Origin of the sequence: Marinobacter sp., from assembly GCF_048266785.1 — a bacterium.
Lineage (GTDB): Bacteria > Pseudomonadota > Gammaproteobacteria > Pseudomonadales > Oleiphilaceae > Marinobacter.
Genome location: NZ_JBLWYX010000022.1, coordinates 1 through 48,611, shown reverse-complemented (window position 1 = coordinate 48,611; position 48,611 = coordinate 1). Strand labels below are relative to the sequence as shown.

Below are 48,611 nucleotides of genomic sequence, written 5' to 3'. Positions count from 1 at the left end.
GGTGCCGCAACAATACGAAGCGCTGCTTCGGCTGCTGTCAGCTTTCGAGCTATCCTTGACGATTCATCATTCATACGTTTTCGCAAACCCCGCCGACCAGGCTGCCAGGGTGACCTTCGGGTGTTGCATGGCATGCGCAGCTTCGGAACATGGGTCTTTGCGGAGCCTCAGGAAAGACCCATGACCCAGGAAATCGGCGGCTTTGCCGCACTCGGTATTCACTCCGCCGTACTGGCTGCCATCAGCGCAGTCGGCTACGAAGAACCATCCCCCATTCAGGCCCAGGCGATCCCGGTGATCCTCGGCGGCCACGACATGATCGGCCAGGCGCAGACCGGTACCGGCAAGACCGCGGCCTTCGCGCTGCCGATCCTGTCGAAGATCGACCCGGCCCGTCGCGAGCCGCAGGCGCTGATCCTCGCGCCGACCCGCGAGCTGGCCCTGCAGGTCGCCACCGCGTTCGAAACCTATTCCAAGCAGATGCCCGGCGTCGGCGTCGTCGCCATCTATGGTGGCGCACCGATGGGCCCGCAGCTCAAGGCCATCCGCCAGGGCGCGCAGATCATCGTCGCGACCCCCGGCCGTCTGGTCGACCACCTGAGCCGCAACAGCGCACTGCTGTCGACCATCCAGTTCCTGGTACTCGACGAAGCCGACGAGATGCTCAAGCTGGGCTTCATGGACGATCTGGAAGTGATCTTCGAAGCCATGCCGGAAAGCCGTCAGAGCGTGCTGTTCTCCGCCACGCTGCCGCACTCGATCCGCGCTATCGCCGAGAAGCACCTGCGCGAGCCGCAGCACATCAAGATCGCCGCCAAGACCCAGACCGTGGCGCGCATCGAGCAGGCACACCTGATGGTCCATGCCGACCAGAAGATCCCGGCCGTGCTGCGTCTGTTGGAAGTCGAGGATTTCGACGCGCTGATCGCCTTCGTGCGTACCAAGCAGGCCACCCTGGATCTGGCCGCCGCGCTGGAGGCCAAAGGCTACAAGGCCGCCGCACTGAATGGCGACATCGCCCAGAACCAGCGCGAGCGCGTCATCGAATCGCTCAAGGACGGCCGCCTGGACATCGTCGTGGCCACCGACGTCGCTGCCCGCGGCCTGGACGTGGCGCGCATCACCCACGTATTCAACGTGGACATGCCCTATGATCCCGAGTCCTACGTGCACCGCATCGGTCGTACCGGCCGCGCTGGCCGCGATGGCCGCGCGCTGCTGCTGGTCACCCCGCGTGAGCGCCGCATGCTGCAGGTCATCGAGCGTGTGACCAACCAGAAGGTCGCCGAAGTGCGCCTGCCCAACGCCCAGCAGGTGCTGGACGCCCGCATCAAGAAACTCACCAACGGCCTCGCGCCGCTGGTGGCCGATGCCGAAGCCAGCCATGGCGAGCTGCTCGACAAGCTGATTGCCGATATCGGCTGCAGCCCGCATGCCTTGGCCGCTGCGCTGCTGCGCAAGGCTACCAACGGTCAGGCGCTTACTCTGGCCGAAGTGGAAAAGGAACAACCGCTGGTACCAACCAGTGGTCCGCGTGAGCGTTCCGATCGTCCAGAGCGCAGCGGTGATCGCGAGCGCCGTGCGCCGATGCCGCTGGCCGAAGGTCGCGCTCGCTGCCGTACCCCGCTGGGCGCACGCGACGGCATCGCCGCGCGCAACCTGCTCGGTGCCATCCTCAACGAAGGCGGCCTGGCCCGCGAAGCCATCGGTCGCATCCAGGTGCGCGACAGTTTCAGCCTCGTCGAGCTGCCCGAAGAAGGCCTCGAGCGCCTGCTGGGCAAACTCAAGGACACCCGTGTCGGCGGCAAGCAGTTGAAGCTGCGTCGCTATCGCGAGGACTGAGGGTTACATAGCAAAGAAAAAGGCGAGCTGATCAGCTCGCCTTTTTTGTATCTGCCAGAACCCCAGGACCCGACAGATCCCACATCCCGTAGGAGCCAGCTTGCTGGCGATCCCCGAGCCTGACGTAGGGTGGATGGCCGAAGCCATCCACGCGGGGCGGAGTTGAGTTATCCGGGTTGCCTTCCTGCCCCGCGTGGAAAATCGCGTCGCGAGTTTTCCACCCTACAAGCTCAGGCTTGTGCCTGTGGGAAGGGCGGAGCGGATCGGAAGGTGCCCGCACCATCATCCCAAAGGGCTCGGCGTTAGAAGCTTCGCGCCGAGGTCGGCGCTCCCACGGATTGCGGCTTGCCACGCTGCCCTTGTGGGAGCCGCGCCCTCGCGGCGAAAGGGTGACGGTGCCCACGCAGGAGCATGGGCACCATCATCCAAAGGGGCTCGACGTTAGAAGCTTCGCGCCGAGGTCGGCGCTCCCACGGATTGCGGCTTGCCATGCTGCCCTTGTGGGAGCCGCGCCCTCGCGGCGAAAGGGTGACGGTGCCGCGCAGGAGCATGGGCACCATCAGCGTTTATCTTAACGAGAGACTCGTCAGCTCTTGCCCTGCTCGGCTGTCAGGTCGATCAGGCTGGCCCAGTTGCTCATCGAGATGAAGTGGCAGTAGACCAGATGCAGCCAGCCACGCTCGCGCCAGCGCAGGAACTCTTCGCTTGGCAGCTGGTTGAATTTGGCTTCGTCGATCACCTTGAAACCAGCCAGGCTGAGCTTCTGCCCCGTCGCGAGGCTGACGTCGGCACGGTTATCGACCAACAGCTCGGCCTTGGCCAGCGCCTCGACGAATTCGCTGGTGAATGCATGGTGCCCTTGGTAGTCGCGACAGAAGGCCAGGGCATTGTCGAGCAGTTCGGTCGGCTTGCCGTCGTTGAACAGCCGCCGCTCACCGTCGTCGACCAGGCCCGGAGCGGCCTCGTCGATGCACAGGGTGTATTCCGACTTGTCGGCATTCTCCATGAAGATGAACGGATAGCGGCGCACATAGGCCGGAACGTAGCCGGCCTGCCATTTGCCTTCGGCATCGACGAACAGGTTCTCCTCGCTGCGTAGGCCGAGCAGCGCGACGGGCAGCGGCTTGTCGCCATCGGCGAACAGGATGGGGAAATGTTTGCACGCCAGGGTGAACTCGGCCGCTACCAGCGGCACCGAGTTGCTGCTGGCAGCGAACAGATAGTTGGCCGTCTCGGCCAGGGCAAGGTTGGCGTCCTGCTCGGCGTGAATCGGACGCGGCTTCTGGTAGAACGCAGGCAATGTCTTTTCGGTCATGTTCGTTACTCGATCTGGCTCGTCGGTTGAAGTCGTTCGCAGTTGATTAGAGACCACAAAGCAGTGGTGCGTTCTCGTCACCTTTCACACAGGTGCCGGCCTGCGGCGCAAAGTCCTCCGCGACATCGAGCACCTTGGGCGATGCATAGGCACCGAGGGCGTCAGGAGTCATGCCAAGCGGGCTGTGCGTGTGGATGAACAGGGACGTGACCGATGGCGTCGTCGGAATTGCCGTCTTGGGCACGGTTACCGCAATCACCTGACTGATCATTTCGTTGTCGCCCCAAGGGGTTTCGTTGATGAAGTAAGGCGCTCGGGTGAGCTTGGAGTCGATTTCGCGTGCGGCCTTGCGGCCACCGACGATACCGATGCTGCCGAACAGGTTGGCCGATCCGGCGGTGGGGACGCTGAGGCGCGCCACCTGGATCAGGTTGCGGTTGGTCGTGTTACCGGAGGGCAGGCCGATATTCAGTGCGCCGGTGCCGGAAGATAGGGTCAGCCAGGTTTTCGGTGCATACAAGCCGTTCATCACGATATCGCCGGTGGTGGTGAAGTTGGCCTTGTCGGACAGGATTTCCGCCACCGTTTCCAGCTTGATGCCGCCATTGGAAACGGTGATGGTCTCCGGCAGATACACATGGGCGCCGCCGGTCTGGGTGAAGTCCTTCTTCGACAGGATCGGACCGTTGAAAGCGATCGTCCCTGCTGCATCGCTGTTGTGCACCGTCAGGACGCCTTGATCGGCGGTGACGCCTGCTTCGAAGACGAAGCCGTCTCCGCTCAGCACGATACCGTCCGCACCATCGGCCCGCAGTTCGCCACCGAAGCGGGTGAGTCCGCCGGCCGCGGCCTGTTGCACGCTGGATACGTGGACGTTGGAGGCGAAGTCGATGCTGTCGCCTGCGTCGATCACCAGCGCGCCCAGCGGCGAAGTACCGCCAACGGCACCTTGCACGACGATATCTTCACCAGCCGAGAGCGTCAGCGATGAACGGTTGCCGCTGTCCAGCGTGGAGCCGAACACCAGTGAGCCGCCGGTGCTGCTCAGGGTGTGGTCGCCGCTGAGGCTGACTGCGCCCTGGTAGAGCTGCTCGCCAGTGGTGATCAAGGAGCCGCCGGTGAAATCGGTAGTGCCGACGACCGTCAGGCTGGCCAGCGGGGCCGTGTCGCCCTGTTCGCCGCCGATCACCGCATTACCTTCGATGCGCAGCGATTGCCCGCCCGCGGTCACACCGCCGACGCCCTGGGTCAAGGTCACTTTGCTGGCCTTGAGCACGGTATCGGCGTCGATGACCAGGGTTTGGCTGTAGTGTTGCTCGCCGGTGGTGGTCACGCCGCCCTTGATCGCACTGTTGCCGGTCACGCTCAAGGTCGACAAGGCATTCTGGGAGCCGACGGCACCCAGCGTCGCATCACCTTCGATAGTGAGTGACTGGGCACCTTCAGCGCTGGCGTCCACGCCGGCCAGCAATACGACTTCGCTGGCCTTGAGCACGGTGTTGGTGGACAGGGTCAGATGCTCGCCGTAGCGCTGCATGCCGGTGGTGTCGATCGGCCCGGCGGCGATTTCCAGCACGCCGCCCGCATCGGTTTCGAGCGAGGTCGCTTTCAACGGTGCGGCGAAGCGGCTGGTGCCATCGCTGACGACCGATATCGCGCCCAGGCGCTCGCTGCCACCGACCTCTGCGGAGAAGGTCACGTTGCCGGTAGCGCTATCGATGGTCAGGTCGTGGCCACCATCGAGGGTCGAGACAAAAGTCACGTTGCCGCCGACGGTTTCGAGCTGCGCGTCTGCACCGAGCGTCACCGCACCCTGGTAGGTCTGGTTGCCGGTGGTGCTGATCAGGCCGCCCCCGAGCTGAGCCGTGCCGCTGATGGAAAGCGAGGTCAAAGCCTGGTCGGCGCCGATGGCGCCCCGCACATCGGCATCACCGACGACGGACAGGCCATGAGGACCGTCGGCGCCTTGAGCCAGCGTCACCAGGCCGCCAGTGAGCACCACGTCGTTGTTCAGCACCAGGCGCTCGCCGTAGTACTGGTTGCCGGTGGTATCCACGTTGGCGCTGACGCGAACGTGGCCCGGGTCGTCGGTGTAGACCGACGCGGCCCGGACGGCGGCGCCAAAGTACGATTCGCCAGCGGTGTCGATCCGGACCGCGCCGACTCTCTCCAGGCTGCCCAGGGCACCCAGGAAGGCCACATCCCCCGCGTTTCCGCTGATCAGTCGCAGATCATGTCCGCCATCGACCAGACCGTCGACAGTAATGCCGGCGTTCTGGCTGGTGAGCGTGCTGTTACCGTCCAGGCGCACATTGTTGTAGCGCTGGGTGCCGACGGTGGTGATGGCGTCCTCGAGCAGCAGATTGCCGCTGCCGTTGACGACCAGCCTGGCCAGCGCCTCGCTTGCGCCGACAGCATCGCTGAATCGAACAGTGCCGGTACCGTTGGCGATGATCAGCTCCTGCTCGCCATCCACCGTTTGCAGGCTGACATTGCCGTTGCCTGTAACGATGGCCGTAGAGTCGGTCAGTTGCGTGGCGCCTTCGATGGTGAAGCCGCCGCCGTTGGTCATGTAGGTACCACCGAGCCGGGTGGCACCCTTGTAGGACTGAGCACCGCCATTGGTGGTAGCGCCCACCAGGGAGATGTTCGTCGCCTCGATGCTCAGGCTCTTCAGACCGCCGGCGTGCTGTGCGAGCGTCACGTCGCCATTGTTCGCAGCGAGCTCCACGCTCAGGGAGCTATTGCCCGCCATCGCACCGAGAATGGTGATGTCGCCATCTTCGGCAGTCAGGCGCAGGGTCTTGTCTGTGCCGGAGGTGATGAAGTTGTTGGCGACGAAGCCACTATCGTTGGTGAAGTCGATGTTGCCGGTACCGATCACGTCGACCATGCTCAGCTGGCCCTGGTTCTCGATCACCAGATCGTGGGCCCCACTGCTCACATAGAGGTTTCCGGTCTGGCTGTTCAGCTGGGTGTCGCCACCCTGGCTGCCGGTCACGAAGCGCAAGCTGCCGGCGTTGGCAGCGATGCTGCGCGGTGTGGCACCGCTGCTGAGTACATCGGTCTGGCCTTCCAGGCGCAGGTTGCCGGTTGTGGTCAAAGCATCTGTCGGCAGCTGCAGCACACCACTGGCGAGCAGAGCCAGGTCGCCAGTAGCGGGGGCGGACACCCGGTGCGCGTCGAGATTGCCGTTGGCTTGCAGGTAGACCTTGCCGTCGGCAGGTATTTGAAGCGGAGTGCCGATGGTCAGGTTGCCGCTATTGCTGATCGCTACCTGATCGCCCAGGACTCCAGTATCCAGATGGATGGAGGTGACCTGGGTACGCAGCGCATCCACGGCGCCGGTCATCACGTCGGTGACAGCGCCAATGTTGCCATTGGCGGTAATCGACAGGTCAAAACCGCGAACGTTGGTCGCATCATTACCCAGACGGCCCACGTCACCCGCGGAAACCAGTACCACCTTGCCATTAACGTCACCTGCGCGCAGGTTCCCGAGCAACAGGCTGCCGCTGGTGTTCTGCAGGCGGATGTCGTTACCGACCGCATCGCTGCTGGAGGTTACCGAAGCGGCGGAGAGCGGCCCGGCCGAGCGGATGTCGATGGCGCCGTTCTGGGTACGCACATTGTTCAGCAGCAGGCCGGCGACATTGGTGTCGTTCAGATAGAGGTCGCCTGTGCCGGTCACTACCGCATCCAGGCGGTTGGTGCGGGTCTGCAAGGCCCGGCTGGCATCGCCGATGCCGCTGACGGCCGTCAACGCGACCTGAGAGCCGATGATCAGCGAGGTTTCGGCATCGTCCGCCTTGATGGTAGCGCCCGACAGTTTGACGTTGCCGCCACCGGCATTGATGTTGCCGGCGTAAAGATTGCCTTGTGCGCTGGCATCGATGGCGCCACCGCTGGAAAGCAGGTTGCCCAAGAACAGATCGTTACCCGCACGGACCACGATGGCGCCGCCATTGGACGCGACCACGGCCAGGGTGGAGGCTTCGCTGGGTGACAGGTAGATGCTGCCGCCCTGGCTGCTCACCGTGACCTTGCGGCCAATGGTGTTCAGGCCGAGGCTGCTGGTGCCGACGCCCCCGAAGCCGGTGCTAATGATGTCGATGCCCTGGCCGCGAATGGCTTTGCCTGCACTTTGGGCAAGAATGCTGTTGGCGGTCAGCATGACGTTGCCATCGCCGGCATTCAGGTCACCAGCGGTCAGCGTGCCGCTGGCGCTCACGCTGATATCGCCGCCAGCGGAGCTCATGCTGGTCAGCAGCACATTGCCGTTGGACTCGACATAGGTGTCGCCGCCATTGGCCTCGGTGGTCAGGCCGCCGCTGAGATTGCTGGTGCTCAGGTGAATGTCGCCGTTGCCGGTAACTTTGGCGGTGACCGGGTTGCTGCTACCGGCCGCGATGCTCACTGCGGCGTCGGCTGTGCCGATGCCGTTCACCGCTTCCAGAACGATGGCGCCGGCGTTACTGCTGAGGCTACCGCTGCCCGCCAGGATGCTACCGGCGGCCTTCAGCGACAGCGAGGTCCCGCTGCCGTAGGCAAGGGCGCCCAGAAGGATGTCGCCACCGTTGCGGGTGACCACGCTCAGGTTGCCGCCGGCACTCAAGTTGTCCAGCTGGACGCTGCCCTGGTTGTCCAGATTGATCAGGCCCTGTGCGTTGGCGCTGATGCTGCCTACGTTGGTGAGTAGCGCCTGTCCGACGGTGCCGATGGAACCGGCGGTCGGGGTGGTGCCACCGGTATAGCGGGTGGCGGTAACGTCCAGGCTGCCGGCCGTAATAAGCGAGCTGCTGTTGATGGCCGTGATGCTACCGTCCTGCTGGTAGCCACTGCTCTTCAGGATGACGTTGCCGGTGCCGACATCGATGGTGCCGATCTGCAAGGCACGATTGGCGTTGAAGGTGAAGTCCAGGCCATTGGCTTGCAGATTGCTGATCGCGTTGTCGCTGAGACTCGCGATGAGCCCGCTGGCCTGTACGGAGATGGCACCGCCGGCGGTGTAGTTGCTGTTCTTACGGGTAATGGCCAGGCTGTCCAGCGCCTGGTTGTTGCTGACGTAAATGTCCTTCGGCGAGATCAGCGTCAGGTGCGGGGTAGCCACGTTGATGCGTGTGCCCGAGGTACCGATCGAATAGGCCTCCGAGGCATTGGTGTAATCGGCCGACAGGGTGACTTTACCGCCAGTAATCAAATTGCTGCCGTTGAGGCCGGAGATATTGCCCCGATTCGCAGTCAGCGAGACGTCCGAGGCGCCTCCATTGATGTTGCCTACGGTCAGGCCTTTGCCGGCGGTCAGTGATACACCGCCGGGAGCGGACACACTGGTGGCGATCAGATTGTGGGACTCGTTGATTGCAATGCTGCCGGTAGCACCGCGATCGTTGGTGCGGGCAGTGGCGGTCAGCGTCGTGGTGCCTTGGCCCTGCGCCGTGGTGGTGATCGCACTGATGTTGCCGATCGAGCCGTAGGCATCCAGGGTCGCGTTGACTACATTGGTCAGCGAGCCGCTGACGATCGAGCCGCCCTTGTTGATGACTTCGAGGTTGTGGCCGTTGAGATTGATGTTCCCCAGGGCGATATCGCCTTGCGCATTCTCCAGATAGGTATCGCCATTAGCGGTGATGTTGTCCAGCGCCGAAGGGTTGCTCAGCGCCATGCGCACGCCGCCGCTCTGGGCGTTAGCGTTGGCTGTTGCTGCATAGGCACGTACCGTGCCGTCAGCGCCAATGGCACCTTCAGCCCTAAGTGAGAGGGTGCCAGTGGTGATCTTGTGATCTACGTTGCCGTCGCCGACGATGCTGGCGCCATTGCTGGTGCTCAGATTCAGCACACTGGTCTCGCCCAGATCGATATCGCCCAGCACCAGTGAGCGCCCGCTGTAGTAGTTCAGGCGCAGGCCGCGGGTATCGGTGATGTTCAGGGTCGTTCCGTTGACGCTGTCGACAGCACTGTAGGTCAGGTCTGGCGCGGTCAACTGGTAATTCGAAACCGTGCTGCCACCCTGACGCTGGGTGTTTACCGTCAGTTCGTCGAGGTGGACGTCGGAGGCGAGGTAATAGTTGCCCGTGACGTCCAGACTCAGCCGCGGTGCGGAGAACTTCAACGCACTGCCATCGGCACCGACGCCGGCACCGTTGTAGGTGATGAACGACAGGTTGGCTGCGGTCAGGTGGCTGCTGGCATCCTTGGCGAGGATGCCGGTATTGCTGATCAGCGTCAGCGAGCCGCCGTTGGTGACACCTTCCGGTGAGGTGTCGATGGTGCCATACACCAGATTGTGCCCATTGGTGCGGCCGGTGAAGTTGAGGCCGGTAGTGTCGGTCACGGTGTCGAGGTAGGTCGCGCTGCCGTCGTCATTGGCGACGAAGGTGAGCGTTGGCGTAGCCGAGCCGAACGCCGGGCCGGAGGTGATCCGGTAGCTGGCGCCGTTGCTACCGCTCTGGGTGTTGTGGAAGCTCAGCGCCGACAGGTCGAGCGTGTTGTCGACGTATATATCGCGGCCCGCAGTGACGCTCAGGTTCAGGGCGTGGGTGGTAAAGGCGTCATTATTGGTGCCGATGGAATCCCTCGCCGTCAGGCTGATCTGGCTGGCGTTAAGGGTGGCACCATTGCTGATCAGACTGCCACCGGTCGAATTGGCCGAAACTGTACGACCACGCTGCCCATCGATTTCCGCGACGGAGATGTCGCGGTCGCCGCTGAAGGTAAAGTCCAGACCGCTGGCATCGCTGACTTCGCTCAGCACGAAACGGCTGCCGTCATCGACGATATCGAACGCCAGTTGCGGAGCGGTGACCTGCAGCACGTTCTGGCGGCCCGGGTCTGCGTGATTGCTGGTGACTTTCAGGCTGTAGAAGTCCGAGACGCCATCCACATAGAGGTCGCGCCCGGTGCGGGTGCTGAGCTCACGCACGTCCAGGACCATATGCGAGGCCGCGCTGCCGATGCTGCCACTGGCGGCTTCCAGCGTCAGGCTGGTGGCCTTGATCGCCGCCCCGTCGTAGAGGATCGAGGCATCGTTGTGGATCTGGCCGCTGCCCAGGGTGAGGTTGCCCAAGGTCAAGTTGCCGGCACCGCTATTGGAAACGTACAGATTGCCGCTCACGTTGCCCGAGAGCCGCGAGGTGGTCAGCAGCAGCGGCGAGTTGCTGTCGTTACGAACGCCCACAGAGCTGCCGTTGAGCGTGACTTCACCAGCGGTGATCCTTGCGCTGGCGTTAAAACCCTGCACAGCGGAATTACTGGTCAGAGAGACGCTGCCGCCCGTGCGGGTGTTGACGGTGCCGATGGTCAGGGTGTGGCCAGTGTTCACCGTGAGCGCTAGGTTGCTGTTGGATACCAGATTGTTCAGCCGCAGACCGTAGGTTGTGTCGTAGCTAATATCGCGAGAGGTGAGATTGGCGGCAGTAATCGCGTAGGTCGCGCTGTTGCTATCGTTATTGACGTTGGCGGTCAGCGAAAGGCCGGAAAGGGTGCCGGTGTTGGTTACCGAAACGTTGCCGGCGGAGGCGACCGACAGATTACTAGCGGTCGTATTGATTCCGGTGATGCGACCGTTTCTGTTGGAAGCGGACAGGCTCACCGAGCCTGCAGTGATGTGGTTGCCGGCGTTGCCGGTAATGGTTGGCACCATGCCGGTGTTGATATTGGCGCCGCCGGCAGCGGTCAGGCTGACGGTGCCGCTGCTGCCCGTGTTGACAGTACCTACGGCGATCGCGCGGTCGCTGTTCAGACTGAAGTTCAGGCCGCTCCACGAAACGTTGCTTAGCGTGGTGGTCGTAATGCTGTCGGAGACGTTGAAAGTCCGGCCGGAGGAGGCCAGGCTGTAGGTATAGATCGGGCTACCCGATGCAGTGCTGTTGTGGCGCAGCGTCAGGTCGAGACTGCCCAACGTGCCGCTGTGGTCGATGTAGAAACTGCTGGAAGTACCCACCTTGAGGTTGGAGGTGGCGACGTTCAGCGCATCGCCGCTAGCGCCGATGCGACTGTAAACAGCGTCGGCCGAGCCGTTCTGGGTGTACAGGTTCACCGAACCTGCACTGATGCCGCTGCCGGCTGCTTGGCTGATGGCATTGCGGCTGCCGCCGCTGGTGCTCAGGCTGACGCTGCCGTTGGCGGCGACGCTACCCACTGCGATGTTCTTCTTGCTGGTGAAGCTGAAGTGGTTCAGCCCGGTACCGGCGACATTGTTCAGCGTGTGGGTATAGGCGCCGTCATCGCTGATGTCGAAGGTCTGGCCGGGCGCGGCGATGGCGAACTGGTTGGCCGTGGCGCCGCTGTTGTTGACGGTCAGTGCCAGATCGGTCAGCCGGGTATCGCTGGTCACGTAGAAGTTGTTGTTCGCCTCCAGCGACAGGTCGCGCGTACCGGATAGCAGCAAGGTGTTGTGGTCGCCGCTGGCGCCGATGGATCCGCTGGCCTTCAGTGCGACGCTGGCTGCCTCGATATGCGCCGTGGTCTCGTTGCGGTCGGTAGTGATGTTGCCGGCGCTGGTCAGGCTGGCCGAACCGCCCTTGGTATCGATATGGCCGACACGGATGCCATAGCCGTTGCTGGTGAAGCCGAAGTTCAGCGTCCCGTTGGCGGTGATGTCCTGCAGGTAGTAGAGGCCATCGGTATTGCTTGCTTCGAAGCTGCCGATGTTGCCATCCGCCAGATTGATGCTGGCCGGCCAGCCTTTGCCGGTCAGGTACAGATCCGTGAGGCTACCCTGGTTTGCCAGGTTCATCAGCCCGTTGGCGCTTGCGGTCAGCTTGCCGGTGGCCAGGCCCAGGGCGGTATCGGCGCTGCCCAGCGCACCGTTGGCGTCCAGGGTGATCGTCGCCCCACGCACGCGTGTGCTGGTATCGCCGTCGTCCAGCAGACTGCCGCTGCCGGTCAGATACAGGTTGGCGCTGCCCGCATCGATTTCGCCAAGACGGAAAGTGCCATTCTGGTTGTTCAGCGCGATATCGCCACCCTGGGTGCTGGCGGTAACCAGGCCGGAGATGTTGAGACGCAACATATTGCTGGCACTGCCCAACGATCCCTTGGCATTCAGGGTCACGCTCGCACCCTGCAGCGTTCCGCCGCTGTAGTTCATCGAGCCATTGACGGCATTCAGGCGGATGTCGCCCTGGGCATAAACGGTACTCAGCAGCAAATCGCCCTGCAGGGCATTCAGCGTAATGTCGCCACGGTGGGCATAGGCTTGGAAGGTGGTCTGGTTGAATGTCGAGTTGGTGGGCATTGCCAGCACCAGGTCGATGTCGCCATTGTCTGCGGTGGTGTAGATGGATTGAGCCACCAGCGTCAGCGGCGTGTTGTTGCTACCGATGGACCCATTGGCGTTCAGGTTCAGGCTATTGGCCAGGATTCGAGTTGTGGCATCGCCGTCGTCGAAGATCGAACCCGTGGAGCTGGTGAGGTTCAGGTATCCACCGCGGGTGAGATCGATATCGCCCAGGTACAGGTCGCGGTCGCCGTTGAAGGTGAAGGACAGGCTGGTGACATCGGTCAGCGTGTTGAAGCGATAACCGTCGGTCGCGTCCGTAAGGTCAAGAACCAGCGACGGAGCGGTCAGCCGGTAGCTGTACCGCGCCTCGGGGTCGAGATGCCGGCTGGTCAGGTTCAGGCTCGACAAGTCGGCGATGCTGTTCAGGAACAGATTGGCCGCCGTGTTCAGGCTCAGTGAGCCGGTATTCACGTTGAGTGCATGGGTCGCGTCGCCCAGCGAGCCGTTGTTGGCTGTGAGGGTGACGTTGTTGCCGGTGATACGGGTCTGTGCGTTGCCGTCGTCGAGGATGTCACCGAAGGTGGCGCGGAGCGCGACGGAGGAGGAAGTACCACCACGCACTTGTCCAACAACCAGCGTCTGGTCGCCGGTGAAGGAGAAGTTGTTGAGCAGGGCGCTGTCGACATTGGTCAGGGTGTAACGGTTGCCGTCGTTGCTGACATCGAATTTCTGGAAGGGCGAGCTCACCTCCAGAACATTGGCGCGCCCTTCGATGGCGTGGCTGTTGGTGATGTGCAGCGTGTTGAGGTTGGCGCCATTGCCGACATAGATGTCGCCGCCGCTGGTCAGATACAGCTGCTGGGCTTTGGTGGACAGGCGGTCGGCACTGGTACCCAGATGCAGCGAAGCGGACAGGCTGGTGCTGCTGCCACTGATGATGCCCGTTGCGGCGTTGCCGTCGTCGAAGATGGAACCGTCCTGCGCATTGAGGTTGACGCTGCCCTTGGCGTTGACGCTCACCAGCGTCGTATCGCCCTGGACATTGGTCAGGTTGACGTTGGAGTTGCTGGATAGCAGCCGCTCGACCCGCACATCACCGCTCTGATTGATGGTGACCGCGCCACTACCCTGCACATCGAGGAATTCGGCGCCGGTGTTGACGTTGACGTTACTGCTCGAGGCGGTATCCAGCGTTACCCGGCGTCCGCTGACGCGCGTGTTGTAGTTGGAGTTCACGGCACCGCTGCCGAGCAGGCGCAGCAGTACGTCGGCGAGGTTGCCCGAGTCGATGTCACCCAGGTTCAGGTAGCCCTTGGCGACTTCTAGCTTGATGCCGTTGGCAGGGGAAGAGGTCGAGGAAATCAACCGGACGGCATTGGTGTTGCCTGCCGTCGTGAGGTCGATGGCGCCATTGCCGGAGATGACGTCCAGTGTGGCAGAGCTGCCCTTCAGGTCGGCATAGACGCCGCCCAGGCCCGCGTTGGCGGTGAAACCGGTGGCGTTGCTGAGCAGCCGGTTACCGGCGCTGCCGATGGCACCGGTAGCGGTGAGACCCAGGCTACCCGCGTCCAGAATGATGCCACTGTCGGTCGTGATGTCGCCGGCGTTGGCGTTCAGCGAAACCGCTTGATTGGTGGCGGACAGGCTCTTGAGCAACAGCGTGCGGCTGGTGGCTATATCGACGCGGCCGGTGGCCAAAGCGGACAACGCAAGGTCGCCAGCATTGTTCAGGTACAAGCCGCCGTTCAGGGCCGTGGCCTGGATCGAAGGACTTTCCGTGTTCAGCGCCTGCCCGTTGGCGCCGATCGCGCCAGTGGCGGACAACCTGAGTGAAGCGGCGCGCAGCAGGTTGTCGCTGCCCGCCAGCAGGCTGCCATTGGTCGAGGTGAGTTGAAGGTCGCCATTGCCCAGGTCGAGGGTGCCGAGCCGCACGTTGCGATCACCGCTGAGGGTGAAGTCCAGGCCGTCTTGGACTACGCGCTGCAGGTCGTAGGAGTTGCCGTCGTCCATCGAGAATTCGAGGCCGTCGGAGCTTAGTGCATAGGTGTTGTTGGCGTTAGGCAACACGTGGCGGCTGGTAATGGACAGGCTGTCCAGGCTGCCATCGTTGGCCACGTTCAGGTGTCCACCGGTCTGCAGCACCAGTGCAGATGTCGCGGTGTTCAGGGCGGTGGTGGCGTTGCCCAGGTTGCCGGTAGCGGCCAGCAGCGAGACCTTTGCACCGCTCAATACGGCATTGTCGGACAGGCTGCCTATGGACGCCGCGACCGACTGCACGGTGATATTGCCGCTCCCGGCGTTCAGTGCGTTGCCCAAGGTGATCCCGCTGTTGGACACGAGGGAAATGTCGCCGCCGTTGCTGGTCAGCTTGCCAATGTTGCTCAAGGTGCTGCCTACACCCAGGGCTTCCAGGTTGATACTGCCGCCCTGGGTACGGATCTCGGTGTTGGCATCGGCAAAGACGATGCCGTCGCTCTTCAGCGAGCGGAGGGTGAAGTTGTTGCCTGTACCCGTCTTCAGGTTGATGAGATTGCTCGCCATCTTGTCGATGGTGATCAGGCCGTCGGCTTCCAGCGTGATGTTGGCATTGGCTGCACGATTTTCCAGCCAGCCGCGGGTCACCTCGTTGCCGGTGCCGTCGCCGCTGGTGCTGCTGTTATCGATGATGCGTAGCGTCGCCGGGTCGATCAGCAGGTCGCCGGTCTTGCCCTTGGCCGCGCTGAGGTCGACATCGCCTGTCAGCATGATGGTGTCGCGGCTGGAAACTTCGGCGAAGCCGCCGTCGCCGCCTTCGGCACCACCTTTGGCGGAAATCTTGCCGGCGAAGCGGGTGGTTTTATCGGCCAGCACGGTGACCCGGCCGCCATCGCCTTTCTTCAGCGCATCGGCCTTGAGAGTGGCACTCTCGGCCACGGTTACGCTCTCGCGTGCCCAGGTGCCGTTTGCAGTGCCATCATTGCCGACAGCGATCTGGCCGCCGCCTGCGTTGCCGGAGGCGTCGATGAGGGTGTTTTCCCCGACGTTGATGGCGTTGCCGGTAGCGATCACGCGACCGCCGACTTCAGCTTCAGCGCTGCCCGTTGCGCTCAGCGTGCCAGCGATGGCAACGCCGCCGTTGTCCCCGCCAGACAGCACGATCTTGCCGTTCCTGCTGCCGATGGAGTTGGCCGCGACCACGCCGTTGGTATTGATGACGTTGTCGATCACGCCTTTCACCGCCCGTGCGGAAAGCTCGATCGAACCGCCGTCGGCCGAAATACTGCCGGAGTTGATCACCAGCGCCTTGCCTTCGGCACCCTGAGGGGCCTGGCTGACCACCGAGCTGGCATCGAAACTGAGCAGGCCGTCGCCCTGGAAGTCGAGGGTGAAGGTTTCAGCGCCGGCGAGGGCAACCTTGCCGAGCCTGGCCTTGATCACGCCGGAGTTTTCCACGCCGGGTGCTACCAGAGCGGCCAGGCCCGCATCGCGAATGCTGATGTCGCCCTGGTTGACGATCCGCGCGTTCTTGTTCGCCGAGGCTTCGGCAAAACGGTAATTGCCGGCCATGAAATCGGCATCGCTGATATTGGCCGTACTGGCTACCAGGCCACCCACATCGACGCGGGAGGAGGGGCCGAAGACCACCCCGTTGGGGTTGACCAGCATCACCGTGCCGTTGGCATTGAGGCTGCCATAGATGGCTGATGGGTCGTTACCGGTGACGCGGTTGAGGGTGACGCTCTTGGACGACGGTTGCTGGAAATTGACCGTTTCCCCGGCACCGATACTGAAGCTCTGCCAGTTGATGATCGCCTTGTTCGAACCCTGGACGATATTCAGGGTGTCCGGCGTGGCCTGGACGATACTGGCGTTGCCGGCGACCACGGTGCCACCGGAAGGGGCAGCCCAGGCGCTGGCGGAGAGCAGGGAGCCCAGTACGTAGATGCTGGCGGCAGCAGTGACCATGCCCAGCAATGGCTGGCCTGCGCCACGCCCGGCACTGATGCCGGTGGCTTCGGCCAGGGCGGTGCGCTGGGCGACTGAGGGAAGGGAAGAGCGCTTGGCCGAGGGCGTTACCGAGCGGGCGATACGGCGAAAGGAGAATGTGCTCATTGGAATATCGCTCGCTATCAGTAGTGGGCCACGAGGCTGAAGAAGGTACGGGGGCTCTTGTCGCCTTCGGTCTGGACGTCCCGGTTCAACGGCTGACTGAACTCGGCCGTGGCGAACAGGTTGTCGAGCAGGTTCACGCGCAGGCCCAGACCGGTGGAGAAGAGATTCTGGTGGCCTTCGAAACGCGCTTCCGCCTTGGACCAGACCTGGCCCGCGTCATAGAACGCGTAGTACTGGATGCCGCGAGGAAACAGCGGCAGGCCGAACGAGTTGTAGCGGAGCTCAAGAGCAGCGGCCCAGCCGCTGTCGCCGGCGACTTCGCCATCGTCATAGCCGCGACCGAAGTTCGGCCCACCCAGGGCGATTTCTTCGCTGGCCAGCAGAGGTCTGTTGGTTACCTGACCGGTTGCGGTGGCCAGCAGGCTGAAGTTGCCGGGTAGCTGCTGGATGCGAGTGAGGTCGGCGGTGAATTTGGTGAAGTCGCTGCGGCCGTTGAAGCGCGAGGCGTATTCGGAGCCCTCATCGCTGGCGTTCATCAGGTCCAACCCCTGATGAACGGTGGCGCGGGCGGCGGTGATGCCATTCCAGCTATCGGTCCGGTCGTAACTCAGGCCTGCGCGCAAGATGCGCAACCTGTCGCGGTTGAAGGCTTCGCCGGCGATATCCGTATAGACGTTGCGATATTCGAATTCGCTGAACAGGCGCAGGTTCTGTCTGCGCGAACGAATCAATGGATAGCTCAGCGAAGCGACCTCGGAGATCACTTCGCTTTCCACGTCCAGCTCCTCCAGCTCCAGACCGGGCTGGGAATGGGCGTAGGAGGAGGTGAAGGCACCGGCCAGGCCGTCGCTGTTGAGCAAGGCATCGTAGGTGCCCGAAACGCCCCAGGATCGGTCCAGAGGGATGGACGTCCTGGCGTTCAGGCTGAAGCGGTCCGCTCGGCTGCCGAACGAATTGAAACTGATGTTCGCACCCAGTTCCGCATCGCCCAGATAGCGGGAATTGCGATCGCTCAGGCTGAGCGAGCTGTCCACGGCCTTCCTCTCGGTGGAGATCACGATCACCGAACCACCCAGCTCTGTAGGCGATGGCTCCAGGCTGCCCCGGACGGTCAGGCCCGCGAGGTCGTTGGCCAGCAACAGGCGGCGCTCGATATCGGCGATGTTGATTGGCCGAACGCCGCGTAGCGGCTCGATCAACTTGTTGACGGCCGCCTTTGCCGGACCGATGTCGTCAGGCATGACCACACCGGAAACGAAACCTTCCACCACTACCAGGCGGAAATGGCCATCGTCGATCTCCTGCTCTGGCACGATGACCCGCGTCGTGATGTAGCCGGCGTTGCGGTACTTGACCTCCAGATCGTTGGCGATCTTGAACAGGTCCAGCACAGTGACCTGCTTGCCGATCAAGTCGCGATACAGCGCCTCGAGTTCGTCCCGAGAAAAGACCGTAGCCCCTTCGATGGTCACTTGCGTGAGCGTCAGGGTGAATTTCTCCGCACCGGCTGGCGCCTGGACCGCCGGGGACTGCGGAACCAGGATGGGCCCGCCCGGTGCTGCGGGCATGGGCATGACCGGCAGCGGCGCCTGGCGCCCAGGCTCTGCCGCGGAAGGAATCTGCTGTGCCAATGATGGCAGCGAGAGCCCCATCAGCAGCAACGCGGAAGGAAGAACACGAAGAGGTGAAGGCTTGCTCATGGCGCGCTGCTCGAAAAGGGAACGGTGATCTTTCGGTTTTGCAGTAGGAGAGGCCGCAATTGTTGTTGTGATATCACAGTGATATCACTTTATTTTTTTCAGCGGCGTTCTGTCTATAGCGAATAGGCCGTGTAACGCCATCGACTGTGAATGACCTGTCTTTAGCTCAGGTCGACGAGCGGAGGCGCCGCTCATCGGCACCCTCGCTTTTGTCTCAAGGCGGCGTATGACAGGGGCTACAGCCGCCAAGGCACATGGATGAACATGCCTTTCGTCGGCTCGTTTGCACGGGGTGAAATAAAGCGCCAGAGCGAGATGCCTGGATCCAGGATTCGCGGCCTGTCGTCCCGACTGGCCACAACGGAAATGACGCCTCTGATCGTTCGGCTTCGCGTTGCGCTGAGCCCATCCATGCGAGCTTCTCGGCAATATCCTTCCGGACAGAAGCCTTCGGCTGTTCAAACTCTGAACAACATGCTACAAACAGGCGCAAGTCAAATGACCTAGTCGCTTGAAAACGAAGGGAAAACCATGACCAAGTCGGAGTTGATCGAGCGTATCGTCACCCAGCAGGGGCTGCTTTCTTCGAAGGATGTCGAGCTGGCCATCAAGACCATGCTCGAGCAGATGGCTCAGGCATTGGCTACCGGAGATCGCATCGAGATTCGCGGCTTCGGCAGTTTTTCCCTTCACTACCGCGCGCCCCGCATCGGCCGTAACCCCAAGACCGGGCAATCCGTTCCGCTCGATGGCAAGTTCGTCCCGCACTTCAAGCCGGGGAAGGAGCTGCGGGATAGGGTCAATGAGGAAGAGTAGCGTGCAGGCGTCTGCGACTCGCTAAAAGCGCGCCCTTAAAAAATGTCATAAGTCATCAAGCCCGGCGGAACTTTTCGGCCGCAACAGGTACGAAATCCCGGTTCGCTCGCATCTGCTTTGATGCGCATTTAGAACAGGGATTCGGGAATGATCGTGCCTCAGCAACCCAACACAACTGACGAGATAGATCTGGTCGAACTGTTTCGTGCGCTTTGGCGGCAGAAGCTACTCATCATTGGCGTTACGCTCATCGTCATGGTTATAGCTGCTGCCTACGCTTTTCTAGCAACGCCTTACTATGAAACCCGAACCTACCTGCGACCCGTACCGCAGAGTAATCTCGATCAGCTCAATGAAACAGGCATCTACAAGCTGACCCCCGAAGAAGCGATCAACAGGGTGGCAGGTGGCCTTTCGTCCTATGACAACCGTCTGGACTTTTTCCTGAACAACCAGGAGCTTTTTCAAAATATCCCCAAGCGTGGCGACTCGCTCGAACAGACCTTCGCGGCCTTCAACGAGACGGCATTCGAGATGCTTCACCCCGATCCCAAGAAGACGGATAACCGCAGCGCTTTCGTCGGCCTCAAGCTTACTTATCCCAAAGGAATGGACGGTGCGTCCGTGGTGAATGGCTTCGTATCCTATGTGGTGGAGCTGGAGCGCAAGGAGATCGCCGATGACCTCGAGAGCCTGATCAATAATCGCTTGTCCAGCTTGGACATGAAGATGGAAGCGCAGCGGGCAAGCTACAACGCCTCCAAGGAAGCGGCTATCGCGGGTCTTCTTGAAGAGAGTGCCCTTAACCGGGCCCGGCTGCAGGACGAGCTCGCGGCTTTGCGTGAGGAGCTGAAAACACGCCGGAACAACCGTATTCAGAAGCTCAGCGAGGCAATCGAGATTGCCGAATCGCTGGGGATCCGCACGCCAACCACGCCGTCGGCCATGACGCAATCCACACGCAGCGGTACGCAGGTCATTCGCACTGAAGTGACCAACCAGGAGATACCCTTGTATTTCATGGGCACCGAAGCGCTGACGGCAGAGCGTGATGCCCTCGCTAGCCGAGAATCGGACGATTTCATCGAGCCTCGTATTGCCGAAATCCAATCCGAACTGACCATGCTCGAGAATAATCGTGAAGTCGAGATCCTTCAGGAGCGAGATCAGGAAGACCTGTACCTGACCGACCTTGCCGAGCTACGTGAGGAAGCCGCACGTCTGAAAGGAATCAAGCTCGATACGGAACGGTTGCGGCTGGTTCGGCTGGACCAGCTCGCACTCCAGTCGCTGAATCCTGTCAAGCCGAAAAAAGCCATGATCATCGCGTTAGGGCTTGTGCTCGGTGGGATGCTCGGTGTGTTCATCGCGCTGATTCGTAGCTTGATGGTGCGTAGCGCTGAGCAATAAGCTTTACGTTCCCTCGGATCATGCACTTTGTATGTCAACCTAGGCAGGTTCTGAGTTCGCCCGTGCACGCCTGGTTAAGCCATGCTGCGTACGAGGGGCCGGCTTAACCCACACTTTGGATAGCCAGCGCAAAGAGAAGAAGGCTAGCGAAGGTGGTGCCAACTCCCCTCCGGATGATTAAACGGCAGCTCGGCTACGTGAACGTGTGCTGCGAGGGGCTCCTATCTGTCCCATTCGTGGCATTTCTGCGTAATTACGGCACTTAGCTCGAAGACTCACGGCCTGTATTTCCGTACTTAATAATTATTATCATTCCGCGCGCCATGGTATTGCTGCCATTTTCAGTTTGGTTTCTGTAAACGCTAGAACCGTACCGCTCGCTGTGACAGAATTCCGCTTTTTGTGATCTACAACGAGACGGAAATGACCAGCGGCCACCCTTCAGCGACTGATGAGATAGACCTTGTTGAGCTTGCTCAAGCGCTCTGGGGCCAAAGGTTACTCATTGCACTTTGTACCGTTCTTTTTACGCTCCTGGCTTTGGGTTATTCCTACACAGTTACCCCAACCTACACATCCCAAGCGACAATTGCACCAGCTTCCATTAATAGCTTTGGCATGCTCGCTGGCACCCTAAATCTTCGACGCCCCACGTATGGAGAGTCCGCTATCTCTGGTGGTATTCGCTTGGCGAATGACGCTTTCGATGTCTTGGTCGATAACCTCAACTCTCAAATCGTCCGGCGAGGCTTTGACGAAACTAATGCTGCCTACCGCCAAGTTGTATTTCAGGCGAGTCGGGGAAGACAGGCGGCTGACCCCGTCTCGCTAAACGCGACAGGGACAGAGCCTGAGTTGTCCAAAGCGTTCATCGATGCATATTTGACTTACACAACTGCTACGACAGCTGTGCAGTTGAATGAGTTTTTAAACGGGATGGGTGTGGCTGAAGAAGTGGAAGTTTCAGCTCTCTATCGTTTGGAGCAATCTGCAACGGTCCCGTCTGTACCGGTAAAACCAAAGCGCACATTGATCATTGCGCTAGGCTTCGTTTTAGGCGGGATGGTCGGAGTTTTCATTGGGTTGATTCGCTCGATGTTGACCAACCGCATCAGCCGCAACGTTTGATGGAAGCTGGTCGGAGCACGCTTCTGAATCCTTAGTTAAAGGAGTAACGTATGGATTTTCCACACATCGAACATCACGGCGCCAAGGACGGCGTGACCGGCTCCTGCCACCAGCTCGACATGAATGCTACGACCAGTCTTCTAGTCGACTGCGGGCTGTTTCAAGGTGACGACGCTTCCATTCCGAGCGGCGAGGGCGGTAGCCGTCTACCGATCGACTTTCCGCTGAATACCATCAAGGCGCTGGTGGTCACCCATGTACACATCGACCATGTCGGGCGTATTCCCTATCTGTTGGCGGCAGGCTTCGCGGGGCCGATTCTGTGCAGCGAGGCTTCGGCAAAACTCCTGCCCATCGTTCTTGAAGATGCCTTCAAGCTGAGCTTCAGCCGCGACCAGCAGCGTATCGAACGTTACATCGACATCGTTGAAAGCCGCCTCGTCGCGCTGCCTTATCAGCATTGGTTTACGCTGGTAGATACCGACGAACTGAACGCGCGTATCCGCCTGCAACGTGCCGGCCATATCATTGGTTCCGCCTATGTGGAAATCGATCTGAATTATCCTCAGGCAGGGGAGAGCAAGCGGATAGTGTTTTCCGGCGACCTGGGCGCACCCCATGCGCCTTTTCTGATGCCACCGCAACCGCCCGAACGTGCGGATATCCTGGTGCTGGAAAGTACCTACGGCGACCGCCTTCACGAAGACCGGCAAACCCGCCGCCAGCGCCTAGAAGCCGTCATCGAACAAGCGTTGCAGGACCAGGGCACAGTCCTGATCCCCGCCTTCAGCATCGGCCGCACCCAGGAACTGCTCTACGAACTGGAAGAAATCATCCATACGCGCTCTATAGGCGCGAGCTCACTCGCAAATATGCTCCCTTCCGAGACCGCACCCGCTTCTTCCGCTTCTGTAGGAGCGAGCTCGCTCGCGAACAACAACTCCGACCATCTCCCTCTCCCCGCTGGGGAGAGGGCTGGGGTGAGGGGAAGGGAAGCCATGCCAGAGAACGGAATGACCTCCGAAAGCGCCGGGTTGAGAAGCGAAGAAACCAGCCCCGCAATCAGCAGCGATGCCGAACAACCCCCTCTCCCCCTGCGGGAGAGGGCCGGGGAGAGGGAGATAAACGAAACACCCCTGGCCGCAAATCACTCACCTGAACAGACCACCACCAACTGGCCCGAACTCCCCATCATCCTCGACTCACCCCTGGCCAGCCGCTTCACCGCAGCCTACCGTGAGCTGAAACCCTTCTGGAACCAGGAAGCACGCGACCGAGTCCAATCCGGCCGCCGCCCGCTGAGCTTCGAACAACTCATTACAATAGACAGCCACAGCGACCACCAACGAATAGTGAACCACCTGACTCAAACCGCACGCCCCGCCATCGTGATTGCCGGTGGTGGCATGTGCTCGGGTGGCCGCATCGTCAATTACCTGAAAGCCATGCTGGGCGACAAAAGACACAACGTCCTTTTCGTTGGCTACCAGGCCAAAGGCACACCAGGGCACGCCATCCAGACCTACGGTCCGAAAGGCGGCTATGTAAACCTGGATGGTGAACGCTTCGATATCCGTGCTGGCATTAGCAGCATCGGTGGCTACTCTGCCCATGCGGATCAGAACGGGTTGGTGGATTTTGTGACTGGGATGCAGCAGTGGCCGACTGAGATTCGGATAGTGCATGGGGAGCAAGAGGCCAAGCAAACCCTTGCCGATCGGCTATATGCGGAGTACGCACAGCGAAATAGACCGCTTTTGGAGATCGTATCTGCGGGCTAGAACATGAGAACAAGCAACGTGCGCTGATGTTGAGGAATACTCATCAAGCGGAGCATATATGCCAACCGAAGCCTTAACATCTGATGCCATACGTTACAATAAGAATGCAGTAGTTTTTAATTAACTTGAGAAGTCAGTGACGTTGGAATGGTAGGTGATGGATAACACGGGATTTACAGCTAGACTGCTCAATGTGTGTCTCAGGGGCGCGACTCTGGTAAGTAAATTCTTGCTGGTCTTCATGCTTGCGAAATATTTGCAGCCGAGTGCCCTTGGTATATATGGCTTGCTTGTGGTTACTATTGCTTATTCTATATATCCGCTAGGATTTGAGTTTTACACTTTCAGCTCCCGTGAGCTTGTCCGGACTGATCTAAAAGATAGAGCGCAGAAGTTGAAGAATCAGATTTCTATGCATGCTGTGCTATATGTTTTTGTCATGCCGATTCTTATGTCGCTATTTTACTTTGAGTTTCTTCCTTGGCGGCTAGCTCCGTTTTTTTTGCTTCTGGTTGTGCTCGAACATTTAAATCAGGAAGCTATGCGATTGTTGATTGCGCTACAATATCAACTGGTTTCAAGTATAGCTTTATTCCTGCGTCAAGGCCTTTGGGCTCTGGTTTTAGTATTGCTAATGCTGTTCTATCCGGAGTCCCGGAAACTGGATTATCTGCTAGTAGCGTGGGTAATAGGCGGTTTGCTAGCGTTATGTTTGTCTGCTTATGTTTTATTGAAAGTTTCCTATGTAAAGGGTAGGTTGTTGAGTCGAACCGACTGGAGCTGGGTGCTGAAGGGAATGAAAATTGCTCTTCCCTTATTTGCTGCCTCACTAAGCGTCAATTTTATTATAACTGTGGATCGTTACTGGTTCTCATTTTTACAGGGCGAGGCCAATTTAGGAGCTTACGTTTTTTATATGTCTATAGCTTCGGCAATGATCACATTTATGGACGCTGGGATTTTTTCTTTTTTATATCCCAAGCTTTTAGCTTGTCACTCCAATAAGGATGATATTGGTTTTTTGTCAGGTCTAAAAGCAATGTTTTTTCAAGTTGCGGTGGTGTCGGTTCTTTTTGTCGCTATTGTGTTTTTCTTTGCAGATTGGTTTTTTTCCCTGTTGGGAGAGCCTGTATATTCGGAAAATATAGGTGTTTTCTATATTTTAGTTTTTATGGTTTTGCTCCAAGTGTTTAGCTATATCCCCCATTATGGGCTGTACGCGCGAGGCGAAGATAGGGGGATCGTAGTATCTAATATAATGAGTGTTCCTCTATTCATTGTAAGCGTTTTATTGCTGGCCCAGTATGACACCTTGTATGCAATACCTATAGCGTTGTGTATTGTATATGGTTTTGTCCTGATATATAAGACCTGTGCGTATCATTTGAGTTCCGAACCTGCGAAGGCGATAGTATGAATATTCTTGGTGTGATAGGGCGCGAGAGAAGGCTGTTTGATAATGATATCGATAATAGTAAGGAAAGCTTAGAGAAGATCGTTGCTGGGTCCAGGTTCTTGGTTCTTGGTGGTGCTGGCTCCATTGGTCAAGCAGTGGTTAAGGAAATCTTCAAGCGTAACCCCCAAAAGCTACATGTTGTTGATATCAGCGAAAACAACTTGGTAGAACTGGTGCGAGATATTAGAAGTTCATATGGATATATCGACGGGGATTTTCAAACCTTCGCCCTGGATATAGGTTCGGCGGAATACGATGCATTTTTCAAGGCCGACGGTAATTACGATTATGTGCTTAATCTTTCGGCGTTGAAACATGTGCGCAGCGAGAAAGACCCTTATACCCTGATGCGCATGATTGATGTCAATATCTTCAACACAGACAAAACGCTGAAGCAGTGCATTGACGCTGGGGTAAAGAAATATTTTTGCGTTTCCACTGATAAAGCGGCCAATCCGGTAAATATGATGGGCGCGTCCAAGCGTATTATGGAAATGTTCCTTATGCGCCGCAGCCTTCAAATTGATATTTCCACTGCTCGCTTTGCTAATGTGGCCTTTTCAGATGGCTCCTTGTTGCATGGCTTTAATCAACGTTTGGAGAAGCGGCAACCAATAGTTGCTCCAAACGATATCAAACGTTACTTTGTTACCCCTCAAGAATCAGGGGAACTTTGTCTAATGAGTTGTATTTTTGGCGAAAATCGCGACATATTTTTCCCCAAGCTAAGCGAAAACCTTCATCTAATTACTTTTGCCGATATAGCAGTTAAGTATCTTAAAGCTAAGGGATATGAGCCCTATATTTGTCAAACTGAAGAAGAGGCTCGTGCATTTTTTTCCGAAAAAGCAGAAAAACATGAGCAAGCCAAACAGTGGCCTTGTCTGTTCACTTCCAGTGATACCACTGGCGAGAAAGATTTTGAAGAGTTTTTCACCGACCAAGAAACTCTCGATATGCAAAGCTTTATCAATTTAGGTGTAATAAAAAACCAACCGGAATTTGACGAGAATCTACTCAGCAACTTCAGCGACAGTATCCTTGCGATGAAAAAGAATGAGGGCTGGAGTAAGCGAGAATTGGTAGATCTTTTTTTGCAAATGTTGCCTGAGTTTGGGCACAAGGAAACTGGTAAATACCTCGATAGTAAAATGTGAGCCTCGATATGCACACCGAACTCGTTCAATTTGTACGCGATCTTTATCAGACACAAGACTTTATTCCCTTGCATGTGCCTAGTTTCACTGGTAACGAAAAAGCGTACCTGAACCAAACCATCGACAGCACTTTTGTATCCAGCGTGGGCGAGTTTGTTGATCAGTTCGAAGCGCAGATTCAAACTTTCACCCGCAGCCAGCGCGCTATCGCTACGGTAAATGGCACTGCTGCACTGCACACCGCTCTTTATATGGCAAACGTCAGGGCTGGGGATCTGGTTCTCACCCAAGCGCTCACATTTGTCGCCACTTGTAACGCTATCCACCAACTAGGTGCGCAACCGGTGTTTATCGACATCGAGCCCCAGGCATTTGGTCTATGTCCTAAGGCAACCGAGTTCTGGCTTGAAAATAACGCTCAGCTGGATAGTGACGGTCAATGTCGTCACAAGCAAACTGGCGCGCGTATTCAAGCGCTTGTACCTATGCACACCTTCGGACATCCCGTCCGGCTGGCAGAGCTTTTGGCGCTGAGCGAAAAGTGGAATCTATGTTTGGTCGAAGACGCAGCAGAAAGCCTTGGCTCCTACTATCAGGAGCACCATACGGGCACTTTGGGGCGCTTTGGAGTATTGAGTTTCAATGGTAATAAAATTATTACCACAGGTGGCGGCGGCATGCTGCTTTGTCGCAACTCCGAGGATGGTGGAGTTGCCAAGCATCTGACCACCACCGCTAAACAGCCACACCCTTATGAGTTCTATCACGATCAGCCCGGCTTCAATTACCGCATGCCCAATCTAAATGCCGCCCTAGGCTGTGCGCAGATTGAGCAACTGGAGGCTCGTCTAGTCAGCAAGCGGCGTATTGCCCATCTCTATCAGGAGTTCTTTGCCGAAAGCGACTATCGTTTCGTTGCAGAGCCCAGTTATGGGCGTTCCAACTACTGGCTCAACGCAATCTACTGCCCAAGTGCTCAGGCTCGTAACGAGTTGTTGGAAAAAACCAACGCTCAGGGGGTCATGACTCGTCCCGTATGGCAGCTCATGCACCGTCTGCCTATGTACCAACAGTGCCTAAAAGGTGAGTTAACCTACGCAGAGCAAGCTGAAGCCCATCTGGTCAACTTGCCTAGCTCAGCCTTGGAAATTTAATTTTTTATTGAATTTGGGTTGTGAAAAGTTTTGCGGCAATGGCGAAAAAACTGAGTCAATGATTCACTATTTAGCACGGCAAATAGGTGCAGGGCGCCGAAGCTGGTACTTAGAAGGGATAGTATATGGAAAGACGAGAGAAGTTTGGTGGTGTAGAGATAATTTCAAATGTTTATGTGGTTGGGGCAAGTGGATTTGCTTTAGAGATCTCTGGATATATTAAGGATAATAGCAAATATAAGATAGCTGGTTATTTCGATAAAGAATATGTTGGGAATGATTACTTTTCACCTTTTTTGGGCTCGGAGGAGGAGTTTGAATTTAATTCCGGTGATAATATAGTCATTTCTATAGCTGATTGCAAGGTTAGAGGTAAAGTTTATCTTAAGCTAAAGAAAAGAGGGCTGAAGTTTCCTAATATCATACATCACAGTTGTTATGTTTCTTCTATTGCAGATATAGCTGAGGGAGCAATACTGTGTCCGTTCGTCACGATCACTTCAAACGCTATTATAGGTAGAAATTTCCATGCGAACATATATAGCTATGTGGCGCATGATTGTGTTCTCGGAAATAATGTCACATTTGCGCCTGGTGTGAAGTGTAACGGAAATGTGATAATTGAAGATGATGTCTATGTTGGTACTGGTGCAGTCATATTTCAAGGCAAGCCAGGTAAGCCTCTAATTATCGGGGCGGGCTCAGTAATAGCTGCAGGTTCAGTGGTTACTAAAAGTGTTCCTGCAGGAAAAATATTTTTTGGTAGTCCCGCTATAGAATTTACTAAAGAAAATATAAAAAGGAGGTCTTGATGAGTAAATTCCTAAATAGCATTCCAATAGAGAGCATAGAAATAGGGATGTCGGCTTCGTTTTCACAAACTATAACAGATGCGGACATAAAAGCCTTTGCAGCTATTTCTGGGGATAAAAATCCTGTACATGTAGACGGTGTTTATGCTTCTAGATCAAGATATAAAAAGAGAATAGCTCATGGTTTGCTTACTGCTTCTTTTTTTTCTTCTCTTTTCGGCACAAAAATACCGGGGGAAGGTTGTGTATATGTATCGCAGAGCCTAAATTTCAAACGACCTGTTTATATAGATGATACAGTTACCGCAATAATCGAAGTTATAGATGTTAAAGTTGATGCGAAAAAAGTTTTTTTTAAAACGATATGTAAGGTTGGCGGTAAGATTGTTACCGATGGTGAGGCAGAGATTTTTATTCCTTAGCTTCTGAAATTTTGAAGGTGTGAGATGAGTGTTTTTATTATTGCGGAAATCGGTGTTAACCATAATGGTTCTGTAGAAACGGCGAAGCAATTAGTGGATGCGGCAGTAGCAGCGAAAGCAGATGCTGTGAAATTTCAAACCTTTAAGGCTGAGCTTGCAATTTCTAAGTTTGCGCCTAAGGCAGATTATCAAAAAAAAGCCACCGGGGAAGTTGAATCACAGTTAGAGATGGTAAAAAAACTCGAGCTCGATCGATCAGCACATCTAGAGCTTATTTCTTACTGTAAAACCAAGGGCATTGAGTTTCTTTCAACACCGTTTGACCACGATAGTATTGAGATGCTTCATGAACTAGGCTTGGCAACCTTCAAAGTACCCAGCGGTGAAATAACAAATCTGCCATATTTGCGCCATATCGGCAGCCTGAAAAAACAAGTTATCCTATCCACTGGTATGGCTAATCTCGGAGAAATCGAATCGGCGATTCAAACGCTTATACAAGCCGGAACGCAGCGGACAAATATCACCGTTCTGCACGCCAATACCGAATACCCTACACCTATGCAGGATGTAAACCTGAAGGCTATGCAAACTCTGGGACAATCGTTCGACTTGGCCTACGGGTATAGTGACCACACCAATGGCATAGAAGTGCCTATCGCTGCCGTCGCCTTAGGCGCAAGCGTGATTGAAAAACATTTCACTTTGGATAAAGCGCTGCCTGGTCCGGATCATAAAGCCAGCCTAGAGCCGGAAGAGCTATTCGCTATGGTCAACGCTATCCGCAACATTGAGCTCGCGCTGGGCAGTCCGATCAAGCAGGCCAGCCCCAGCGAAGCAAAGAATAAAGCTATAGCGCGCAAATCTCTAGTTGCTAAAGTCGCCATCAAGCAAGGTGAAGCCTTCAACGAAACTAACTTGACCGTGAAGCGCCCGGGTACCGGCATCAGCCCTATGCGTTGGGATGAGTTTATCGGTATTAGAGCGCAAAGAGATTACGAAGAGGATGAGTTGATATGAAACTCTGCGTAGTCACCGGTACGCGTGCGGAGTATGGTTTGCTTTATTGGCTTATGAAAGGCATCGAAAGCGACTGTGAGTTGCAGCTGCAGCTGATAGTTACTGGAATGCATCTAAGCCCTGAGTTCGGGTTGACCTATAAAGAAATAGAAAAAGAATTTACTATCGATAAAAAGATAGAAATGTTGCTTTCATCTGATACTCCTGTAGGTATATCAAAATCGATGGGCTTGGCGCAAATCAGCTTTGCCGAAGCCTATGAAGAGCTTAAGCCAGATTTACTCATAGTGCTGGGTGATCGCTACGAGATCTTTGCTGCCGCAAGTGCGGCAATGATTTCTTGCATACCCATCGCCCACTTACATGGTGGGGAGACCACCGAAGGCGCCTTTGATGAGGCTATGCGTCATAGCATCACGAAGATGAGTCATCTACACTTTACAGGCACCGAAGAATATAGAAGGCGAGTAATTCAGTTGGGCGAGCAGCCTGATCGCGTATTTGCTGTTGGCGGTATGGGCGTGGAAAATATTCGACGCATGCCTTTGCTTGATAAAAATGAATTTGAAGAATCTATTAGTTTTAATCTGGCTGCAAGAAATCTCCTTGTTACTTTTCACCCCGTAACACTGGAAGAAGCCACCGCTGAAGCTCAGTTTTCTGAACTGCTAGCCGCTTTAGATGAGCTGAAAGACACCCACCTTATTTTCACCAAAGCCAACAGCGATACCGCTGGGCGTGTTATCAATCAAATGATTGATGATTACGTCAGCGTTAACTCATATAAAGCAGTCGCTTTTACTTCCCTTGGTCAATTACGTTATCTCAGCGCCCTACAGTATGTGGACGCCGTTGTAGGCAATAGCTCCAGCGGGTTAGCTGAAGCGCCCAGCTTTCGAATCGGCACTATAAATATTGGTGATAGACAAAAGGGTAGAATAAAAGCAGTTAGTGTAATTGATTGTGACCCTCAAAAAAAGTCTATAAGTCAGGCTTTTATTAAACTCTATTCAGTAGAGTTCCAAGCGCTTTTGCCTGAAACGGTAAATCCATATGGTGATGGCTGTCCAAGCCATAAAATTATAGATCTAATAAAGAAGATAAAGTTAAATATCACTGTGAAGAAAGTATTTTTCGATTTTGATTGATGTAGGTGAAAACATGAAATATTGCATTAAATGTGTTATGCCAAGCACGAGACCTGGGATAACTTTCGATGAGAGAGGCGTTTGTGCTGCCTGTCAGAGTTATGAAAAAAGAGAAAAAGTAAATTATCATGAGCGCTGGCATGAACTAGAAAATATTTGCGATAAATATCGTGGTATGAATGGGGCCAATGGCTATGACTGCATGATAGCGGTATCGGGTGGTAAGGATAGCCACTTCCAAGTTCATATAATGAAAGAAAAAATGGGAATGAATCCGCTTTTGGTTTCCGTGGAGGATAACTTCCCGATGACCAAGGCTGGTATTCATAACATTAAAAATATATCTGAGGCTTTTGGCTGCGATATAATTTCGATGAAGCCTAACTTGCAATCCCAAAAAATAATAACAAAATATACTTTTGAGAGGTATGGGAGGCCAACCTATCTAGTTGATAGATATATTTATACTTATCCATTGCATATGGCGGTTAAATTTAATACTCCACTTCTTGTTTATGGTGAAAACGTTGCTTATGAGTATGGCGGCGCCCATGCTGTTGAAACATATTCAGCGAAAGATCAAGTAAATAATGGTGTGGGGAGTGGGATAGCTATAGAAGAAATTGTGAATTTAGGTATAGATTCAAGGAGTTTGAGCTTTTTTGACCCGCCAACGCAAAAGGAAATTGATAAGCTAGATCCTATATATTTAAGTTATTTTCTAGAGTGGAGTAGTTTTCGGAACTATGAATTCGCAAAAAAGAACGGTTTTCACGACTTGACTCATGAGTGGAATAGAACGCATCACGTTGAGCAGTTTGATCAAGTAGATACCCCGGCTTACCTTGTCCATTCGTGGATGAAGTATCCAAAGTTTGGACACGCCTCAGCGACTGATTATGCAGCAAGAATGATTCGCTACGGTATGATAAGCCGAGAGCAGGCGATTAAGCTTGTACGTGAGCATGATCATGCATTAGACCCGAGATGCGTTGAAGAATTCTGTCACTTTACTGGTTATAGCGAACGGGATTTTTGGAAGGTAGTTGATAGCCATTATAATAAAGAGATCTTCAATAAAAATAAAAATAATGTATGGGTTCTAAAAAATCCGCTTTGGGGGTGACGCATAATGAAGAGTTGGGAATGCATAGTCTTATCCCCTAACGACTCCATCCGCGATGCTATGCGAACACTGGATAAAGGCTCGCTGCGTATTGTGCTTATTTGTGATGCTGAGCAAAAGCTGTTGGGAACAGTTACTGACGGTGATACCCGCCGTGCACTATTAGCCGATGCTAATATGCAGGACGCTGTCAGTCAGATAATGAATACCAATCCTATAAGTGTAACCAGTAACACTAGTCGCGAGCAGCGTCTTCGGTTGATGAAACAGCATGATCTTACAGCTATCCCGATTCTGGACAGCAGGAATTCTGTTATCAGCCTCGAAACCTTACACCAAGCTATGCAGCCAGAACAGCGCGATAATCCAGTATTTATTATGGCTGGTGGATTTGGTACGCGTCTGCAACCGCTTACCGATCACTGCCCGAAACCCATGCTGCGGGTTGGTGACAAGCCTATGCTAGAGCTTCTTCTCAACCAATTTATTAGCCATGGTTTTTATAATTTCTATATTTCTACGCACTATCTTCCCGAAATAATTCGTAGCCACTTCGGTGATGGTAGCCGATGGAACGTCAGTATCCAATATGTGCATGAAGAGAGTCCGCTTGGGACGGGAGGGGCGCTAGGTTTGCTACCTATAGGTCTTCCTAACCTTCCGCTTATTATGATGAACGGTGATGTGCTGACTAAGATAGACTATACACGTTTGTTGCGTCACCACGAAAGGTACAAGTTTGACGCTACCATCTGCGTGCGTGAAGATGAGCATAGAGTACCCTTTGGTGTAATAGAAACTGAAGAGCAGCTTGTCACTAGTATGGTAGAAAAACCTACTTTCCGATACAAGATCAACACAGGCATTTATATTCTTAATCCCGATATCGTTACCAGTGTGCAGCCGAGCCAACGCATTGATATGCCCACGTTGTTGGAGAAGCACAGAGTTAATAAAAAGCGTATAGGTACCTATACCAGTTATGATTATTGGCTTGATATCGGTCAAATGAAAGACTACCAAAAGGCACAGCGGGATATTGAAACCTATTTCAAGCCACCCAATGGAAATTATGATGAATAAAGTTGCAGTAATTGGGCTGGGTAATATTTCTAAGCGACATAGAGCTAATATAAAAAGACTTTATCCTGAAGCAGTAGTTTTTGCTGTTTCAGCTAGTGGAAGACAACCTTGTGAGCCAATCGAAAATGCAGATGAATTTTTATCGAGCATTGATGAGCTTCTACAACATAAACCGGATATGGCTATTGTAGCTTCGCCGGCGACCTTCCATGCTCAGCATGCAATTCCGTTATTAAAAAACGAGATTCCTGTATTAATTGAGAAGCCGCTTTCAGGGTGTGAATGGGACGCTGCGTCTATCTTAGCGGCTGAAAAACAATATAAAACTCCCGCCACAGTAGGGTATTGCCTCCGATATCTACCCAGCAGTCAATATATTAAGTTGCTGCTTGAAGATAACTTGATTGGTGAGATTTATAATGCATTTGTGGAGGTGGGTCAATATCTGCCCGATTGGCGACCGAGTCAAAACTACCGAGAAAGTGTTTCTGCCAGCGCTCAGCTAGGTGGAGGCGTACTACTTGAGCTGAGCCACGAGCTTGACTATATACAGTGGCTCTTGGGCCCACTTCAATATCAGCACGCCATTTTACGTTCATCAAAAGATCTACAACTACCCGTTGAAGACTCTGCAGATATTTTGGCTCTGAATGTCGGGGGAACAGTAGTGTCGGTACATCTTGATTTTTTACAACGGAAGGTACATCGAAAGTGTCGCTTCATAGGTAGCGAGGGCAGTCTGGAATGGGATTTGCTGCGAAATGAGATAACGCTTTCTACGAAAGGCTCTGAAAGACAAGTATTCAGTCAGCCTGAATGGGATAAAAATCAAATGTACTTGAATATGCTTCAGGATTTTGAAGGGCTAATAAATGGCAAGCCCAATAGTTGTGTTACTTTGGATGAAGCACAAAGAACCGTTTCTTTAATAACTAAAATAAAATCATCGGCGCTTACTACGAAAGGGCTGCAATGAAAACTTATGCATTCATTTTTGCTAGAGGTGGCTCAAAAGGCCTGCCGAAGAAAAATATAAAAGAACTAGCAGGTAAACCACTTTTATGTCATTCGATAGATGTCGCATTGGTTGCACCCTCGATTGATAAGGTTTTTGTGTCTACCGATGACCTTGAAATTGCGGAGATAGCGAAGAATGCGGGTGCAGTTGTCATCAAACGGCCAATAAAATTAGCTGATGATCACGCGCCGGAATGGTTGGCTTGGCAACATGCTATAGAATGGGTTGCAAAAAACTATGGTAGGTTTGATACCTTCGTTAGCTTACCTGCGACTAGCCCCTTGCGCAGTGTTGGTGATGTGGAAACTGCCATTCAAAAGCTGCGTAAAGATGCAGCAGACGTGTGTATTGCAGTAACGCCTGCGAATAGAAGCCCTTACTTCAACATGGTTAAATACAATCAAGAAGGCTATGTTGAGCTATTAAATAAGTCGGACGATGAGATAAAACGCCGGCAGGATGCACCTTTGGTTTTTGATGTTACAACGGTCGTATATGTTTCTAAGCCTGATTTCATTCTTAACAGCTGCGGTCTATTCTCTGGGAAGGTGACGGCTATTGAGGTGCCGAAATCTAGAGCGGTAGATATTGATGACATTTATGATTTTAAACTAGCGGAAGCTATTACTCTAAGCTCTAAAGGGGAAAAAGGATGAAAAATTTACTCGAACACAAATCGATACTAGTTGCCGGTGCAGGTGGGCTACTTGGAAGCCGGCTAGTATGTGGGTTGCTTGCACAAGGCGCTAATGTCATAGCGGCAGATATAAATATTGACAGAGCGAAGGATTTATTTATTGAGCTGGGCGTTGATGTTAATTCGCCTGCTCTGCAAATGCTATCTCTTGATATTACAAACACAGATGCGGTTAAAAAGCTGTTTTCTACCTCTGATAATATAGATGGTGCAGTTAACAGTACTTATCCCCGAAATAAAACCTATGGTGCTCACTTCTTCGATGTGACTTTAGATAGTTTTAATGAAAATGTTTCTCTGCATTTGGGTAGTTCTTTTTTGTTTTCTCAACAATGTGCGGCTTATTTTGTAAGAAATAGAAAGCCATTCTCGCTGGTAAATATATCATCAATTTATGGTGTTGTTCCGCCAGACTTTTCCATATATAAAGATACAACAATGACCATGGCGGTTGAGTACGCGGCAATAAAATCTGCACTGTTGCATCTTAATAAATATGTGGCTTCTTATATTGATGATAGTAGGTTTCGTGTTAATTGTGTTAGCCCCGGCGGCATTTTCGACCATCAACCGGAGGTATTCTTAAAGGCGTATAAAGAAAAAACTCTTGGTACAGGCATGTTGGATGTAGATAGTATCGTTGGTTCTGTGCTTTTTTTATTATCCGATCAGTCGCGATATGTCGTGGGGCAGAATATAGTTGTCGACGATGGCTTTACATTGTAATGAAGCTTGTTGCGCAGGGCGGATATTCTTGAGTCAAATTAAATTGCAACTATTATGGTTTGGCGAAGAGTGTTTATTTGCTTTTGCTGGATTCAGTGGAAAGGTTTGATGGTATGACTAAAAGACTGATATTTTCATTCCTGTTTCCATATGTCTTGGCTATTATATTTGTTTGTTTCTTTCCGGGTAGGTCAATAGTTGAGAATTATTATTTTTTATTTTTCTCAAGTTGGATCTTTGTTGTGATTGTTCTTTTGCTTGGCTTGGTAACTTATGGTTGCTTGTTGCAATATAAGAAAGGACAATCTGTTTCATGTGATTGTATTGTTGATGCTAAGTGGGTTGGGATTAATTCTTGGTTTTTGTTTTTTTTACCTTTGCTAGGGGTTTTTCTTCTTTTTTACGATCGGGTTGTTATTAGGGATATAAACTATCTAGATCAGGAATTAAGGGCTGCGAGGTATGAATGGCTATCTTCTGAGGGGGGGTCTTTTTTTGGAATCGCAGGGAATTTATTTATTCCGTTTTCTTACGTAGGTGTTTTTTTTGCTTTGAGATACTTTAAATACATAAAAATAAGATATTTGCTGTTGTGTACTTCGGTGTTTTCTATTTTCTTTCATGCCTATCTCAATGGTGGCAGAAGCAATGTTTTTTTGCTGTTGGTTTTTTTGGTTGTTTTATATTGTATTGGGCGCTACAAGATAAACATCGCATTGGTCCTTAATAAGTTCTCATTTTTGGCGGTTTTGTTTTTATTGGCTGTTTTTTTCTATATATTGGCGGTGGTCAAGTCATCTGCTTCTATTGGTGGGGCTTCTATACAAGAGTTACTATATTTTGGTTTGATAGAGATGTATGGAGTGCCTGATCTGGATTTTTTTAAAGAGGATCATTCTGACTTGCTCTGTTTTTTATTATATTCTTTTTTGTATCTCTTTCATGGGCAGTGGACGTCACAGATCGTTTATAGCTTAGATGAGCGTGCCGGTTACCATTCGATTGTTTCTGCCTTTACCGTTATTTTGGATGACTTAGGAGTTATAGATTTAGGTTTATATGAGCGGGCGTTTTCAGATACAGGAGCATTTGTTTCTTTGCCTGCTTCTGTTTATTATGATTTTGGTTGGTTGGGGCTCGTTGTATACTCCACTTTCTTCGGATGGTTATTTGGAGTGGTGTTGTTTTATGTAAATACATATAGAAGGTTGGGTCTCGTTGGTGCAGGTTTGGTTTTCTTTACGATGCCAATATTAATTCTTTCTCCAATTGTACCAGCATACGGGTTTAGTTATTATTCTTTCATTTTGTTCGCGTTTTTTGTTTTCTTTATAACTAATATGGCTTTTTTTAGGCGAAAAATATATCTTTGAGGGAGGGTATATGAAAATCGGATACGCAATGTTGTACCCATATCGCGGCAGCATTCAAAATATGATTTTTTTATCTGAATTGTTTAAGAGGCAAGGGCATCAAAATTTCTTCCTGAAGTGCAATGCCTCTGTCCCTTATTGTTATAATAGGATGATTAAAGGGACTAGTAAGCTTGTAGAATGTACCAAGTGTTTTGCTGGGGGGGTTGATACTTTTAATGTTGAGAATGTGACAAGTATTGATAAAAGATTGCGATTAAAGCTAAGTGAGGATCTTAAGTTCGATATAGTCTCTTCTACTTCTTATAGCCTGCATAGAATAGAAACTGATGAAGATTGTAGTTCAAAAGCAGTGTTGGATACGCAAGATAAGCTTAAGCCCTTGGCTGAAATTGTATATGCAAATGCTTTGAAGTGGATTGAGGATAATGAATTAAAGCTTGTTTTTATTTTTAATGGCCGCTTAGATATGCCGCGAGCTGTTTTAAAGGCCTGCGAATCTAAGGGTATACCTTTTATCACCTTTGAGGCGGCGTATCCTGGGGTTGCTTTAGAGGTAAATGATGACTGTAGGTCTTTGAAGTCGCTGCATAAAATCATAGGCGAATTTATTGGGAAACCATTAAAGTTATCTCAAGCTGTTTTTTCTGCGGAGATAGCTAACCAAATGCTCAGTAAAAGTAATTTGGTCTGGAGGCTCTATAATACAGATCCGTTGCCTGCTAGTTGGCCTTCTAATGGGCGTCAAAAGATCTTAATAGTGCCTAGCAGCAATCATGAGCTTAAAGGTGCTGATGCATGGACTCCAGCTTGGAAGCATCCACTGGAAGGAGTGGAGGCGGTTTTATCTAAGCTAAATATTGATTTTTCTAATTGTGTAATAAGAAGCCATCCAAACTGGAGTGAAAATATTGGAGTTAGTTTGGATGGCTCTAAGTCAGAGCGCGTCTATGTGGATTGGGCGACCCGTAATGGGGCTGTTATTATACCTAGTTCTAGTAAGATAAATACTATTGATTTAATACGGCAGGCGGACATTGTTATCGTTCAATATGGGACGGCCGGAATTGAGGCGGGCCTGCTGGGGAAAAAAGTTATAGGCCTTTCTCCGTCTTGGTATAGTACTTCTGGGTTTTCATCGCAAGTCCATAGTCCTCATGATTTTGGCGCTTTATCCTTTCTTGAGACACATGATGCTGATGATGTCATTCGAAGGTCGTTAAGGTTTATTTATTGCTTTCATAAGCGGTGTGCGCAATTCGTTAATTTTATTAGGCCTCTAAATACGTATGAAAATGAATATAATTTTGATGCCGATGTCTCCAGTATTTTGAATGCTGTTAGGGATAATTTTTTTACCGCAGATGATTCGGAGTATGCGGAAGAGTTGGATGATGAGAATTTAGTTATTGGTAAGTTTAGATGTCAGGATTTGGATTGGTTTGGGGAACATAAAGATCATGGCTTTTCGACTGCTTTTAAAAAGATTGAGCGGCGAGTTTACTTTCGATGGATTGATAAGGTAAGACCTATCTTTAAGGCGGGTGATCGTTAATTAATGTGTTGGCTGTTTTTCTGTTATTTATAGGGCTTGCTTGATGTTTAAGAACAAAATTCTTCTCATTAGTGGTGGAACCGGCTCCTTCGGCAACGCCGTGCTCAAGCGCTTCCTCGATACCGATATTACTGAAATTCGCATTTTCAGCCGTGACGAGAAAAAGCAGGATGACATGCGTAAACGCTACGCCAACTCCAAGCTGAAGTTCTATATTGGTGACGTGCGCGATTACCAGAGTGTGTTGAATGCCACGCGAGGGGTGGACTACATCTTCCATGCTGCGGCGTTGAAGCAGGTCCCATCCTGCGAGTTCCATCCTATGGAGGCGGTTAAAACCAATGTGCTTGGCACCGAGAACGTCTTGGAGGCTGCAATCCAGAATGAAGTGAATCGGGTGGTTTGTCTTAGTACGGATAAGGCCGTTTACCCGATCAATGCCATGGGTATTTCCAAGGCAATGATGGAAAAGGTCATGGTCGCCAAGTCGCGAAACGTTGATGAGACCAAGACGGTCATTTGCGGCACGCGATACGGAAACGTGATGGCTTCGCGTGGTTCGGTAATCCCTTTGTTTATCGAGCAGATTCGTGCCGGCAAGCCGCTGTCGATCACTGATCCGAATATGACCCGTTTCATGATGACCTTGGCCGATGCGGTCGACCTGGTGCTCTATGCCTTCGAACACGGTAATAACGGCGACCTATTCGTACAGAAAGCGCCGGCTGCAACCGTAGAAACCTTGGCGCTGGCGCTGACCGATCTGGTTGGAAAGCCCGACCATCCAATCCAGGTGATTGGTACTCGCCATGGCGAAAAGCTTTATGAAGCTTTGCTCAGTCGCGAGGAAATGGCTTGCGCTGAGGATATGGGAAAGTACTTCCGCGTACCGCCGGATCTGCGCGACCTCAATTACGCAAAGTTCGTGGAGCAGGGCGAAACAAAAATTTCCCGCACCGAAGACTACAATTCGCACAATACCGAGCGATTGGATGTAGTGGGAATGCAGCAGCTGCTGCTGAAGCTTGATTTCATGCGCGCTATCCAGCGCGGTGAGCACGCAACGCCCGAGGAGTGAAGAATGAAGGTTCTTATTACTGGGGCTAATGGCTTTGTCGGCCAGAATCTCATCGCACATTTGGCCGAGCGCGCCGACATCGAGGTGCTACGTTTTACCCGTGAGGATTCGCTGGAAAACCTGCCTTGCCTGGTTGCTCAGGTGGGATGCATCTTTCATCTCGCCGGCGTCAATCGCCCACAAGACCTGCAGGAATTTCATACCGGCAATACCGATTTGACCCGTACGCTGTGCGAAGCCATCAAATCCTCTGGCCGGCAGATCCCGGTGATTTACACCTCTTCCAGCCAGGCGGAGCTGGATAACCTCTATGGCAGCAGCAAGCGGGGCGCTGAGCAGGCGTTACTTGAGCTGCAGTCCACCCAGGGCTCTCCGGTTCATCTATTTCGCCTGCCTAATGTCTTCGGAAAATGGGCACGACCAAATTACAACTCGGCAGTGGCGACCTTCTGTCATAACATCGCGCGTGATCTGCCAATCCAGATCAATGATTCCGCCGCGCTTATCAATCTCGTCTACATCGATGATGTGATCAGTCAGTTCGTTGCGATCATGGATGGCAAGTTGGCCGGGAAGCCTTTCGTCGGTGTTGAACCGCAATACAGCATTTCGGTTGGCGAGCTGGCCGAGCAGTTGTATGCCTTCCGTGATAGCCGCAAGTCCATGCTCACCGAGCCTGTGGGCAGCGGTTTGGTTAGGGCGTTGTATTCCACTTATCTGAGCTACCTGCCACCCGAGCGCTTCACCTACCAGGTGCCCAGGTATGGTGATCCACGTGGCGTCTTCGTGGAAATGCTTAAAACCAGGGATTCGGGGCAGTTCTCCTTTTTTACGGCTCATCCCGGTATTACTCGTGGTGGGCATTACCATCATTCCAAGACGGAAAAATTCCTGGTCATCAAGGGCAAGGCCTGTTTCCGTTTTCGGCATATCCTGACTGGTCAGTTCTACGAACTGTTCACCACCGGAGAACGGTCGGAAATCGTCGAAACTGTCCCGGGTTGGACGCATGACATCACCAACGTAGGCGAGGACGAGATGATCGTGATGCTGTGGGCCAACGAAATCTTCGATCGTGAACACCCCGATACCTATGCTCGGCCAGTCGGCACCGAAGCCTGAGTACGAACAGGAAACCGCAATGAAGAAGCTGAGAGTCGTAACCGTAGTAGGTACTCGCCCCGAAATCATTCGTCTGTCGAGGGTGATGGCCAAGCTGGATGAATACTGTGAGCATGTGCTGGTGCATACCGGCCAGAACTACGATTACGAACTGAACGAAATCTTTTTCCAGGACCTGGGCATTCGCAAGCCGGATCATTTCCTCAATGCTGCCGGTGCCAGCGGTGCGGAAACCATCGGTAATGTGATCATCGCTGTGGACCGCGTGCTGGCTGAAGTGCAGCCCGAAGCGCTTCTGGTCCTGGGTGATACGAACAGTTGTATGGCTGTGATCCCGGCCAAGCGCCGCAAGATCCCCACCTTCCATATGGAAGCGGGTAACCGTTGCTTCGACATGCGCGTGCCGGAAGAGATCAATCGCCGCATTGTTGATCACACGGCCGATATCAACCTGACCTACAGCACCATTGCCCGCGATTATCTGCTGCGCGAAGGGTTGTCCCCGGACATGATGATCAAGACCGGCAGCCCGATGTTCGAGGTGCTCAATTATTACCGCGAGGGTATCGAGGCTTCCGGTGTGCTGGAACGGCTGGGCCTTGAGGCTGGCAAGTTTTTCGTGGTCAGTGCGCACCGTGAAGAGAATGTCGACTCCGATAAAAACTTCCTCAAGCTGGTTGAGGTGCTGAATACCGTCGCTGCGCACTATGGCTTCCCGGTAATCGTCTCTACCCATCCGCGCACCCAGAAGCGCGTGGATGCGATGGGCGTGAAGTTCCACGCCAATGTTCGCCTGCTCAAGCCGCTGGGCTTCAAGGACTACAACAAGCTGCAACTCACTGCCAAGGCAGTGTTGTCTGACAGTGGCACCATCAATGAAGAATCTTCGATCCTCAACTTCCCCGCGCTGAATATCCGCGAGGCGCATGAACGCCCGGAGGGCATGGAGGAGGCCGCGGCAATGATGGTCGGTCTTGAGAGGGAACGTGTGTTGCAAGGGCTCCAGATTCTCGAAAGCCAAGGACGTAATGAAGAGCGTAGCTTGCGCTTGGTGGCGGATTACAGTATGCCGAATGTATCGGACAAGGTAGTGCGTATTATCCATAGCTATCGGGATTATGTGATGCGCACGGTTTGGAAGCGGTATTGATGTCTAGAAGACTGGACCTGGTAATTATCAATCGAAGCTTCTGGCCGATTTATCCCGTGATTGGTGAGGCCCTGATGCGTTTCGCCGAGCAGCACGCTCAGATGCAGTCTGTTGGCGTAGTTTTTCAGAACCATGCCGATATTAAGAAACACCTTGCGTGTGAGCAACGCGGGGACAAGGTTGGCTTTTATCCCTGCCGTGCTTTTTCTGTCTCTGGCAGTAGTATTGTGCGACGTGCCGCCGACGCGGTGTTTTTTATGTTGTGGGTGTTCGCAGTTCTGCTGATAAAGCGCCCCAAGAAAGTGTATGTGTCGACTGACCCGCCGGTTCTGGTGCCCTTCATCGTGATGGTGTACAGCAAGATTTTTCGGGCGCGGTATGTGTATCACCTGCAGGATATTCACCCCGAAGCGGCTAATGTTGTTTTTCCTGTACGGCCAGTAATTTATCGTTTTTTGCGCTGGATCGATGCAATTACGATGCGAAACGCCAGTCTTCTGATCACGATTACTGAGGAAATGGCCACGGAAATTAAGGAGCGATCCGGCACGCTGTCTCCTGTCCAGATTTTGTCGAACCCTTCCGTATCCTTCGACGAGGTAGTGCTGCCTGAAAACAAACGACCCGGATTCGCCTTCTGTGGGAATGCTGGGCGTTTGCAGCGGATACCTTTATTGATTCAGGCCATTGAACAGTATTGTGCGGGCGGCGGAAAATTGCCCTTTGTTTTTGCTGGTGCTGGCGTGTTTTCCGAGAATTTAAAGGAGCTTGCAGCCACGCATGGCAATGTCACTTATTTTGGGTTCGTTTCGGCACTTGAAGCCGCTCAGTTGAATGCTGACTATCAATGGGCCCTTCTGCCGATTGAAGATGAGGTGACTCGCTTTGCTTTCCCTAGTAAGTCATCTTCCTACGTTTTCTCAGGAGCTTTGGTTGCAGCTATCTGTGGAACGGAAACCAGTGTTGCCAAGTGGGTTTTGGAAAACAATTTGGGAGTAGTTCTCGATCCCACCGCTGACGGACTCTGCCAGTTTTTCCGTGCTGTTGAAAGTGGAGACTTGTCACCTGGCTCTTTCGATACTGACCGTGAAAAGCTCAAAGAACATCTGGGGTTTGATGTTTTTGTGGAGCGCTTGGGCCAACTGGTCATAAGTGAGCGGAGTATTTGAGGATGAAAAAAATAATGCTGACTGGAGCTAACGGATTCGTTGGCTCTGTGTTGAAAGCTGAACTGGCATCTGACTCTGGTATTCATCTAGTAACTGCGGTACGCAGGGGGAGGAAAAGTCTTGACTGCGTTGCTGTAGGCAATATTGATGGGAGCACGGACTTTTCTGAAGCTCTAGCAGGCGTCGATGTCGTCATTCATGCAGCTGCCCGTGCCCATATCATGCGTGATGAGGTGGATGATCCCCTTACCGAATACCGTAAGGTTAATGTTGAGGGCACGTTGAACTTGGCACGCCAAGCGGTTGCCGCCGGAGTCCGGCGTTTTGTGTTTCTGAGTTCGATTAAAGTCAACGGTGAGGCGACCGCCCCGGGAAATCCTTTTCACGCCGATGATGTGCCGTCGCCAGAGGATGCCTATGGTGTTTCCAAGTTGGAGGCTGAGCAGGGGTTAATACTGTTGGCCGCTGAAACTGACATGGAGATGGTCATTATTCGGCCGCCGCTGGTGTACGGTCCCGGCGTAAAGGGCAATTTTGCCAGCATGATCAAGCTGATCGATAAAGGTGTCCCGCTTCCCCTTGGCGCCATCCACAACAAGCGTTCGCTGGTGGGGATCGACAACCTGACCGATTTGATCATTCGTTGTATCGACCATCCTGTAGCTGCCAACCAGATTTTTCTCGCGGGTGATGGCGAGGATATTTCCACTACCGAGTTGCTGCGTGGTGTGGGTAAGGCTCTGGGTAAGCCGGCACGGTTGCTTCCCATGCCGGCAGGCCTGTTGCAGTTCGGAGCTACTTTGCTTGGGAAAAGCGCCATGGCTCAGCGGTTGCTTGGCTCGTTGCAGGTGGATATCAGCAAAACGTGCGAGCTGCTGGACTGGAAGCCACCATATACCGTGGAAGAGGGGCTCAGGCGTTGCTTCGAGCGTTCCAAGTGATTGTTACCAGGTGAACCTGTGATTCGAATTTTCGATTTTATTTTTTCGCTGTTGGGCCTGCTGGTTGGTTTCCCGGTGCTATTGGTGCTGACGATTATTGGTTTGTTCGATACGGGCTCGCCGATCTTTCGACAGGTGCGTGTTGGACGGCACCAGCAACCTTTTACGTTAGTCAAATTCCGGACCATGAAATTGGATACGGTGTCGGTTGCCACTCATCTGGCCAGCAGTGCATCCATTACTCGTTTTGGTCATTTTCTGCGCAAGACCAAGTTGGATGAGCTGCCCCAGCTATGGAATGTGCTCAAGGGGGAGATGAGCCTGGTAGGGCCAAGACCGGGCCTGTTCAATCAGGAAGAGCTGACCGAAGAGCGTGCTAAGCGCGGAGTGTTCGATGTGCGCCCTGGTATTACCGGGTTGGCGCAGGTGAACGAGATCGATATGTCCACACCGGCATTACTGGCGGAGACGGACCAGAAGATGATCCAGAGCCTTACGGTGAAGGATTATTTCAAATACATCTTTATGACGGTGGCCGGAAAAGGGGCAGGCGATAGGGTTCGGTGAGGTCTCGTTGTTGTCTTGCTTTGTCTGTTTCCGATCAGGCTGAAGCGCCCCTTGAGGTATGCGGTATGGTGCGTTTTCGCCAGCAAGCTGGCTCCTACAGTGGGTTAGAGAAGCGGTCTGCCAGAGTTCGCGGATAGGGGCCTATGCCGTTTGGGTTATTAATGCGCGTTAAGGTTGCTTGGTTTGAGGTTTTCCTGTGTTGAGATTGGCTGAAAAACTACGGTCCCGCCTGGTACAGCTGCCACGCAGACAGAAGCGTGTCATACAGGTGACCACGGATGTGCTACTGGTCTGGCTGGCACTTTGGCTGGCGTTTTTCGTTCGCCTAGGGGAGTCCGATTTTGTCGAGCCACTTGGGGGGCATGCCTGGCTGTTCGGCGTAGCACCCCTGGTCTCGATTCCCTTCTTTATCCGCTTCGGCATGTATCGCGCAGTGATGCGCTATTTCGGCAATGACGCCCTGATGGCTATCGCAAAGGCCGTTACGCTTTCCGCCCTGTTGCTTGCCTTGGCTGTTTATTGGCGCAGTGACGCGCCGAAGCTGATACCGCGTTCGATGGTATTCAACTATTGGTGGTTGAGCTTGGTCTTGATCGGCGGTCTGCGCCTGGTGATGCGACAGTACTTCATGGGTGACTGGTTTTCCCCGGATTCGCTCATGAAGTTCAAAGGTCGCGATGCGAGTTTGCCCAAGGTGGCGGTTTATGGCGCAGGAGCGGCGGGAAATCAGCTGGTTGCGGCCTTGCGCCTGGGGCGCGCGATGCGTCCGGTTGCGTTCATCGACGATGACCCCAATCTTTTTAACCGCACCATTGCCGGGTTGCGAGTTTATTCGCCCAAGCATATTCAGCAGATGATCGATGAAACGGGTGCCGATGAAATTCTGTTGGCGATCCCTTCGGCGTCTCGTGGCAGGCGGCGTGAAGTGCTGGAGACGCTAGAGCCTTATCCACTTCATGTTCGCAGCGTGCCGGGCTTCATGGACCTGGCCAGTGGCCGGGTGAAGGTCGAGGATATCCAGGAAGTGGATATCGCGGATCTGCTCGGGCGTGATGCAGTGCCACCGCAGCAGGCGCTGTTCGAGCAGTGCATTATCAACAAAGTCGTGATGGTGACTGGTGCGGGCGGCTCGATTGGCTCGGAGCTGTGCCGGCAGATTCTGGCGAACAAGCCTCGCACGCTGCTGTTGTTCGAGCACAGTGAATTCAACCTTTACAGCATTCACATCGAGCTGGAGCGTACGATCGAGCGGGCTTCGCTACCGGTGAGGTTGGTGCCGATCATGGGCTCCATCCGTAATCCCGAGCGCCTGCTGGACGTGATGCGCACCTGGCAGGTGGAGACGATCTACCACGCAGCGGCGTACAAGCATGTGCCCATGGTGGAACACAATGTCGCGGAAGGCGTGCTTAATAATGTGCTTGGCACCATGAACACGGCCCAGGCGGCGGTGCAGGCCGGGGTGGCCAACTTCGTTCTGATCTCTACCGACAAGGCTGTGCGGCCCACCAATGTGATGGGCAGTACCAAGCGTGTGGCAGAGATGATTCTGCAGGCGTTGAGTCGTGAAACTGCGCCGGTACTTTTTGGCGCTGATGACGCGGTACATCACGTCAACAAGACGCGCTTCACCATGGTGCGTTTCGGCAATGTGCTGGGCTCCTCGGGCTCGGTGATTCCGCGCTTCTACCAGCAGATTCGCAACGGTGGGCCGGTGACTGTGACCCATCCGAAGATCACCCGTTACTTCATGACCATCCCCGAGGCCGCGCAATTGGTCATCCAGGCCGGCTCCATGGGACAGGGTGGTGATGTGTTCGTGCTGGATATGGGGCAGCCGGTGAAGATTGCCGAGCTGGCCGAGAAGCTGATTCATCTGTCCGGCCTGAGCGTGCGTTCGGAAAAGAGCCCGCACGGGGATATCGCGATCGAATTCACTGGCTTGCGGCCTGGGGAAAAGCTGTACGAGGAGTTGCTGATCGGCGATAACGTCAGCGCCACCGAACACCCGATGATCATGCGGGCCGACGAGGAATACTTCACCTGGGATGTGCTCAAGGGCCTGCTGGCTCGGCTGCTCAAGGCTGTGGAGGACGATGACTATCCTCAGGTTCGTGTGCTGTTGCGCGAGGCGGTGAGTGGTTATGTGCCCGAAGGGGAAATCGTGGATCTGATCTATCAGCAGCGTCGAGCGGGGCCAGGGGAGTAGGGCGGTGTTTGTGGGGGAAGTCTTTCACCCTCTGGCCCCGGCCCCTCTTCCGTCAAGGGAGAGGGGAGATGGAACGTCTGATGGTTCATGCTCCTGCGTGGGAACCCAAGCCAGCCGCGGTGCTTTGTGCCTAGCGATGCGGAGCTCGCACGTTGCGCGCCCACGCAGGAGCATGGGCGCGATCAGCTGGCGGCGCTGCGTGGGGATTGATCGCCAGCAAGCTGGCTTCTACGTGGGCGAGTGCCTGGCCTGTAGGAGCGAGCTTGCTCGCGATCCGGGCGTAGAGCTTCGCTTAAATCAGGTTACGGTCATGGGCCGCATCGCTGTGTGGGCGCGCGAAGGATATACCTCATAAGCAATTTCCGTTGATTTTGCCTCCTGATCAACTCGATCAGCCTCCGGCGCGCTTGGTCGGCGGCTCCTCGGCGTGATCTTCGTCGGTCAGCACACGCCGAGCTTCAAGCACTTGCTGTGCAGCTTGCTCGATGAAGTCGAAGACTTCCTCGCTTGCGATGTATTGGAACTGCTTGCGGCGGTTCTTCGATATCACCCCGTCATTGGAGAGGCACATCATGACTAGCTTGGAGAGTTCGCTGCCTCGCACGTCAAACCTCTCGTCTACGGCTTTGTAGACGGTGTCAAAAGTCTCCAGAAAGGCTGCCTCCTCACGAAGATCGACTTCAAGCGCATGCTTGGCCATCTGGAGTGTGAATAGCACACAAGGCGTGGCATCCCAGTACCGGTAGAGTGCATCCGAGCCTTTGAAATCGAGGGTGATCGTGTCGGCATCAATCCACTGAACATCCCAGAAGTCCCGCACCGGGCGGGAAAAGGTCTGTAGTGTCTTGAGGTAGAGACTCTCGGCATCTTTCATCGCCACCGATACAGGCAGCAGCAGGCCATTTTCAAGCGCGCCTGCCCGGCAGAGAGCCTGGTGGATGAGAAAACGAGACAAGCGGCCGTTGCCATCCATGAACGGATGAAGGAACACGAACCCGAAAGAGATGATCCCGGCCGCAACCAGTGGATCGATCTGCGTCGGAGCCTCATTGGCGAACCGCATCAGGCTCTCCATCAATTCGCGACAGAGTTCAGGAGGTGGGGGCACGTAGCTAATCCCGGCCGCCCCCCGGATACCGCTGGCTCCGAGGTGGTTCTGCTGGTGCCGGAAAGCGGCTGCAAGATCAAACGGGTTCGTCACGGTGGAGTTCTGCAGTGCGACCAGGTAATCCTCGGTGAGCGGCTGACGGTCATGGGCCTGTCGCAGCAGCTGGATGAACCGACGTGACTTGTCCTGAGTGGGCGCTTCTCGCTCGATCGCGAAGGAATCCTGGGTTTCGTGCAGGTAGGCCCAGTGGATGGCACGGTCCATCATCAACGGGGGCAGTGATCCAATGAACGCCCTGGCTCGGCCAGGGATGTCGTGCGCCAGCAGCTCGGTTATTGCCGGGGACCGTTCAACGGTGGCGCAGTAGGTGAGATCCCCGAGGCCATTGAACTCAATACGCCATTTCGAGTTCCGGGCGCCGCGGCGGGTGATGTATTGCGCCGGCTCGAACAATTGGATGAACTTCCCTCGCACGGGCGCATGCTGTTCAATTTCCTTGCCGATGAACGCTTCCCATAAATAACAGGTCTTTCGGATGTATACCCCGTTTGGCGATCGCTTCAGTGCGGCCTCTAGTTCGATGACCGGAATGCGCGGCAGCACCTGGGCGAGAATCGAAAGGTTGATTCCCTCATGCTTCAGGGCGAAGAGTACGTTCCCGAGCAGGTCATCCTCATCAGGCGCCAGCTTCGGCGGTACGGCCAGAGTGTGCGCGATCTTCTCGATCCGAGTGGTCGGCTGTATCAGGGCGGGGCATGCCAGCGGCACCGCGGTAATCGGTAACCGTTCTTGCAGTAGCGCGTACCCTACATTTCGCATGAACCTTTCCTTGTGTTTGGTGCTGGCCGGCAATATTTCCTTCACTGTGCAAAGAAAATATTTAGTTTGAGAGGTTATGACGATTTTTTACTCACTTCCAGTGGATTGATCGCCAGCAAGCTGGCTCCTACGTGGGCGAGAGACAGGGTGTGCCTGCGCGGGAGCGCAGGAACGATCGTTTTTTTGATGGTTCCCATGCTCCCGCGTGGGAACCCCAGCCGCGGCGTTCTGCACCCAGCGACGCGGAGCATCGCAAGCTGCGCGCCCACGCAGGAGCATGGGCGCGATCAACTGGCGGCTCGGCGTGGGGATTGATCGCCAGCAAGCTGGCTCCTACATGGGCGAGAGCCGGAACTGTAGGAGCGAGCTTGCTCGCGATCCGGGCGTAAAGTTT

Annotated in this window: 30 protein-coding genes; 26 read left to right on the top strand and 4 right to left on the bottom strand. The window is 54.1% G+C overall.

Translation table 11 applies throughout. From position 1 onward, the window contains the following. The first annotated feature begins 180 nt into the window (after window positions 1-180). Complete coding sequence (locus ACN0V1_RS19500; RefSeq protein WP_417546583.1) at window positions 181-1,842, top strand: DEAD/DEAH box helicase; 1,662 nt, start codon at window positions 181-183, stop codon at window positions 1,840-1,842. Between the two features lie 586 nt (window positions 1,843-2,428). Here the strand turns inward: ACN0V1_RS19500 and ACN0V1_RS19495 are convergent. The 3 genes from ACN0V1_RS19495 to ACN0V1_RS19485 are packed head-to-tail and all read right to left on the bottom strand — an operon-like array spanning window position 2,429 to window position 18,172. Next, window positions 2,429-3,157 (bottom strand): SapC family protein, encoded by a 729-nt coding sequence (locus ACN0V1_RS19495; RefSeq protein ID WP_312905596.1) that lies wholly within the window; start codon window positions 3,155-3,157, stop codon window positions 2,429-2,431. A gap of 46 nt (window positions 3,158-3,203) precedes the next feature. Then, window positions 3,204-16,472: a filamentous hemagglutinin N-terminal domain-containing protein gene (locus ACN0V1_RS19490; protein ID WP_417546582.1), complete on the bottom strand. Its 13,269-nt coding sequence runs from the start codon at window positions 16,470-16,472 to the stop codon at window positions 3,204-3,206. Window positions 16,473-16,489: 17 nt separating this feature from the next. Continuing rightward, window positions 16,490-18,172 (bottom strand): ShlB/FhaC/HecB family hemolysin secretion/activation protein, encoded by a 1,683-nt coding sequence (locus ACN0V1_RS19485; protein WP_417546581.1) that lies wholly within the window; start codon window positions 18,170-18,172, stop codon window positions 16,490-16,492. Between the two features lie 531 nt (window positions 18,173-18,703). Here ACN0V1_RS19485 and ihfB point away from each other — a divergent pair. The 25 genes from ihfB to ACN0V1_RS19360 all read left to right on the top strand — a co-directional run bounded on the left by ihfB (window position 18,704) and on the right by ACN0V1_RS19360 (window position 46,290). Beyond that, on the top strand, window positions 18,704-18,988 hold the full coding sequence (ihfB, locus tag ACN0V1_RS19480) for an integration host factor subunit beta (RefSeq protein WP_014852485.1): 285 nt from the start codon (window positions 18,704-18,706) through the stop codon (window positions 18,986-18,988). A gap of 147 nt (window positions 18,989-19,135) precedes the next feature. Next, window positions 19,136-20,398, top strand: coding sequence for a Wzz/FepE/Etk N-terminal domain-containing protein (locus ACN0V1_RS19475; RefSeq protein WP_417546580.1), 1,263 nt, complete (start codon window positions 19,136-19,138; stop codon window positions 20,396-20,398). A gap of 423 nt (window positions 20,399-20,821) precedes the next feature. Beyond that, on the top strand, window positions 20,822-21,526 hold the full coding sequence (locus ACN0V1_RS19470) for a Wzz/FepE/Etk N-terminal domain-containing protein (protein ID WP_417546579.1): 705 nt from the start codon (window positions 20,822-20,824) through the stop codon (window positions 21,524-21,526). A gap of 50 nt (window positions 21,527-21,576) precedes the next feature. Further along, window positions 21,577-23,307 carry an MBL fold metallo-hydrolase RNA specificity domain-containing protein gene (locus ACN0V1_RS19465; RefSeq protein WP_417546578.1) on the top strand — a complete coding sequence of 577 codons (1,731 nt, stop codon included), beginning with the start codon at window positions 21,577-21,579 and terminating at the stop codon, window positions 23,305-23,307. 154 nt (window positions 23,308-23,461) lie between these two features. After that, window positions 23,462-24,724 carry a lipopolysaccharide biosynthesis protein gene (locus ACN0V1_RS19460; RefSeq protein ID WP_417546577.1) on the top strand — a complete coding sequence of 421 codons (1,263 nt, stop codon included), beginning with the start codon at window positions 23,462-23,464 and terminating at the stop codon, window positions 24,722-24,724. Further along, window positions 24,721-25,920, top strand: coding sequence for a UDP-N-acetylglucosamine 4,6-dehydratase (locus tag ACN0V1_RS19455; protein ID WP_417546576.1), 1,200 nt, complete (start codon window positions 24,721-24,723; stop codon window positions 25,918-25,920). Before ACN0V1_RS19460 ends, ACN0V1_RS19455 begins: the two co-directional genes overlap by 4 nt. 8 nt (window positions 25,921-25,928) lie before the next feature. Continuing rightward, window positions 25,929-27,074 carry a LegC family aminotransferase gene (locus ACN0V1_RS19450; RefSeq protein WP_417546575.1) on the top strand — a complete coding sequence of 382 codons (1,146 nt, stop codon included), beginning with the start codon at window positions 25,929-25,931 and terminating at the stop codon, window positions 27,072-27,074. A gap of 125 nt (window positions 27,075-27,199) precedes the next feature. Further along, window positions 27,200-27,886, top strand: a complete 687-nt coding sequence (locus tag ACN0V1_RS19445) for an acetyltransferase (protein WP_417546574.1) — start codon at window positions 27,200-27,202, stop codon at window positions 27,884-27,886. Then, the gene (locus ACN0V1_RS19440; protein ID WP_417546573.1) at window positions 27,886-28,308 is read left to right on the top strand and encodes a MaoC family dehydratase; all 423 of its coding nucleotides are present in this window, start codon (window positions 27,886-27,888) and stop codon (window positions 28,306-28,308) included. Before ACN0V1_RS19445 ends, ACN0V1_RS19440 begins: the two co-directional genes overlap by 1 nt. A gap of 24 nt (window positions 28,309-28,332) precedes the next feature. Beyond that, window positions 28,333-29,328, top strand: coding sequence for an N-acetylneuraminate synthase (gene neuB / locus ACN0V1_RS19435; RefSeq protein ID WP_417546572.1), 996 nt, complete (start codon window positions 28,333-28,335; stop codon window positions 29,326-29,328). After that, window positions 29,325-30,476 carry a UDP-N-acetylglucosamine 2-epimerase gene (gene neuC / locus ACN0V1_RS19430; RefSeq protein ID WP_417546571.1) on the top strand — a complete coding sequence of 384 codons (1,152 nt, stop codon included), beginning with the start codon at window positions 29,325-29,327 and terminating at the stop codon, window positions 30,474-30,476. The genes neuB and neuC overlap by 4 nt, the downstream gene beginning before the upstream one ends. Window positions 30,477-30,489: 13 nt before the next feature. After that, entirely contained in the window at window positions 30,490-31,602 is a 1,113-nt protein-coding gene (locus ACN0V1_RS19425) for an N-acetyl sugar amidotransferase (protein WP_417546570.1), read from the top strand. A gap of 6 nt (window positions 31,603-31,608) precedes the next feature. Then, entirely contained in the window at window positions 31,609-32,685 is a 1,077-nt protein-coding gene (locus tag ACN0V1_RS19420; RefSeq protein WP_417546569.1) for a nucleotidyltransferase family protein, read from the top strand. Further along, a complete protein-coding gene (locus ACN0V1_RS19415) occupies window positions 32,678-33,661 on the top strand; it encodes a Gfo/Idh/MocA family protein (protein WP_417546568.1) in 984 nt (327 codons plus the stop codon). The genes ACN0V1_RS19420 and ACN0V1_RS19415 overlap by 8 nt, the downstream gene beginning before the upstream one ends. Next, on the top strand, window positions 33,658-34,359 hold the full coding sequence (locus ACN0V1_RS19410; RefSeq protein ID WP_417546567.1) for a cytidylyltransferase domain-containing protein: 702 nt from the start codon (window positions 33,658-33,660) through the stop codon (window positions 34,357-34,359). Before ACN0V1_RS19415 ends, ACN0V1_RS19410 begins: the two co-directional genes overlap by 4 nt. Beyond that, window positions 34,356-35,126 (top strand): oxidoreductase, encoded by a 771-nt coding sequence (locus tag ACN0V1_RS19405; RefSeq protein WP_417546566.1) that lies wholly within the window; start codon window positions 34,356-34,358, stop codon window positions 35,124-35,126. Before ACN0V1_RS19410 ends, ACN0V1_RS19405 begins: the two co-directional genes overlap by 4 nt. 113 nt (window positions 35,127-35,239) lie before the next feature. Then, window positions 35,240-36,499, top strand: a complete 1,260-nt coding sequence (locus tag ACN0V1_RS19400) for an O-antigen polymerase (RefSeq protein ID WP_417546565.1) — start codon at window positions 35,240-35,242, stop codon at window positions 36,497-36,499. A gap of 10 nt (window positions 36,500-36,509) precedes the next feature. Then, on the top strand, window positions 36,510-38,054 hold the full coding sequence (locus ACN0V1_RS19395; RefSeq protein WP_417546564.1) for a hypothetical protein: 1,545 nt from the start codon (window positions 36,510-36,512) through the stop codon (window positions 38,052-38,054). A 43-nt stretch (window positions 38,055-38,097) separates the two neighbouring features. After that, on the top strand, window positions 38,098-39,132 hold the full coding sequence (locus ACN0V1_RS19390) for a polysaccharide biosynthesis protein (protein ID WP_417546563.1): 1,035 nt from the start codon (window positions 38,098-38,100) through the stop codon (window positions 39,130-39,132). Between the two features lie 3 nt (window positions 39,133-39,135). Next, window positions 39,136-40,254, top strand: a complete 1,119-nt coding sequence (gene wbjC / locus ACN0V1_RS19385; RefSeq protein ID WP_417546562.1) for a UDP-2-acetamido-2,6-beta-L-arabino-hexul-4-ose reductase — start codon at window positions 39,136-39,138, stop codon at window positions 40,252-40,254. Between the two features lie 19 nt (window positions 40,255-40,273). Then, a complete protein-coding gene (wecB, locus tag ACN0V1_RS19380; protein ID WP_417546561.1) occupies window positions 40,274-41,404 on the top strand; it encodes a non-hydrolyzing UDP-N-acetylglucosamine 2-epimerase in 1,131 nt (376 codons plus the stop codon). After that, window positions 41,404-42,573 carry a glycosyltransferase gene (locus ACN0V1_RS19375; protein ID WP_417546560.1) on the top strand — a complete coding sequence of 390 codons (1,170 nt, stop codon included), beginning with the start codon at window positions 41,404-41,406 and terminating at the stop codon, window positions 42,571-42,573. Before wecB ends, ACN0V1_RS19375 begins: the two co-directional genes overlap by 1 nt. A gap of 2 nt (window positions 42,574-42,575) precedes the next feature. Beyond that, window positions 42,576-43,514, top strand: coding sequence for a UDP-glucose 4-epimerase family protein (locus ACN0V1_RS19370; RefSeq protein ID WP_417546559.1), 939 nt, complete (start codon window positions 42,576-42,578; stop codon window positions 43,512-43,514). Window positions 43,515-43,532: 18 nt separating this feature from the next. Then, window positions 43,533-44,081: a sugar transferase gene (locus tag ACN0V1_RS19365; protein WP_417546558.1), complete on the top strand. Its 549-nt coding sequence runs from the start codon at window positions 43,533-43,535 to the stop codon at window positions 44,079-44,081. Window positions 44,082-44,277: 196 nt separating this feature from the next. Continuing rightward, complete coding sequence (locus ACN0V1_RS19360) at window positions 44,278-46,290, top strand: polysaccharide biosynthesis protein (protein WP_417546557.1); 2,013 nt, start codon at window positions 44,278-44,280, stop codon at window positions 46,288-46,290. Between the two features lie 391 nt (window positions 46,291-46,681). Here ACN0V1_RS19360 and ACN0V1_RS19355 read toward each other — a convergent pair whose 3' ends face one another. Further along, window positions 46,682-48,217 (bottom strand): Fic family protein, encoded by a 1,536-nt coding sequence (locus ACN0V1_RS19355; protein WP_417546556.1) that lies wholly within the window; start codon window positions 48,215-48,217, stop codon window positions 46,682-46,684. Window positions 48,218-48,611: the final 394 nt, after the last annotated feature.

Bases quoted from the DNA above. Each gene is read 5' to 3' on its own strand.
- ACN0V1_RS19500 (WP_417546583.1), top strand. From the start codon at position 181: ATGACCCAGGAAATCGGCGGCTTTGCCGCACTCGGTATTCACTCCGCC.
- ACN0V1_RS19495 (WP_312905596.1), bottom strand. From the start codon at position 3,157: ATGACCGAAAAGACATTGCCTGCGTTCTACCAGAAGCCGCGTCCGATT.
- ACN0V1_RS19490 (WP_417546582.1), bottom strand. From the start codon at position 16,472: ATGAGCACATTCTCCTTTCGCCGTATCGCCCGCTCGGTAACGCCCTCG.
- ACN0V1_RS19485 (WP_417546581.1), bottom strand. From the start codon at position 18,172: ATGAGCAAGCCTTCACCTCTTCGTGTTCTTCCTTCCGCGTTGCTGCTG.
- ihfB (WP_014852485.1), top strand. From the start codon at position 18,704: ATGACCAAGTCGGAGTTGATCGAGCGTATCGTCACCCAGCAGGGGCTG.
- ACN0V1_RS19475 (WP_417546580.1), top strand. From the start codon at position 19,136: ATGATCGTGCCTCAGCAACCCAACACAACTGACGAGATAGATCTGGTC.
- ACN0V1_RS19470 (WP_417546579.1), top strand. From the start codon at position 20,822: ATGACCAGCGGCCACCCTTCAGCGACTGATGAGATAGACCTTGTTGAG.
- ACN0V1_RS19465 (WP_417546578.1), top strand. From the start codon at position 21,577: ATGGATTTTCCACACATCGAACATCACGGCGCCAAGGACGGCGTGACC.
- ACN0V1_RS19455 (WP_417546576.1), top strand. From the start codon at position 24,721: ATGAATATTCTTGGTGTGATAGGGCGCGAGAGAAGGCTGTTTGATAAT.
- ACN0V1_RS19450 (WP_417546575.1), top strand. From the start codon at position 25,929: ATGCACACCGAACTCGTTCAATTTGTACGCGATCTTTATCAGACACAA.
- ACN0V1_RS19445 (WP_417546574.1), top strand. From the start codon at position 27,200: ATGGAAAGACGAGAGAAGTTTGGTGGTGTAGAGATAATTTCAAATGTT.
- ACN0V1_RS19440 (WP_417546573.1), top strand. From the start codon at position 27,886: ATGAGTAAATTCCTAAATAGCATTCCAATAGAGAGCATAGAAATAGGG.
- neuB (WP_417546572.1), top strand. From the start codon at position 28,333: ATGAGTGTTTTTATTATTGCGGAAATCGGTGTTAACCATAATGGTTCT.
- neuC (WP_417546571.1), top strand. From the start codon at position 29,325: ATGAAACTCTGCGTAGTCACCGGTACGCGTGCGGAGTATGGTTTGCTT.
- ACN0V1_RS19425 (WP_417546570.1), top strand. From the start codon at position 30,490: ATGAAATATTGCATTAAATGTGTTATGCCAAGCACGAGACCTGGGATA.
- ACN0V1_RS19420 (WP_417546569.1), top strand. From the start codon at position 31,609: ATGAAGAGTTGGGAATGCATAGTCTTATCCCCTAACGACTCCATCCGC.
- ACN0V1_RS19415 (WP_417546568.1), top strand. From the start codon at position 32,678: ATGAATAAAGTTGCAGTAATTGGGCTGGGTAATATTTCTAAGCGACAT.
- ACN0V1_RS19410 (WP_417546567.1), top strand. From the start codon at position 33,658: ATGAAAACTTATGCATTCATTTTTGCTAGAGGTGGCTCAAAAGGCCTG.
- ACN0V1_RS19405 (WP_417546566.1), top strand. From the start codon at position 34,356: ATGAAAAATTTACTCGAACACAAATCGATACTAGTTGCCGGTGCAGGT.
- ACN0V1_RS19400 (WP_417546565.1), top strand. From the start codon at position 35,240: ATGACTAAAAGACTGATATTTTCATTCCTGTTTCCATATGTCTTGGCT.
- ACN0V1_RS19395 (WP_417546564.1), top strand. From the start codon at position 36,510: ATGAAAATCGGATACGCAATGTTGTACCCATATCGCGGCAGCATTCAA.
- ACN0V1_RS19390 (WP_417546563.1), top strand. From the start codon at position 38,098: ATGTTTAAGAACAAAATTCTTCTCATTAGTGGTGGAACCGGCTCCTTC.
- wbjC (WP_417546562.1), top strand. From the start codon at position 39,136: ATGAAGGTTCTTATTACTGGGGCTAATGGCTTTGTCGGCCAGAATCTC.
- wecB (WP_417546561.1), top strand. From the start codon at position 40,274: ATGAAGAAGCTGAGAGTCGTAACCGTAGTAGGTACTCGCCCCGAAATC.
- ACN0V1_RS19375 (WP_417546560.1), top strand. From the start codon at position 41,404: ATGTCTAGAAGACTGGACCTGGTAATTATCAATCGAAGCTTCTGGCCG.
- ACN0V1_RS19370 (WP_417546559.1), top strand. From the start codon at position 42,576: ATGAAAAAAATAATGCTGACTGGAGCTAACGGATTCGTTGGCTCTGTG.
- ACN0V1_RS19355 (WP_417546556.1), bottom strand. From the start codon at position 48,217: ATGCGAAATGTAGGGTACGCGCTACTGCAAGAACGGTTACCGATTACC.